This is a genomic window from Streptomyces sp. NPDC103540 (assembly GCF_055584445.1).
In genome coordinates this window covers 508,584-558,351 of sequence record NZ_JBVJMA010000005.1, presented here as the reverse complement: position 1 = coordinate 558,351, position 49,768 = coordinate 508,584, and the positions used below count along the sequence as shown (strand labels likewise).

The window sequence follows — 49,768 nt, the reverse complement described above, 5'->3', positions numbered from 1 at the left end:
GGGGGGGGCGTACTGCGGGGGGCACCACCACACCCCCCCGCACACGCGCTAAACCCCCCCCCCCCCCCCCCCCCCCGGGGGGGCCCCCCCCGGGGGCGGGGGGGGCCCCCCTCGGGCCTTTCGCCGTACGCGACGTCCCCGTTCGGGACGTCCCCGTTCAGGGCGTCGCGGTCGGGGTCGTGCCGGCCGTCGCGGTGGGGGTCGTGGCGGGGGCCGCCTTGCACACGGTCTGCGCGGCCGGCACCTTCCCGTCCAGCAGGTAGCGGTTCACCGCCTCCTGCACGCACGGGTCGCCGCTGTTGTACGCGCCGTGCCCCTCGCCCTCGTACGTCAGCTCCACCCCGACGCCCTTGCCGAGCCGCTCCACCATCTTGCGCGCGCCCTCGTACGGGGTCGCCGGGTCACCGGTGTTGCCGATCACGACGATGGGGGCCGCGCCGGGGGCCGAGACGTCCGGGGTCTCCCAGGCGCCGGGGACCGGCCAGCCCGTGCAGCCCAGCATGGCCCAGCCGAGGAACTCCCCGAAGACGGGCGAGGCCTCGCGGAACTCCGGGAGCTTCGCCTTGGTCTGCTCCAGGGTGTAACGGTCCTTGGAGTCCGCGCAGTTGATGGCCGTGTTGGCCGCGCCGATGTTGCTGTAGCGGCCCTGCTGGTCCCGACCGTTGAGCGCGTCGGACAGCGCCATCAGCAACTGCCCCTGACCGCCCTCCGCCTCGTCGAGGCCCTGCTCCAACAGGGGCCACAGCTCCTTGGAGTACAGCGCCTGGGCGATGCCGTTCGTCGCGGAGCCCTCCGTGAGCATGCGACCGCCGATGCCCTCGATGGGGTGCGTCGCCAGCCGCTTCTGGAGCTTGATGACGTTCTCCTCGATCTCCTTCGCCGTGCTGCCCTGGAGCCGGCAGGCGTCGCCCCGGTCCACGCAGTCCTGGGCGAAGTTGCCGAGGGCCAGCTGGAAGCCTTTGGCCTGACCGAGCGAGCCCTCCTCCGAGGTCTTCGTGGGATCGACCACCGCGTCGAACACCGCCCGGCCGACCCGCTCGGGGAACAGGTGGGCGTACACCCCGCCCAGCTCCGTCCCGTAGGAGATCCCGAAGTAGTTCAGCTTCTCGTCGCCGAGGGCCTGGCGGATGCGGTCCAGGTCGCGGGCGGCGTTCTCGGTGCCCACGTACGGCAGGACGTTCCCCGAGTTCTTCTCGCAGGCCTTCTGGTAGGTGCGGATGCCGTCCAGGAAGGCCTTCTCCTGCTCGGGGGTGGCGGGGGTGGAGTCCTGCGCGTAGTACGCGTCCAGCTGCCGGTCGTCCTCGCAGCGCACCGGGGCGCTGCGGCCGACCCCGCGCGGGTCGAAGCTCACCAGGTCGTACCGGGCGCGCAGGGCCTCGTACTCCTTGGCCGCGCCCGGCAGGGTGGTGATGCCGGAGCCGCCGGGGCCGCCGAAGTTGAACACCAGCGAGCCGAGGCGCTTCTTCGGGTCGCGGGCCTTGGCCCGGATCAGGGCGATCGGGATGGTCTCGCCCTCGGGGTCGGCGTAGTCGAGGGGGACGTCGAGCGTGGCGCACTGCCAGTCCTTGCCGGGCACCTGCCCGCCGCCCTCCAGGGCGGTGGGGGCCGGGCACTCGCCCCACTTCAGGGGCTTGGCGTCCCGGGCGGCGGACTCCGCGCTCCGCCCGCTGCCGCCGCCGTCGTCGGAACAGGCGGCGGTGGTCAGCAGCGCGGCGGTGAGGGCGGTGGCGGTGACGGTCCTCAGGACGATTCGGGGCATGTCCTCCATCCTGGGCGTTTCGTGCGCCCCCCGCCCCCGCGCTGACCCGTTCGGGGGTCCCCACCGGCCGGGCGCGGCCCTCAGAGCGGGAGCCGGGCCAGCAGCGCCTGCGCCTGCGTCCGACCGCCGGCCACGCACGCCGCCACGCCCACGCCCTCGTACGCCGCCCCGCACAGGGCGATGCCGGGGAGCCCGGCGGTGGCCGCCCGGATGCGCTCCACCCGCTCCCGGTGGCCCACGTCGTACTGCGGCAGCCCCCGGTCCCAGCGGGTCACCCGCGCGGCGACCGGCTCGCCGATCGGGCCGACCGCGTGGTGGAGCTCGGCGATCGCGGTGCGCACCAGGTGCCGGTCGGGCCGGTCCAGGAGGGCCTCCTCGCCGACGCGCCCGATGGAGGCGCGCAGCACGAAGGTCGAGGGCGCCGCCTCGCGCAGCCAGGACCACTTGTTGGAGAGGAACGACGCCGCCTTCAGGGTGCGCCCGTCCACCGGCGGGACCAGGAAGCCGTTGCCCTCGGGCAGCCGGTGGGCCCGGCCGCGCGCGAAGACCATCGTGACCACCGCCGTCGAGGCGTGCGCGATGCCCGAGAGCTGCGCCTCGGCGAGCGGCGCGTGCGGGCGCAGCAGCTCCGCCGCCGCGAAGGCCGGCACCGCGAGGACCACCCCGTCGGCCTCCATGGTCAGGGGGCCGTCCGCCGTCATCGCCCGCACCCGCCACCGGTCGCCGGGCAGCGCCTGGAGGGAGCGGGCCGTCGTCCCCGTCAGGATCCGCGCCCCGCACGTACGGGCCACGGCCCGCGGGAGGCGGCCCGTGCCGCCGACGACGCCCTGGACGGCGACCGGCGCCGAGCGGGGGGCGCCCGCCGCGCGCAACCGGCGCAGCGCGGGCAGCAGCGGGCCGCCCTGCTCGGCGAGGGTCGCGATGCGGGGCATCGCCGCGCGCAGCGACAGGAGGTCGGCGCGGCCCGCGTAGACGCCGCCGAGCAGCGGCTCGACGAGGCGGTCCACCGCCTCCCGGCCGAGGCGGGCGGCGAGGAAGCCGCCGACGGAGCGGTCCCCGACGAGCGGCTCCGCCGGGAGGCGTTCCTCCGCCGCGAGGCGGGCGAGGCCCTCCGCCGAGAGCAGCCCCGATCCGATCAGCGCGTCCGGGTCGGTGGGGATGCCCATGACGTGCCCGGGGGGCAGCGGGCGCAGCCCGCCGCGGGTCCACACGGTGGTCGGGGCGGGCGCCGGATCGCACAGCGCGTTCCCGAGCCCCACGGCCGCCGCGAGTTCCACCGCCTCCGGCCGCAGGGCCATCAGGGACTCCGCGCCCTCGTCGACGTCGATGCCGGCGAGGGTTCCGGTGCGCAGTTTCCCGCCGACCGTGTGGTGGCCCTCCAGGACGGTGACGTCGGCGTGGCCGCGCAACTGCCACGCCGCGGCCAGACCGCTGATGCCGCCGCCGATCACGATCACCGAACGCACGGCGCGCTCCCCTCGATCAGTGCCCTCAGCTCCGCCCGGTGGGGGAAGTCGCCCGGCCGGTAGGCGCAGTACGGGTCCGCCTCCAGCGGGTCCCGCGTGAAGCCGTACGCCCGCGAGCGCGAGCCCCCGCACACCGTCTTGAACTCGCAGGCCCCGCAGGCCCCGCGCAACAGCGACGGGTCCCGCAGCGAGGTGAACAGCTCCGACTCCCGGTAGATCTCCGTCAGGGGCCGGCTCCTCACGTTGCCCGCGGACAGCGGCAGGAAGCCGCTCGGATGCACCTCGCCGGTGTGCGACACGAAGACGAACCCGCGCCCCGAGGAGACGTCCAGAGGTGGGCGGCGCACCGCGCGGCGCTCGCCGTCGAACAGGCCCAGCGAGGCGGCGCGGGCCGTGAGGCGCCCGTACAGCGGTCCCAGGGCCGGGCGTTCGCCGCGGGCGTCGAGGATCGTGCGCTGGAGCGCGACGCGGCGGAAGTGGTGGCCCTCGGTGGTCTTGGTGGCCATCACGGCCCCGCAGTCGTAGAGGAAGTGCAGGGCGTCCTCCACCTCGTCGGCGGTGAGCGGGTCCAGGGCGCCGCCCCGCCCGGTGGGCACCAGGAGGAAGCCGGACCACAGCATCGCGCCCTCGCGCCGCACCAACGCCGCGATGTCGGCGAGGTCCTCCAGGGAGTCCCGGCCGATGGTGGTGTTGATCTGCACCTTCAACCCGAGGTCGCGGGCCGCCCGCCAGCCCGCCAGGGTCCACTCCCAGACGCCCGGCACCCCGCGGAAGGCGTCGTGGCGGGCGGCGGTGGAACCGTCCAGGGACAGGGAGATCGCCACGGCGCCCGCGTCGCGGACGGCCGCGAGGTTCTCGCGCGTCAGGGTCGGCGTACCGGAGGGGGAGACCGCGACCCGCAGGCCGAGCGCGGTGCCGTGGGCGACGAGGTCGGTGAGGTCGGCGCGCTGGAAGGGGTCCCCGCCGGTGATCACGAAGAGGGGGCCCGGTCTGCCGAAGGCCGCCACCTGGTCCATGACGCGGCGGGCGTCCGCCCCGTCCAGCTCCTCGGGGTGTCGCGCGGTCTGCGCCTCGGCCCGGCAGTGCAGGCAGGCCAGGGGGCAGGCGCGGGTGGCCTCCCAGATGACGAGGAAGGGGCGCTCGGCGACCGGCCGGCGGGGCCGGCGCACGACGGTGGGGGCGGCGCGGTTCACGACACGCGCTCCCAGCCCCGCTTCTGCGGCCGGTCCACGAGCCGGTCCGGATCCCGCCGCCGGTAGACGACGTAGGGCCGGGCCAGGTAGGCCAGCGGCGCCGAGAACACGTGCACCAGCCGCGAGTACGGGATCAGCGCGAACAGGACGAACCCGAACAGCACGTGCAGCTTGAACACGAGCGGGGCGCCCGCCATCAGGTGGTGGTCGGGGGTGAGGGTGAACAGGCTGCGGAACCAGACCGAGACGCCCTCGCGGTAGTTGTAGCCGCCGGTCCGCCCGGTCGAGTTGAGGACGGTGGCCGTCAGGCCCAGGGCCATCGCGCCGAGCAGGAAGGTGTACATCAGGTGGTCGCCGCGCAGGGTGGCCCGGCGTACGGCGGGCACCGTGAAGCGCCGGTACACGAGGATCGCGATCCCGACGGCGGCGGCGACGCCCGCGACCGCTCCGGTGGAGACGGCCAGCAGGTGGTAGGCGTGGTCGCTCAGCCCCAGGGCGTCGGTCCAGCCCATCGGGATCAGCAGGCCCACGACGTGGCCCAGGACGACGAACAGCATGCCGAAGTGGAAGAGGGGCGAGCCGATCCGCAGCAGCCGGGACTCGTGCACCTGCGAGGAGTGCGTGGTCCAGCCGAACCGGTCGTGGCGCGCCCGCCACACCGTGCCCGCGACGAGCAGCGCGATCGAGACGTACGGCAGCACGCCCCACAGGAGGAGGTCCATCAGGCGCTCTGCCTTTCGCGCGGGGTCGGCCAGGGGAGGTCGGCGGGGCGGTCGGTGCCCGGGCCGAAGGGTTCGAGGGCGGTGCCGGCGCCGACCAGTTCCTGCGGCGGCCCGCTTCGCGCGAGCGCCTTCGCCTCGGCCTTCGTGGCGGGCGAGGGTCCGGGCAGGGTCGCGCAGACCGCCTCCAGGACCGGGGCGTAGGGGGAATCGGCCTCCGTCAGCGCGAGCCGCAGCAGTTCCAGCCCGGCCCGGTGCTCCTGGAGCAGCTCCGTGCCCGCCTCCTCGCGCAGGGCCGCGAACTCCAGGGCCACCGGCAGGAAGTCCGGCAGCTCCTCGCCCGCGAACTCCAGGCCGAAGTCCCGGTAGATCCGCTTGAGTCGTACGAGGGACAGCCCGCGCCGGCGGGTGTCGCCGTCGGTCCACCAGGTGAGGTAGAGGCAGCGCCGGTTGCGGGTGTCGAAGGTGGAGGTGTACTCACCGCACAGCTCGACGGCGCCCAGGCCCTCGGCGTGGTCGAGGAAGGAACCGAGCAGCGCGGCGGGCCGGGCGGGGGCCCGGGTGAGGGCCGCGCGCAGGCGGGGCAGCTCGTCGTGGAAATGGTCTCCGGGGTACTGCAACACGCAGCCGGCGACCAGCCGCACCAGGGCGTCGGGGTTCACGGGAGCCTCCTGACCGGGCCGAGGTTGAGCATCACGCGGGAGCCGGCCGGCTCCGCGACGGGGCAGCCCGGATCGTCCAGGGGATGGCTGTCGGCGAGCGCGTCCGCGTCGGCGCGGGCGGCGGAGGGGACGACGAAGCGGTCCTCCTGCTTGGCGACCGCCAGCAGCCGGAACATGTCCTCCATCTCCTGCCCGGTCAGCCCGACGGCCTCGGCGATCGACTCGTCGCGGGGCTCGCCCAGGTTGATCCGGCGCATGTACGCGCGCATCGCGGCCATCCGCCGCAGCACGGCCTCGACGGGCACCGTGTCGCCCGCCGTGAGGATCTCCGCGAGGTACTCCACGGGGATGCGCAGGGCGTCGATGGCGCCGAAGAGGTTGCCCGCGTCCTCGCCGTCGCGGCCGCTCGCGGCGACCGCCTCCACCACGGGGGAGAGCGGGGGCACGTACCAGACCATCGGCATGGTCCGGTACTCCGGGTGCAGCGGCAGGGCCACCTGGTAGCCGGCGATGAGGTCGTACACCGGCGAGCGGCGGGCCGCGTCGAGCCACTCCTCGGTGATGCCTGCCGCGCGGGCCGCGGCGGCCACCGCCGGGTCGTGCGGGTCGAGGAAGCACTCCACCTGCGCCGGGTAGAGGTCGTGCTCGTCGGCCACGGAGGCGGCCTCGGCGACCCGGTCGGCGTCGTAGAGCATGACGCCGAGGTAGCGCATGCGGCCGACGCAGGTCTCGGAGCAGACGGTGGGCATGCCGATCTCGACGCGCGGGAAGCAGAAGGTGCACTTCTCGGCCTTGCCGGTCGCGTGGTTGAAGTAGACCTTCTTGTACGGGCAGCCGGTCACGCACATGCGCCAGCCGCGGCAGCGGTCCTGGTCGACGAGGACGATGCCGTCCTCCTCGCGCTTGTACATGGCGCCCGAGGGGCAGGAGGAAACGCAGGCCGGGTTCAGGCAGTGCTCGCAGATCCGGGGGAGGTAGAACATGAAGCTCTGCTCGAACTCGAAGCGGATCCTCTCGCCGACCTCCTCGCGGATCTTCTCCACGATCGGGTCCTTCGGCGCGTGCGTGGGAGCGCCGCCCAGGTTGTCGTCCCAGTTGGGACCCCACTCGATGGTGTCCATCGGCTCGCCGGTGAGCTGGGAGACGGGGCGGGCGGTCGGCAGGTCGTCGCCCGCCGGGGCCTCGGTGAGGTTCTTGTACTCGTAGGTCCAGGGCTGGTAGTAGTCGGAGATCTCCGGCAGGTCCGGGTTCGCGAAGATCTTGCCGAGCTTCGCGAGGCGCCCGCCGGCCCGCAGGCGCAGCCGACCCGAACGGGTGCGCTCCCAGCCGCCCTTCCACTTCTCCTGGTCCTCCCAGCGGCGCGGATAGCCCTGGCCGGGGAGGGTCTCGACGTTGTTGAACCAGACGTACTCGGTGCCCCGCCGGTTGGTCCACGCCTGCTTGCAGGTGACCGAACAGGTGTGACAGCCGATGCACTTGTCGAGGTTCATGACCATCGCGATCTGTGCCATGACGCGCATGGGATCAGTACTCCACCTTCTGGTCGCGGCGCCGGATGACCGTCACCTCGTCGCGCTGGTTGCCGGTCGGGCCCAGGTAGTTGAAGGCCCAGGTCAACTGGGCGTAACCGCCGATGAGATGGGTGGGCTTGAGCATCACCCGGGTCAGCGAGTTGTGGATGCCGCCCCGACGGCCGGTCTTCTCCGTCTTCGGGACGCCGACCGTCCGCTCCTGCGCGTGGTTCATGTAGACGGTCCCGGGCGGCATCTTGTGCGAGACGATCGCCCGCGCGGTGACCACGCCGTTGCGGTTGACCGCCTCGATCCAGTCGTTGTCCGCGACCCCGATGGCCTCGGCGTCCTGCGGGGACATCCACACCGTCTGGCCGCCCCGGCCCAGCGTCATCATGTAGAGGTTGTCCTGGTACTGGCTGTGGATCGCCCACTTGTTGTGCGGGGTCAGGTAGCGCACGGCCACCGACCTGCCGTCCACGACGCCCAGTTCGGGCTCCCCGTACAGGGTGTGCATGTTCAGCGGCGGCTTGTAGACGGGCAGGGACTCCCCGACCTCGTGGAGCCAGTCGTGGTCGAGGAAGAAGTGCTGACGGCCGGTGAGGGTGTGCCAGGGCTTGAGGTGCTCGGTGTTGACGGTGAAGGCGGTGTAGCGACGGCCGCCGGCCTCGGAGCCCGACCACTCGGGCGAGGTGATCACCGGCACCGGACGGGCCTGGGTGTCGGCGAAGGTGATCCGCTTGCCCTCGGCCTCCGCGGCCAGGTGGGCCATGCGCGTGCCCACCTTCCTCTCCAGCGTCTCGAAGCCCTGCGTGGCCAGGCGGCCGTTGGAGGTGCCGGACAGCGAGAGGATCGCCTCGCAGGCCCGCCGGGCGGTGTCCAGCCGCGGCCGGCCGTCCGCGACCCCGCCGCGCACCGTGCCGTTCTTCTCCGCGAGGTGGGCGACCTCCTCTCCGACGTCGAAGGTGATCGCCTTCGTGGTGACCCCGAGCGCGTCGACGAGCGGGCCGAGCGCGGCGAACTTCTCGCCGACCGCGCCGTAGTCGCGCTCCACGACGGCCAGGTTGTACATGGTCCGGCCCGGTACGGGCGGGCACTCGCCCTTCGACCAGTCCAGCGCGACCCCGCCGGGCTGGGCCATCTCGCCACCCGGGGTGTCGTGCTGGAGGGCGGTCGCCACCAGGTCCCTGCGCACGCCCAGGTGCTCCCCGGCCAGCTCGCCGAAGCGGCGGGCGATGGCCAGGAAGGCGTCGTAGTCGGAGCGGGCCTGCCAGGGCGGGTCCACGGCCGGGGTGAAGGCGTGCAGGAAGGGGTGCATGTCCGTGGAGGACAGGTCGTGCTTCTCGTACCAGGTCGCCGCCGGCAGCACCACGTCGGACAGCAGCGTCGTGGACGTCATCCGGAAGTCCATGGACATCAGCAGGTCGAGCTTGCCCTCCACCTCCTCCTCCCGGTACGCGACGTCCCGCGGCGCGCAGCGCGGTCCGTCGTCGGGCAGGTTGGAGTGGGTGCCGAGCAGGTGCTTGAGGAAGTACTCGTTCCCCTTGGAGCTGGAGCCCAGCAGGTTGGCCCGCCACACGTTGAGCACGCGCGGCCAGTTCCGCGGGGCGTCCGGGTCCTCCCCGGCGAAGCCGAGCTCCCCGCTCTCCAGCAGGCGCACCGTCTCGGCGACGGGGTCGGCGGCCTCGCCCAGCTCCAGGGGGTTGCGGTCGAAGGTCGGGTAGGACGGCATCCAGCCCATGCGGGCGCTCGCCGCCAGGCAGTCCGCGCCGCTCATGCCCTCGAAGGCGCCCTCGGCGAGCGGGGAGGCCAGCGCCCCGGCCGGGAGGGTGTCGTAGCGCCACTGGTCGGTGTGCAGGTAGAACCAGGCCGCACCGATCATCTGACGCGGCGGACGCGACCAGTCCGAGGCGGCGGCCAGGGTGGCCCAGCCGGTGACCGGACGGCACTTCTCCTGGCCGACGTAGTGGCCCCAGCCGCCGCCGTTGCGGCCCTGGCAGCCCGTGAGGGTGAGCAGGGCGAGGAACGCGCGGTAGATGGTCTCCGAGTGGAACCAGTGGTTGGTGCCGGCGCCCATCAGGATCATGCAGCGACCGCCCGACTCCTCGGCGGTACGGGCGAACTCCCGCGCCACGCGCGCCGCCTGCGCCGCCGGAACCGAGGTCAGCGACTCCTGCCAGCCGGGCGTACCGGGCTGCGAGGCGTCCTCGTACCCGGTGGGCCACTCGCCGGGCAGGCCCGGCCGGGCCACTCCGTACTGGGCCAGCATCAGGTCGTAGACCGTGGTGACCAGCCGGCCGCCGAGCCGGCGGACGGGAACGCCCCGGCGGACGGTGCCGCCGTGCCCGCCCGTGCGCTCGTCGTCCTCGAAACGCGGCAGGACGATCTCGACGCCCTCGACGCCCTCGACGCCCTCGACGCCCTCGCCGCCCTCGCCGGCCTGTCCGGCCTCCGTGTCCGGCAGCAGGGTCAGGCGCGGCACCGTGTCCCCGAGGTCGAGGTTCCACTCCGGGGTCTCGGAGCTCCCCCAACGGTGGCCCAGGGTGCCGTTCGGGACGACCGGCTCGCCGGTGACGTCGTCGATCAGCACCGTCTTCCACTCGGCGTTCTCGGTGTCCTGTCCGAGATCGGCCGCCGTCACGAACTTCCCCGGGACCAGGCCGTTCTCCGTTTCCCGCAGCGAAACGAGGAAAGGCAGGTCCGTGTACGTGCGGACGTAATCCCGGAAGAAGGGAGTTTCCCTCTCCACGAAGAATTCCTTGAGGATGACGTGACCCATCGCCAGGGCCAGGGCCCCGTCCGTACCGGGATGCGGGTGCATCCATTCGTCCGCGAACTTCGTGTTGTCCGCGAAATCCGGGGAGACGGTGACGACCTTCTGCCCGCGATAACGGGCCTCCGCCATCCAGTGCGCGTCCGGCGTCCGCGTGACCGGCACGTTCGAGCCCCACATCATGAGGTACGCGGCGTCCCACCAGTCACCCGACTCGGGCACGTCCGTCTGGTCGCCGAACACCTGCGGCGAGGCCACCGGCAGGTCGGCGTACCAGTCGTAGAAGCTCAGCATGGGGGCGCCGATGAGGGAGTGGAAGCGGGCGCCCGCCGCGTGCGAGGCCATCGACATCGCCGGGATCGGCGAGAAGCCGGCGACCCGGTCCGGGCCGTGCTCCTTGATGGTGTGCACGTGCGCGGCCGCGATCAGCTCGGTCGCCTCCTCCCAGGAGGCCCGTACGAGGCCGCCCTTGCCGCGCGCCCGCTGGTAGGCGCGGCGCCGCTCGGGGTCGCCCTGGATGTCGGCCCAGGCCGCCACCGGGTCGCCCAGCCGGGACCTGGCCTCCCGGTACATCTCCAGGAGGGCGCCGCGCACGTGCGGGTAGCGCACGCGGGTCGGCGAGTAGGAGTACCAGGAGAACGAGGCGCCGCGCGGGCAACCCCGGGGCTCGTACTCGGGGCGGTCCGGGCCCACCGACGGGTAGTCGGTGGCCTGCGTCTCCCAGGTGATGATCCCGTCCTTGACGTACACCTTCCACCGGCAGGAACCGGTGCAGTTCACGCCGTGCGTCGAGTACACGACCTTGTCGTGGCTCCAGCGGTCCCGGTAGAAGGCCTCGGCGGCCCGCCCGCCGGTGTGGTGCACCGTCCGCAGGTCGTCGGACACCTCCCCGCGGGTGAAGAAACGGCCCGCCTTGAGGATGGAATCGACGGCGTCGTGATGCGCCCGATTCTCCTGACGCTCGTCCAAAACGACCCTCCAGGGCGGGAAAAAGAGATCGCGCACGAGGGCGCGGAAATGCGACGGCGGTCCGGACAAAAGGACCCGCGAACGACGCTACGCCCGCCGGGAGGACGAACCCGGTGACAAAGGTCCCCTGTACCGGTGACCTCTTTCCGCTCTTTTCCGGGCCCACCGGAGGTGAGACTGGACGGGACCGGTCGCCGCCCAACCCCGCGCGGGCGGACGCAAATCACGCGAGGGAATTCCACTTATCCCCGGAAATCCCCTCCTCCACGCGGAAGGCGGTACGGGGCGGTGGCACGCGGACGGTACGACTGGGTCCCCGACCAGCACGGCGCCTGGGCGATGCTCACGGTGCCGTTCCTCGCCGGGACCTTCCTGTCCCCCCGACCGGGGTGGGCGCACGCGGCGCTCCTGGCGGCCTGGCTGCTCGGGTACGCGGCGGCCTTCCACGCCCAGCAGTGGCTACGGCTCCACGCGCGCGGACTGCGCTCGGCCCGGCGGCACGGCCGGCCGGCCCTGGTCCTCGGCGCCGCCTGCGCCGCGTTCGGACTGCCCCTGGCGGTGGCCCACCCGTGGCTGGTGCTCGCGGCCTGCCCCGCCGCGCCCTTCGTCGCGGTGAACACCCTGTACGCGTGGCGGGGCAGGGAGCGGGCCCTGGTCAACGGCCTCGCGGCGGTGGTCCCGGCCTGCGCGATGCTGCCCGTCGCGGCGGGCCTCGGCGGCCTCGGACCCGGCGGGTCGTGGCGGGCCGCGGTGGCCTGCCTCCTGTACTTCGCGGGGACGGTGCCCTACGTGAAGACGATGATCCGCGAGCGCCGCTCACGGGCGTACCGGCGCGGCTCGGTGGCCTACCACGCGGTGGCCCTCGCCGCCGCGACCGCCCTGTCGCCCTGGCTCGCCGCGCCCTTCACCGCCTACCTGGCCCGCGCGGCCGTCCTGCCCGGTCGCGGCCTGCGACCGGCCGTGGTCGGCGCCGTCGAGATCGGCTGCTCGACGGCGCTCCTGGGCACGCTGCTCGCGGTGTTCTGACGCGCCGCGGGGCCGGGTCGGCGGGCGGCGAGCGCCCTCAGAGGGCGCCGCGCGCCCGACGGTCCGGGGTCAGATCGCTTCCTTGCGGGTCAGGTAGTTGAAGGAGATCCAGCCCGGCAGCACCGGCAGCCAGAAGGTCATCAGACGGAACAGGAACACCGCCGAGATGGCCACCTCCCCGTCCAGACCCGCGGCCACGAGACCCAGGGACAGCGTGGTCTCCACGGCGCCGATGCCACCCGGTGTCGGAGCGGCCGACCCGAGCGCGTTGCCGGCCAGGAAGACCACCGCGATGCTCGCGTAGCTGATGGCCTCCCCGCCGCCGAAGGCACGGATCGACGCGTCGAGGCACATCACGAAGCAGCCGGTCAGCAGCAGCATGCCGCCGATGCCCGTCACCAGCTTCTGCGGACGCTGGAGGATGTCCAGCATGCGCGGCACCACGCCCGCGAACAGCGCCCGCACCCGCGTCACCACGAACTTGCGCAGGAACGGCACCGCCGTCACCACCAGCACCAGCACGGCCACCGTCAACAGACCCGCGATCACCGTCCGGGACGGGGTCATCTCCGGGGTCTTCTCGGTGCCCGTCAGGTAGCCGAAGGAGAGCAACAGCAGGATGTGGCTGGCCAGACCGAACAGCTGCGAGGCACCCACGCTCGCCACCGCCAGCCCCGGCCGCACCCCCGCCCGCTGGAGGAAGCGCGTGTTCAGCGCGACGCCGCCCACCGCCGCCGGGGCGACCAGCTTCACGAACGAACCGGCCACCTGGGCCACCACCGTCCGCAGGAACGGCACCCGCTCCGGAACGAAGCCCAGCAGGCTCATCGCCGCCGCGAAGTAGCTCAGCGCCGAGAACGCCAGGGCCACGCCCATCCAGCCCCACTGCGCCTGCCCGACGGTCTTCCCGAGGTCCAGGTGCGTCAGCTGCGTGAGCAGGAAGTACGCGCCGAAGGCGCCCGCGATGAACGAGACCAGCGTGCGCGGCCGGATCCGCTCCAGGCGGGCCGGCTCCACCGGCGCCTGCGGGCGGATCAACAGCACCTGCCGGCGGATCTGGCTGAGCAGGTCCTCCTCGCGGGCGTCCTCCAGGGCCTCGTCCAGGGCCCGCTTCTCCGCCTTGCGGTCGGCCGCCGGAGTCGCCGAGGCGTCCGCCTCGCGGGCCGCCTTCGCCGCCCGGGAGGACTCCAGTACGGCCTCCCGCTGCCGGTCCGCGCGCTCCCGGCCCAGCCGGCGCAGGGTCGCCCGCGTCGAACGGCTCAGCGCGATCGGCTGGAGCAGCGGCAGACAGTCCGCCACCGCGTCCGGCCCCAGCACGGACACCGCCGAGGCCACCGAACGCTCCGCGCCGACCCGCAGGCCGAGGGTGGTCAGCAGCTGCGCGATGTCCATCCGCAGCACCAGGTCGCCGGCGGCGATCTCGCCGCCGCGCAGGTCGGTCAGCGTGACGCTGCCGGAACGATCCACCACCAGCGCGTCCCCCGTGAGCCGGCGGTGCGCGATCCGGCGCGACTGGAGGGCCCGTACCTGCTCCCAGGCGTTGCGGCTCAGCCCGTCGGTGATCTCCTCGTCGGGCAGGGCGTCCAGGGTCCGGCCGCCCAGGTGCTCGTAGACGAGCATCACGGCGTCCGGGCCCAGCTCGGAGGTGGCGATCAACCTCGGCGCGTTCGCCCCGGCCGCGATGGCGGCGTAGGCGAGCAGGGCCTCCTGCTCCAGCGCCTGGCGCAGCGACTGGATGCTGCGCCGGGTGGTGATCCCGCGCAGGGTCAGCCGGCGCCACACCCGGTAGAAGAAGCCCTGTGCCTGCTGTTCGCGGTCGACGACGGTGACGTCCAGCGGCGGACCGTCCTCCAACGTGACGTGGTAGCGCCGGCCCCGGTCGCCGGACTCGGCGGTGTCCCCGTCGGGCGCTTCGGCGCGCATCGCGCTGACCGGCTGGAAGCCGACGCGGCGCAGGCCGGCGAGGAGGTTCTGGCCGGTGGGCCGGACGTTCGGCGAGCCGACCGCGTACAGGGTGCCGTACGCGACGCTCCAGCCGATCAGGACGGTCAGGGCGATCGAGAAGGGCGTGGTGTAGCCGCTGACCAGCATCGCGAACGCGTCGAGCAGCAGCACCACCCACAGGGCGACCCGCCACCGCGGCCGTCGCGTCATCCCGACGGCCGTCATGTACGCGATCACGGGCGCGAGGTAGCCGTGCACCGGGTCGGTGAGGGCCCCGCCGGCGCCGGTGGTGCGGGTCAGGGCGTCCTGGATGGTGGCGGGGGCGGCCTGGGACACCCACAGGTCGGTGGCGAGGGTGACGCCGTGCGCGAGGACCGCGGCGAGCACGCCGTCGGCGATGCGCAGTCCGTCGCGTTTGATCAGCCGCTCGATGGCGAAGGCCACGGGCACGAGCAGCACCGCGATGCTCGACACCAGACCGGCGACCTTGATCAGGAAGTCGGGGGCCTGGCCGGTGCCCTTGGTGATGTCCTGTTCCAGGCCCACCGTCGTACCGTGCGCGAACGCGGCGATGCCGAGCACCACGGCGATGCCGATGATCCCGGACAGCAGGCGCACGAGGTCCGAGGGCCGGTGGACGCGGGCGGCGAGCAGCGGCTCGTCCACCTCCACCCGGTCGGCCGCCGTCGGGGTGTGGCCCGGCGGGTGGAGGTCGTCGGGATGCGGCTCGGTACGCGGCGTCTGCGGGCTCGGGACGGGGCCCGGTTCCGGGCGCGCGGCACCCTCGTCCGGGCGCGGGTCCTCGCCCCGCGTCGCCGCGCCGTCCGGAGGGCTCACACCCTGCTCCTTCGCCGTCACATCCGTCTCTTCTTGATCACGTATCACCAGTCACCGCCCGGAAGATGGTGGCACGGACGGACGGCCGCGCGGGGCAGCAGGGTGCGCGCCGGTACGGAAGCGAGACCTCCGTATGGATGTCCCCGCCGTCCGGCACCATGGGGCGGATGAGCGAAGAGCTGCCCGCGTACGCGGAGCGGGTGCTGGAGGTGGCCGAGCGGATTCCGCCCGGCCGGGTGATGACGTACGGGGACGTCGCCGAGTGGCTCGGCGAGGGCGGACCCCGTCAAGTCGGGCGCGTCATGGCCCTGTACGGGGGAGCCGTGCCCTGGTGGCGGGTGGTGCGGGCGGACGGCGTACCCCTGCCCGGGAGCGAGCGGCGGGCCCTGGAGCACTACCGCGCCGAGGGCACCCCGCTGCGCGAGACCGGGTCGGGCGAGACCCGGCTGGCCATGCGCGGGGCCCGCTGGGACGGCCGCGGCGAGGGGGCCGGAGGCGACGAGGGTCACATCTGACAGCTTCCGCCATGCGGAGCGGGGGCGGGAGGTCGAAGGCGCGTACGGGGGACGACCCGCGGGGCCTTCGGGGCGACGGTCCGGCCGGCCGGGACGGACTGCGGCGGGCGGCGCGGTTGGCGTAGCGTGGCCCCTTCGGTGTCCGCTCGGGCGGCCGCTCCGGCGTCCGCCGACGGGGTCGCCCGCGCGGTGACCGCCGCCCCCGGGACCGGGGGCACCCCCGCCGCCGCGGCGGACACCGCAGGACCCGCAGCATCCACAGACCCACCAGGACCGGCACCTCACGTGATCACCTCTTCCTCCGGCCGCGCGGAGCGGCGTACGCGGACCCCTGACGCGTACCGCCTGGTGCGTACGGGGCCGGAACAGGTGGCACCCCCTGTTCTGGACGCAGCGCAGCGCGCGGTGGTTGATCACGCCCGGGGACCGCTGCTCGTCCTCGCCGGACCGGGCACCGGGAAGACCACCACCCTCGTCGAGGCGGCCGCCGCCCGGGTCGAGGCCGGGGTCGACCCCGCCCGCATCCTGATGCTCACCTTCGGCCGCAAGGCCGCCGTGGAACTGCGCGACCGCGCCGCCCTGCGGCTCGGCGGCGCCCGCGCCCCGCAGGCCACCACCTTCCACTCCTTCTGTTACGGCCTGGTCCGCGCCCACCAGGACCACGAACTCTTCACCGATCCGCTGCGCCTGCTGTCCGGCCCCGAGCAGGACGTCATGGTCCGCACCCTCCTGGAGGGCCAGCGGCGGCTGCGCACGATCCGCTGGCCCGACGACCTGCGGGCCGCGCTCACCACGCGCGGGTTCGCCGACGAGGTCCGCGCCGTCCTGGCCCGCGCCCGCGAACTCGGGCTCGGCCCCCAGGCCCTCGCCACCTTCGCCGACCGCATCGGCCGACCCGACTGGAAGGCCGCCGCCGCCTTCCTCTCCGAGTACCTCGACGTCCTCGACATGCAGGGCACCCTGGACTACGCCGAACTCCTCCACCGGGCCGTCCTGCTCGCCGAACGCACCCCCTCGCTCGCCTCCGCCCACGACGTGATCTACGTCGACGAGTACCAGGACACCGACGCCTCCCAGCTGCGGCTGCTGCGCGCCCTGACCGGTCCGGGCGGGACGCTGGTCGCCTTCGGCGATCCCGACCAGTCGATCTACGCCTTCCGGGGCGCGGACATCAACAACGTCCTCGACTTCGAATCCGCCTTCCCCGGCGCGGCCGTCCGGGCCCTCACCGTCGGCCGCCGCTCCGGGTCCGCCCTGCTGGCCGCCACCCGCACGCTGACCACCCGCATGCCGGTCCCGCGCCTGCCGTCCGACGCCGTGCGCGCCCACCGCGCGCTGACGCCCGCCCGGGAGGGCGGCCGGGTCGAGGTGTACACGTACCCGACGGCCGGCGCCGAGCTGGACAACATCGCCGACGTCCTGCGCCGGGCCCACCTGGAGGACGGGGTGCCCTGGCAGGACATGGCCGTCCTCGTCCGCTCCGGAGGCCGCACCCTGCCCGCGATGCGGCGCGCCCTGATCGCCGCGGGGGTCCCGGCCGAGACGGACGCGGCCGCCACCGCCCTGCGCCACGAACCGGCGGTCGCCCCGCTCCTGACCGCCCTGCGCGTCGCGGCCCGCGCGGCCGGCCCGACACCGGCGGGCCCCGCCGGAGGGGCCGCGTCGGGCCCGGCGCGCGACGCGGACGGCGACGCCCTGCCGGTGGTCCCGCCGGCACACGCCGACACGGACGCGGTGGGCGCCACCGGGGAGGCCGCTCCCGGGGCGGCGTCGCTTCCGGTGCGCGGCGCCGGCGCCGAGCCGGCCTCCGCCGACGGCGACGCCCTGCCGGGGGTCTCCCGGGTGGACGTCGACGCGCCCCCGGCCGCCGCCGCGGAGGCCGCGTCGGACACCCCGCCGGCGGACACCGAGCCGGCCGCCTCCCCGTCCCGCGCCACCGGCGAGGCTCCCTCGGGGCAGGTTCCCGACGGGGACGCGCCACTGTTCGCCGACGCCGACGCCGACGCCGACGCCGACGCCGACGCCGACGCCGACGCCGACGCCGACGCCGACGCCGACGCCGACCCGGACCCGGACGCGGACGCGGACGCCGACGCCGAAACCGCGGACGCGGACGCGTACGGGTGGGTCGGGGTCGAGGCCGCGCTCACGCTGCTCGCCTCACCGCTCGGCGGGATGGACTCCGCCGACCTGCGCCGGCTCGGCCGGGCCCTGCGCGACGAGGAGCGTGCCGCCGGCGTCACCGCCCCCGCACCGTCCGACGCGCTCCTGGCCCGCGCCCTCGCCGAGCCCGAGCGGCTCACCGTCCACGACCCGGCGTACGCCCGCGGCGCGCAGCGCCTCGGCCTGCTCCTGCGCAAGACCCGCGAACTCCTCCAGGGCGGCGGCACCGCCGAAGAGGCCCTGTGGACCCTGTGGGACGGCACCTCCTGGCCCGACCGGCTGGAGCGCCAGGCCCGCCGCGGCGGCGCCGCCGGCCGCAACGCCGACCGCGACCTCGACGCCGTCTGCGCCCTCTTCGACACCGCCGCCCGCGCGGAGGAACGCACCGGAGGCCGCGGCGCGCTCAACTTCCTCGAACAGCTCGAAGCCGAGGACATCGCCGCCGACACCCTCACCACCCGCGCCGCCCGCCCCGACGCCGTCCGCCTCATGACCGCGCACCGCTCCAAGGGCCTGGAGTGGGGCCTCGTCGTCGTCGCGGGCGTCCAGGAAGGGCTCTGGCCCGACCTGCGCCGCCGCGGCTCCCTCCTCGAAGCCGACCGCATCGGCCGCGACGGCCTCGCCGAACCCCTCACCCCCGGCGCGCTCCTCGCCGAGGAACGCCGACTGTTCTACGTGGCCGCCACCCGCGCCCGCCACCGCCTCGTCGTCACCGCCGTCAAGGCCCCCGCCGAGGACGGCGACCAGCCCTCCCGCTTCCTCACCGAACTCGGCGTCACCCCCAAGGACGTCACCGGCCGCCCCCGCCGCCCCCTCGCCGTCCCCGCGCTCGTCGCCGAGCTCCGCGCCACCACCGTCGACCCCGACGCCTCCCCGGCCCTGCGCGACGCCGCCGCCCGCCGGCTCGCCCGCCTCGCCGCCCTCACCGACGACGAGGACCGCCCCCTCGTCCCCGCCGCGCACCCGCACCGCTGGTGGGGGCTGTACGAGCCCACCCGCTCCACCGTCCCGCTGCGCGACCGCGACCGCCCCGTCGCCCTGTCCGGCAGCGCCCTCGACCAGCTCGCCAACACCTGTTCCCTCCAGTGGTTCCTGGGCCGCGAGGTCAAGGCCGACGCCCCCTCCACCGCCGCCCAGGGCTTCGGCAACGTCGTCCACGTCCTCGCCGACGAGGTCGCCTCCGGCCGCACCCCCGCCGACCTCGCCGTCCTCATGGAACGCCTCGACTCGGTCTGGGACGCCCTCGCCTTCGACGCGCCGTGGAAGTCCCGCCAGGAGAAGGACAACGCCCGCGCCGCCCTCGAACGCTTCCTGCGCTGGCACACCACCGACCGCGGCGGCCGCGAGGCCGTGGCCACCGAGCACGACTTCGACGTCACCCTCGACGCCGGCGAGTACGCCGTCCGCATCCGCGGTTCCATGGACCGCGTCGAGGCCGACCCGCAGGGCCGCGCGTACGTCGTCGACTTCAAGACCGGCAAGGGCGCCCCCACCAAGGACGAGGTCGCCCGCCATCCGCAGCTCGCCGTCTACCAGCTCGCCGTCCGCGAGGGCGCCGTCGACGAGGTCTTCGACGGCCGGCGCCCCGAGCCCGGCGGCGCCGAACTCGTCCAGCTGCGCCAGAACGCCGCCAAGAAGGACGGCGGTGAGGGCGTCCCGAAGATCCAGGCGCAGCAGCCGCTCGACGGCGGCACCTCCGGCGAGTGGGTCGGCGACCTCCTCGCCACCGCCGCCGGCCGGGTCCTGGACGAACGTTTCACCCCCGCCACCGGCGAACACTGCGGACGCTGCGCCTTCCGGGGCGCGTGCAGCGCCCTCCCCGAGGGCCGCCAGACCGTGGAATGAGCCGCGCCGTGGAACGGCCCCGACCGGGGAGTGAGACGCCGGCCGGCACTGTCGGCGCCGGCGGCTAGCCTTTCGAGGTGACCGCGTACGAGTCCGGGCGCGCGCCCGTCCTCACCGATCCCGAGCAGCTCAAGGAGCTCCTCGGGATCCCGTTCACGCCCGAACAGCTGGCCTGCGTCACCGCCCCGCCCGCCCCCCAGGTCATCGTCGCGGGCGCCGGCTCCGGCAAGACCACCGTGATGGCCGCCCGCGTCGTCTGGCTCGTCGGCACCGGCACCGTCGCCCCCGACCAGGTCCTCGGCCTGACCTTCACCAACAAGGCCGCCGGCGAACTGGCCGAACGCGTCCGCAAGGCCCTGGCCCGCGCCGGCGTCACCGACCCGGACCCCTCGCCGGCCGACCCCGAGGCCGCCGCCGGCGAGCCGCGCATCTCCACGTACCACGCCTTCGCCGGCCGGCTCCTGACCGACCACGGCCTGCGCATCGGCCTGGAACCCAGCGCCCGCCTCCTCGCCGACGCCACCCGCTTCCAGCTCGCCGCCAAGGTGCTCCGCGAGGCGCCCGGCCCCTACCCCTCGCTCGTGAAGTCCCTCCCCGACCTGGTCGGCGACCTCCTCGCGCTCGACGGCGAACTGTCCGAGCACCTCACCGAACCGGCCGCCCTGCGCGCCCACGACACCGCCCTCCTCGACGAGCTGGCCGGGGCCAGGCTCACCAACGACGACCTCCGCAAGGTGCCCGAGGCCGTCCGCGGCCGGCTGGAGCTGCTGGAACTCGTCGAGCGCTACCGCACCGCCAAACGCTCCCGCGAACTGTTCGACTTCGGTGATCAGATCGCCCTGTCCGCCCGCCTCGCCACCACCCGGCCCGAGGTCGGCGAGCTGCTGCGCGACGAGTTCCGGGTCGTCCTGCTCGACGAGTACCAGGACACCTCCGTCGCCCAGCGGCTGCTCCTGTCCGGCCTCTTCGGCGACGGCACCGGGCACGCCGTCACCGCCGTCGGCGACCCCTGCCAGGCCATCTACGGCTGGCGCGGCGCCTCCGTCGCCAACCTGGACGACTTCCCCGAACACTTCGCGCACGCCGACGGCCGCCCCGCCACCCGCTTCTCGCTCAGCGAGAACCGGCGCAGCGGAGGCCGCCTCCTCGACCTGGCCAACGGCCTCGCCGCCCCGCTGCGCGCCATGCACGAGGGCGTGGAGGCCCTGCGCCCCGCCCCCGGCGCCGAACGCGACGGCACCGTGCGGTGCGCGCTGCTGGAGACCCACGCCGAGGAGCTGGAGTGGCTCGGCGACTCCGTCGCGCACCTGGTGCGCACCGGCACCGCGCCGGGCGAGATCGCCGTACTGTGCCGCTCCGCCGCCGACTTCGCCCGCATCCAGGCCGTGCTGGTGGCCCGGGACGTCCCGGTGGAGGTCGTCGGACTGTCGGGGCTGCTGCACCTGCCCGAGGTCGCCGACCTCGTCTCGGTGTGCGAGGTGCTCCAGGACCCCGGGGCCAACGCCGCCCTGGTCCGCCTCCTCGTCGGCCCCCGCTGGCGCATCGGCGCCCGCGACCTGGCCCTCCTCGGCCGCCGCGCCCGGCACCTGGTGGCCCGCGTCTCCCCGGACTCCGGCCCCGACGGGCGCCTCGCGGCGGCCGTCGAGGGCGTGGACCCGGCGGAGATCGTCTCGCTGGCCGACGCCCTGGAGACCTTCCTCGACGGCGCCGGCCAGGCCCCGGACGACCTCCCCTTCTCGGCCGCCGCCCGCGTCCGCTTCGCGCACCTCGCCCAGGAACTGCGCGACCTGCGGCGTTCGCTCGCCGACCCGCTGATGGACGTACTGCACCGGGTCCTCTCGACGACCGGCCTGGACGTCGAGCTGTCCGCGTCCCCGCACGCGCTGGCCGCCCGCCGGCGCGAGACCCTGTCGAACTTCATGGACGTCGCCGCCGGCTTCGCGGCCCTCGACGGCGAGGCCACGCTCCTGGCCTTCCTCGCGTTCCTGCGCACCGCCGCCCAGTACGAGAAGGGCCTCGACCACGCGCTGCCGGGCGGGGAGGACACCGTCAAGGTGCTGACCGCCCACAAGTCCAAGGGCCTGGAGTGGGACGTCGTCGTCGTCCCCGACCTGTGCGCGGGCTCCTTCCCCAAGGAGAAGCCCCCGGAGGCCTGGACCTCGTACCCCAAGGTGCTCCCCTACTCCCTGCGCGGCGACGCCCCGACCCTGCCCGCCGCCCCGGACTGGACCGCCGGCGGGCTTAAGTCCTTCAAGGCGGGCCTCAAGGAGCACAAGCAGGTCGAGGAGCTCCGCCTCGGCTACGTCACCTTCACCCGTCCGCGTTCCCTGCTGCTGGCCTCCGGCCACTGGTGGGGGCCGACGCAGAAGCGCCGCCGGGGCCCGTCGGCGTTCCTGACCGCGCTGCGCGGGCACTGCGAGGCCGGGTTCGGGGAGATCGAGGTCTGGGCCGAGGAGCCCGAGGCCGACGCCGAGAACCCGGCGCTGGCCGCCGAGGCCACCCCGGACCACGCCTGGCCCCTGCCCCTGGACCCCGACTCCCTGGCCCTGCGCCGCCGCGCCGCCGCCCTGGTCGAGGCCCACCTCGCCGCACCCCCGCACCCCCCGACCCCCGAGGACCCCTACCTCTGGCCCCCCCACTGCGAAGACCCGGCCTACGACGAGGCCCCGCCTGACGACGAGGCCCCGCTTTACGACGAGGCCCCGCCTGACGACGAGGCCCCGGCCTACGACGATGCCCCGGCCCACGACGTGGCTCCGGCTTACGACGAAGCTCCGGCCCACGACGTGGCTCCGGCTTACGACGTGGCCCCGCCTTACGACGAAGCTCCGGCCCACGACGACGCCCCTGCCCACGTCATGGCCCCGGCCGGGGACCCGACCCCGCCCTCCGGGGAGGCCTCGGACCCTGACGCGGACGGGCTGTGGGACGGCGAGGACGCGCGCGTCACCGCCCGCGCCCCGTCGCCGGGCGCCCGGCGACCCGACACCGACCCGGCGCAGGGCCCCGACGGGCTCCGGCCCGCCGGCGTGCCCCGCCAGGGTCCCGCCGTACCCCCGCCGGACGCCCCCCGGGCCCCCGTGCCCCCGGACGAGGACCTGTGGGCCGGAGAGGCCCCGGCCGCTCCCGCCGACGGCTCCCGGCCGGGCGGAGCCGTGTCCGCCGCCGGGGCGCCGGACGACGCCGCCCGGCCCCGCCCCGGGGTCGTCCCCGCGCCCCGTGGCGAGCGGCGCGGGGCACCGTACGACGCGCCCGCCGACGGGCAGCGGGCCCCCAGCCCCGAAGAAGCCCGCCTCATCGCCTCCTGGGACCGGGACCTCGACGCCCTGGAGGGCGAGCTGCGCCGCGCCCGCCAGGCCGTCCGGGACGTGGAGCTGCCCCCGGCCCTCTCCGCGAGCCAGCTCCTGCGGCTCGCCGCCGACGAGCAGGGCTTCGTACGCGACCTCGCCCGCCCCATGCCCAAGCCCCCGCAGCCCGCCGCACGCCAGGGCACCCGCTTCCACGCCTGGGTCGAGTCCCGCTTCGAGGAGCTGCCCCTGCCGCTCCTCGACGGTCTCCTCGACCCGGCCACCGACCTGCCCGGCTCCGACCAGGACATCGCCGACGAGGCCGACCTCGCCGCCCTCAAGGCCGCCTTCGAGCGCAGCGAGTACGCCGAGCGCACCCCGTACCGGATGGAGGCGCCCGTCCAGCTCACCCTCGCCGGTCGGGTGATCCGCGGCCGGATCGACGCCGTGTACAGGAACCCCGACGGCTCGTACGAGGTCGTGGACTGGAAGACCGGCCGCACCACCCAGGCCGACCCGCTCCAGCTCGCCGTCTACCGGCTGGCCTGGGCCGAGGCCACCGCGACCCCCCTCGACCGGGTGGGCGCGGCCTTCCTCCACGTCCGCAGCGGACGCGTCATCCGCCCCCGTGACCTGCCCGGTCGGGCCCGCCTTGAGCGGATCCTCCAAGGCAAAACGGGCACGGACGGCGCCGCCCGGACGGACGGATAGGCTCGTGGTCATGAGCGAAACCCCGGCGGACAGCGTCGTCCGCACGTACATCGACACCCACCGCGCGGCCTTCCTGGACGACCTCGCGCAGTGGCTGCGGATCCCGTCCGTGTCGGCCCAGCCCGAGCACGAGGGCGACGTGCGCCGCAGCGCGGACTGGCTCGCCGCCAAGCTCAAGGAGACCGGCTTCCCGGTCGCCGAGATCTGGGAGACCGACGGCGCCCCCGCCGTCTTCGCGCACTGGCCCGCGGAGGACCCGGCCGCGCCCACCGTGCTCGTCTACGGTCACCACGACGTCCAGCCCGCCGCCCTCGCCGACGGCTGGCACACCGAGCCGTTCGAGCCGGTCGTCCGCGACGGCCGGATGTACGGGCGCGGCGCGGCCGACGACAAGGGCCAGGTCTTCTTCCACACCCTCGGCGTACGGGCCCACCTCGCGGCCACCGGCGCCGCCGCCCCCGCCGTGCACCTCAAGCTCCTCGTCGAGGGCGAGGAGGAGTCCGGCTCCCCGCACTTCCGGGCGCTCGTGGAGGCGCACGCCGAACGGCTCGCCGCCGATGTCGTGATCGTCTCCGACACCGGCATGTGGTCCGAGACCACCCCCACCGTCTGCACCGGCATGCGCGGCGTCGCCGACTGCGAGATCGACTTCCACGGGCCCGACCAGGACATCCACTCGGGCGCCTTCGGCGGGGCCGTGCCCAATCCGGCCACCGTCGCCGCCCGCCTCGTCGCCGCCCTGCACGACGAGGACGAGCGGGTCACGATCCCCGGCTTCTACGACAACATCGCCGAGCTGACCGACGCCGAGCGCCGGCTGATCGCCGAGCTGCCGTTCGACGAGGCCGAGTGGTTGCACACCGCCAAGTCGCACGCCGCCTCCGGCGAGGCCGGCTACTCCACCCTGGAGCGGGTCTGGGCCCGCCCCACCGCCGAGGTCAACGGCATCGGCGGCGGCTACCAGGGCCCCGGCGGCAAGACCATCGTGCCCGCCTCCGCCCACCTGAAGCTGTCGTTCCGCCTGGTGTCCGGGCAGGACCCGTACGAGGTCGAGGCCGCCGTCCGCGACTGGGTCGCCGCCCGCGTCCCCGACGGGATCCGGCACTCGATCACCTTCGGCGCCCCCACCCGGCCCTGCCTCACCCCGCTGGACCACCCCGCGCTCCGGTCCGTCGTACGGGCCATGGGCCGCGCCTTCGGGCAGCCGGTCCGCTTCACGCGCGAGGGCGGCTCCGGGCCGGCCGCCGACCTCCAGGACGTCCTGGACGCCCCGGTCCTCTTCCTCGGCATCTCCGTGCCCTCCGACGGCTGGCACTCGCCGAACGAGAAGGTCGAGCTCGACCTCCTGCTCAAGGGCGTGGAGACGACCGCGTACCTGTGGGGCGACCTGGCGGAGCACTGGAACCCCGCATGAACACGTGAGTGCGCGCGTGAACGCCACGCACACCGAGCAGCCTGCCTTGTCCCACCACCGGGGGAGTTGGAAGTACCTGTGAGCACCCGTACCGAACGCCCGATCTCGCTCGCCGAGGCGAGCGGGATCGACCGCGCCGCCCACCACCGCCTCGACGAGGCGTGGCTCGCCGCCGCCTGGAGCCACCCGACGACGCGCGTGTTCGTCGTCTCCGGCGGGCAGGTGCTGATCGACGACACGCCCGACGGCGGCTCCGCCATCGTGATGACCCCCGCCTTCGAGGCACCGGTCACCGAGACCCACCGCTACTTCCTGGGCACGGACGAGGACGGCGTACGGTACTTCGCGCTCCAGAAGGACTCCCTGCCGGGCCGCATGGACCAGTCGGCCCGCCCGGCCGGCCTGCGCGAGGCCGGACTGCTGCTGTCCCCGCGCGACGCCGGGCTGATGGTCCACGCGGTGGCGCTGGAGAACTGGCAGCGCATGCACCGCTTCTGCTCCCGCTGCGGCGAGCGGACCGTGGTGGCCGCCGCCGGGCACATCCGCCGCTGCCCCGGCTGCGGCGCGGAGCACTACCCGCGCACCGACCCGGCCGTGATCATGCTGGTCACCGACGAGCACGACCGGGCGCTGCTGGGCCGCCAGGTGCACTGGCCGGAGGGCCGCTTCTCCACGCTCGCGGGCTTCGTCGAGCCGGGGGAGTCCATCGAGCAGTCGGTGGTCCGCGAGGTGTGGGAGGAGGCGGGCGTCCGCGTCGGCGAGGTCCGCTACGTCGCCAGCCAGCCGTGGCCGTTCCCGTACAGCCTGATGCTCGGCTTCACGGCCCGGGCGATCACCTCGGAGATCACGGTCGACGGCGAGGAGATCGAGGAGGCGCGCTGGTTCTCCCGCGAGGAGCTGCGGGCGGCCTTCGAATCCGGCGAGATGGTGCCGCCGTCGGGGATCTCGATCGCGGCCCGGCTCGTCGAGCTCTGGTACGGCGAGCCGCTGCCGAAGCCGGCCGCGTAACCTTCGTCACAGGCCCTCGGCGCCGGCGCTCGGCGCACGCGAAAGGCCCCCGCCTCGGCGGGGGCCTTTCCGGTGCGCGTCGGCGCCTGCCGGTGTCCGTGGGCGCCTGTCGGTGCCCGTCGGACGGGCCGCGAGCGGCTCAGACGGCGAGGGCCTGCTTGACCTGCGCCAGGCTCGGGTTCGTCATGACGGACTCGCTGCCAGCGGAGGAGCGCACGAGCACCGTGGGAACGGTCTGGTTGCCGTTGTTGGCCTTCTCGACGAACGCCGCGGACTCCGGGTCCAGCTCGATGTTGATCTCGTTGTAGGCGATGCCTTCCCGGTCCAGCTGCGTCTTCAGCCGACGGCAGTAGCCGCACCAGGTCGTGCTGTACATCGTGACGGTGCCCGTGTCCTGCATGCTGCGCTCTCCTTCGTGAGGTCTCGGTGTCCGAGTAGACGAACGCACGCGGCCCCGCCCCCATTCCCGGGGGCACCCGGGGGCGCGGGGGACTCGGGGGTCCCGGGGGTTTCCGGGGTCTCCGGGGCCTTCGGCGGTCGGCCCCGCCGGGACCGGTCCGACAAACTGCCCGCACGCCCCGCCTGTGGACGGGTTTCCCGTCAGCCCCACCGGACCTGGCAGCATGGCGGGGTGACAACAGCGACGCATTCATCCGATTTCCCGGCCGGTCCGGGCACGGGCGCGGCCGACGCCGACGCCGTGCTCCTGGGCCTGGACCCGGAGCAGCGCGAGGTCGCCACGACCCTGCGCGGGCCGGTGTGCGTCCTGGCGGGCGCCGGTACGGGCAAGACCCGCGCCATCACCCACCGCATCGCCTACGGGGTCCGCTCCGGACAACTGATGCCCGCCAGTGTGCTGGCCGTCACCTTCACCAACCGCGCCGCGGGCGAGATGCGCGGCCGCCTGCGCACCCTCGGCGCCGAGGGGGTCCAGGCGCGGACCTTCCACTCCGCCGCCCTGCGCCAGCTCCAGTACTTCTGGCCGCGGGCCGTGGGCGGAGAGGTGCCCCGACTGCTGGAGCGGAAGATCCAGTTCGTGGCCGAGGCCGGCGCCCGCTGCCGCATCCGCCTCGACCGGGGCGAGCTGCGCGACGTCACCGGTGAGATCGAGTGGGCCAAGGTCACCCAGACCGTCCCCGCCGACTACCCGGCCGCCGCCCTCAAGGCGGGCCGCGAGGCCCCCCGCGACATGGCCGAGATCGCCCAGATCTACGGCACGTACGAACAGCTCAAGCGCGACCGCGGCATGATCGACTTCGAGGACGTGCTGCTCCTCACCGTCGGCATCCTCCAGGACCGCCACGACATCGCCGAGCAGATCCGCGCCCAGTACCAGCACTTCGTCGTGGACGAGTACCAGGACGTCAGCCCGCTCCAGCAGCGGCTCCTCGACCTGTGGCTCGGCGAGCGCGACAGCCTCTGCGTCGTCGGCGACGCCAGCCAGACGATCTACTCCTTCACCGGCGCGACCCCCGACCACCTGCTGAACTTCCGCAACCGGTTCCCGCGCGCCACCGTCGTCAAGCTGATCCGCGACTACCGCTCCAGCCCCCAGGTGGTCCACCTCGCCAACGGCCTGCTGAACCAGGCCAAGGGCCGGGCCGCCGAACACCGGCTGGAGCTGGTCTCGCAGCGCGAGCCCGGCCCCGACCCCGTCTACGCCGAGTACGCCGACGAGCCCGCCGAGGCCGAGGGCGTCGCCCACCGGATCCGGGACCTGATCGCGGCCGGCGTCCCGGCGGGCGAGATCGCCGTCCTCTACCGGATCAACGCCCAGTCCGAGGTCTACGAGCAGGCCCTCGCCGACGCCGGAGTCCCCTACCAGCTGCGCGGGGCCGAGCGGTTCTTCGAGCGCGCCGAGGTGCAGAAGGCCGTCCTCGCCCTGCGCGGGGCCGCCCGCTCCGGCGGCAGCAGCGACCCGCTGCTGGAGGACGTCGTGGAGTTGGGCTCCCAGGTCCGCGCCGTCCTGAGTTCCACGGGCTGGAGCGCCGAGCCGCCCGCCGGGTCCGGCGCCGTGCGCGACCAGTGGGAATCGGTGGCCGCGCTGGTCCGCCTCGCCGAGGACTTCGCCCGCGGCCGGCCCGGCGCCACCCTGGCCGACCTCACGATCGAGCTGGAGGAGCGCAAGGCCGCGCAGCACGCGCCGACCGTCCAGGGCGTCACCCTCGCCTCCCTGCACGCCGCGAAGGGCCTGGAGTGGGACGCCGTGTTCCTCGTCGGCCTGACCGACGGCATGGTGCCGATCACCTACGCCAAGACCGACGAGCAGGTCGAGGAGGAGCGCCGGCTGATGTACGTCGGCGTCACCCGGGCGCGGCTGCACCTGACGCTCTCCTGGGCGCTCTCGCGGACTCCGGGCGGCCGGGCCTCCCGTCGCCCCAGCCGCTTCCTGAACGGCCTGCGACCGGGCTCCGTGGCCCCGGGAAACCGCTCCGGGGACCCGATCGAGCGCGGCGCCCGCAAGCGGGGCCGCCGCGGCCCCGCCCTGTGCCGGGTCTGCGGCAGGACCCTGACCGAGGCCGGCGAGATCAAACTGATGCGCTGCGAGGACTGCCCGTCCGACATGGACGAGGGCCTCTACGAGCGGCTGCGCGACTGGCGCGCCGTCCAGTCGAAGGCCCAGGGGATGCCCGCCTACTGCGTCTTCACCGACAAGACCCTCATGGCGATCGCGGAGGCCGCGCCCGCCGAACCCGGCGAGCTCTCGATGATCTCCGGAGTCGGCGGCCGCAAGCTCGACCGGTACGGAGCCGATGTCCTGGCCATCTGCGCAGGCCAGGAGCCCGGCGGCGCGGATCCTGACGACGCGTAGAAACTCGTCGGAAAAATAGTTTGCACATGCCCCGCGGATCCCCATAGGTTCTTAGCAACGGAAACGGTGGGCTTCTCCGAAGCCTCCGATCCGTGCTGTACTTATCCGAATACGTATGGGACAGGCCCCCGGGCCGAGTCCCCGAGACGCCGAGAGGAGGCGAGACCAGTGACCAGCTTCATGACCTTCACCAAAATGACCGATCGCTCGGTCGACGCTTCCTGCCTGCTCGGTTCCGTCTCCGCCCTGGGCACCGGTCTGTCCGCGATTTCCGCGAGCAGCCCCGCCCTCCTGGCGACCCTTCCGGTCCGCGAGCGCAATGAGCGACCGACCAAGGCACTGGTGGCAGTAGCCGAAGCCCAGGCGCAGGACGCCTATGGCTTCGCGGCCGCGGCCGGTGCCGGAGCTCGGACCGAGCAGACGACGAAGCAGCAGCACCACCACCTGATGTGGGCCTTCCGCGGGCTCGAACCCTGGAGTGATCCAGCCTGATCTCATGATCAGGCCGGCGCCTTCAGGGCCGCGGAACCCCACCCGGGATCCGCGGCCCTTCTGTTTGTCCCCGAACGGGGACACCGGAGCGAAGGGGCCTCGGGACTGGCAAAGACCAGGTAACAGCCGCCCCCCGGCCGACCGGCCGGAACGACTAGCCGAACAAGACGAGGAAGAAAACACCGTGCAACTCGAAGCGCACGCCCCGTCCGTACAGCAGAACCGAACGATCTCCCCGCCCGCAGTCCCGGAGGCCTCCACCTTGACCCCCCTCACCGCGCTCACCGCGCTCGACGACGCCATCGAGAACCTCGGCGTACCCGTTCCCTGCCGCACCTTCGACCCCGAGGTCTTCTTCGCCGAGTCCCCGGCCGACGTGGAGTACGCCAAGTCCCTCTGCGGCACCTGCCCGCTGGTCGAGGCCTGCCTCGCCGGCGCCCAGGAGCGCCGCGAGCCCTGGGGCGTCTGGGGTGGCGAGCTGTTCGTCCAGGGCGTCGTCGTGGCCCGCAAGCGGCCCCGTGGTCGTCCGCGCAAGAACCCGGTTGCAGCGGCATGACCGCCATCGGAACCATCGACCGCCCCCTGACGCACGACCCCTTGAAGCAGGCCCTCATGTCCACCCACGCCATCACCACGAGCGAGCAGCCGCACGGCTCCGCCACCGCAGACTTCATCACCGCCGGCGCGATCACCTCGCGTCAGAACAGGACCCGCGAAATGCAACTCATCCCAGAAGCCCTGGCCCGTGCCCATATGGACGACCGCATGCGTGAGGCGGACGCCGAGCGTCACGCCCTGCGCCTGGTCGCCGCCCGGCGCATGCAGCGCAAGGCCGAGCGCGTCTCCATGCGCGCCCGCCGCGCGCTGGCCATGGCCGTCATGCACTGACGACCACCGCACCACCCACGGGGGACCGGTCCGCACGGGCCGGTCCCCCCGGTGCGTTGTGCGGCCCCCTCACCCCCCGCGGGGATATCGTCTGGAGGTGGACCAGCCGACCCCCCAGCCCACCCCGCCGGGACCCGAGGCCCAGCCCGCGGTCTGCGCGCGCTGCGGCACCCGCGCCCCGGACGGCGCCCCGCCCACCTGGACCTGCTCCGTCGAGAACGGAAGCAGACAGTACTTCTGCGTCGACTGCGCGCGCGCCAACCTCCGGGCGATCGAGGGCAGGCTCGACTCCTCCTGGTGGTGACCCGAACCGGTCACCGCCCTACCGCCGCCGGCGCGGACCCGATCAGGCCTCGGTCCGGAACCCCGGCAGCCAGGTGTCGAGCTCCTCGCGCAGCCGCACCGTCGCCCCCAGCTGGCACAGCACCCCGATGGTGCTCAGGGTGACCCGGTGGATCAGCAGGTACGAGGGCGGCAGGTTGATCTGCCGCCCCAACTGGTGCGCGGGGGAGCGGGGATCGGCGATCCGCGCGGCCTGCCCGCGCAGCCACGGCCGGGTGAAGGTGAACTCCTCGGCCTCGGCCGGTTCGATGATCGGCTTGAGGTAGTCGAGCAACTCATCGGGGTCCAGCTCGATGGACTCCTTCACGAAGCCCTCGTTGCGCAGGTGGCCGTACACCCCCTGGGCGTCCCCGTCCAGGGTCATCCGCAGCGATCGGCCGATGGGTTTGGGCCACCCGCCGGGCAGCCGGTCGACCGTCCCGAAGTCCAGCACCCCCAACCGCGTCCGCCCCTCGGGCCCCGTCATCAACCGGAAGTTCCCCGGATGCGGATCGGCGTGCAGCAATCCCGTGCGGGCCGGTCCCGAGAAGAGGAACCGGGCCAGCAACTGCCCGGCACGGTCACGCTCCTCCCGCGTCCCGTCGGAGATCACCTCCGACAGCGGGGTGCCCTCCAGCCACTCCGTCACCAACACCTGGTCGCCCTGGTGCACGACGTCCGGCACGACCACGTCGGGGTCGCCGTCGAAGGCGTCCGCGTGGGTGCGCTGCGCCTCGGCCTCCAACTCGTAGTCCAGCTCCTCCGAGACCCGGTCGCGCAACTCCTTGATCAGGGGCTTCACATCCATGCCCGGGATCAGCGGACCCAACAGCCCCGCGAAGCGGCCCAACTGCTTGAGGTCGGACAGCAACGCCTCGCCCGCGCCCGGGTACTGGACCTTGACCGCCACCTGACGCCCGTCGTGCCACACCGCCCGGTGCACCTGTCCGATCGAGGCCGCCGCCGAGGGCTTGTCCTCGAACTCCTCGAACAGATCGCGCCAGTCCTCGCCGAGACGCTCCGCGAGCACCTCGTGCACCCGCGCGGCCGGCAGCGGAGGGGCCGCCTCCTGAAGCTTGGTCAGTGCCGCCCGGTAGGGCCCGGCGACCTCCTCGGGCAGCGCCGACTCGAACACCGAAAGGGCCTGCCCGAACTTCATGGCGCCCCCCTTCAGCTCACCGAGCGTGCGGAAGAGTTGCTCGGCGGTGCGCTGCTGGAGCTCCCGGGCGACGATCTCGGCCGACTTGCCGCCGATGCGCTTGCCCAGCCCCCAGGTGGCCCGGCCCGCGATGCCGAGCGGTAGCGCGGCCAGCTTGACGGTGCGGGTGACCGCCTTCCGGGGAAGATCAGACATGAGCCCCTCCTGTTCCCAGACTGCTGTGCCGCGAACGGCGGTTCGGGACGACCCTCGACCCCGAAGCATCCTGTCATGGGCTCCCCGACCCCCGGACGCGGGCACCGGCCCCGTTCCGCCCCCGTACCGCCCGCTCCCTCATGACGTCGCCGCCGCGCCCGAGGCCCCGACGCCGACCTCCTCGCCCGTCCCCGCGGGCGCCGCCCCGCACGGACAGTCCGGATGCGCGCGCACCGCCGCGCGCCGCCAGTGCAGGGCGGGCAGGGCCGCCTCCCACCGGGTGGCCGTCGAGGCGGGGAAGCCGCCGTCCAGGAAGGCCAGGGCGTGCGCGGCGGCCAGCCCCGCCACCGCCGTCGACAGCCCGAGGTCACAGGCGGCCGTGCCCCGCCGACGGTGCGCCGAGCGCCACTGGACCAGCATCCTCGGCCAGGCCGGATCCCTCTCGACCCGCTCGCGCTCCATGCAGCCGGCGCAGGCCGTCACCCCGGGCAGCACCAGCGGCCCCACCAGCCCCGTACCCTCCAGCACCCCCGCGTACAGGTGCGGGGTGCCGGTGGCCACCCAGCCGGCGGCGGTCTCCGGATCGGGGGCCCACGCCTGGAGCCCGTCCCGGGGCGCGACCACCACCAGCGCCACCCCCCGCTCGCCACCGCCCCGCGCCCCGACCCCGCGTGCCGCGCCCCACGCCGACCCCCACGCCGACCCCGACCCCGACCCCGACCCCGCGCCCGACCCCGACGCGGACGCCGACGCCGACCCCGCCCCCGGCCCCGACGCGGACCCGGCCGCCTCCCCGGCCCGGGGGGTGCGCCCCGGCGCCGCCTCCCGGACCACGGCCGCCGCCGCCTCGGCCCGCAGCCGGCCCACGCCGGCCGGTCCCAGCCCGCCCGGCGCCACGTCGCCCGGTACCGCCCGACCCCCGTCGAGGACCTCGACCCGGCCGACGCCCGCCCCCGCCAGGACGGCGGCCACCAACGCCCCCACGCGTCCGCTCCCGCGCACCCGCACCCGCAGCTCCCGGCGCGCCGCGAGGGCCCGTAAGTCCCCGCCGGGCTCCGGACACACCAGGGACAGCGACGCCAGATCCGGCTCCAGCCGCTCCGGCGTCCGCGACCGGTCGCGCACCGCCGGCTCCCCGGGCCGGCCCGCGCCGACGTCGTCGAGCAGACCGGCCCTCGCCAGCCTCGTGACCAACTCCTCCGCCCGCCCCTCCGGCAGGCCGAACCGCCGGGCCTCCGCCCGCAGCAACTCCATGCCCCGCGTCCCGTCGATCCGGTCGAGGAACGCGCCCGTGGCCGTGTCCACCGGGCCGAGCACCACGGCGTGCGCGGGGGTCACCCCGAACTGGACCGTCTGCAGGTCCCTCCAGGCCCGGGCCAACGCCGGCTTCACCTTCGGATACATCGCCGCCTCCTCCTGCTCCTCGCACCACGTCACGACGTCACGACGTCACGACGTCACCACGTCACGATGCCCGCCCCGTGCGAAGCGTGCGGCAATTTGTCCACAGGCAAGGGGTATTAGGCATATGAGATGGAGAAAAGGGGCGCATCGGCCGTCGCCGACGAATCGATCATGTTCGAGCTGCGGACGCGCGGGACTTCCGCCACGACGAGCGGGTACCGTCGACGCGTGTCCGCCGACCCACCGCAGCGCGCCGTCGAAGTCCGCCGGAGCGCGCGCCGCCGCAGGACCGTATCCGCCTACCGCGAGGGCGAGCGGACGGTCGTCCTGATCCCTGCCCGGATGTCCGAGGCCGAGGAGCGGCGCTGGGTGGGCGTCATGCTGGACAAACTGGCCGCGCAGGAGAGCCGGCGCGTCCTCGGCGACACGGAACTGACCGAGCGCGCCGAGCGTCTGTCCGAGCAGTACTTCGACGGCCGGGCCCGCCCCCGATCCGTGCGCTGGGTCACCAACCAGAACACGCGCTGGGGCTCCTGCACCCCGGCCGAAGGCAGCATCCGGTTGTCCCACCGCCTCCAGGGCATGCCGGAGTACGTCGTCGACTACGTGCTGCTCCACGAGCTGGCCCACCTCCTGGTACCCGGTCACGGCCCGCGTTTCTGGGAGCTGCTGGAGCCCTATCCGAAGACCGAGCGGGCCCGCGGCTACCTGGAGGGAGTGGTCGCGGCGGAGCGTCTGCCGAAGGTTCCCACCGCCCGCGACGAATGACCTTCTGTCACGGAAAGTGATGTGTACCGGCTCGGTACCGACTTGGCCGGATGTCCGCGCGAGCCGTTAGCCTGAGCGCCACACCTTCAGCAGCACGCGGGGAACGGCACGCGCCAGCGGCATCCATCCAGCGGCATCCATTCACCTTCGGGACGGGGGACGGTCGGACGTATGGCCAGGGAATTCCAACGCGGCCACAAGGCCAGGATCAGTGATCTGACGGCGGGTACCGATCTGTACGTGGGCGTCCAGATCGTCGGGCCCGGGCTCGGCTTCGACATCAGCTGCTTCGGCCTCGACGCCGACGAGCGCCTGTCGGACGACCGCTACTTCGTCTTCTACAACCAGCCGAAGTCGCCCGAGGAGTCCATCCAGCAGCTCGGCGCCCAGGCCGGTGACACGGAATCCTTCCGGGTGACCCTGGACCGCGTTCCCGCGAACATCCACAAGCTGTCCTTCACCGCCACCCTCGACGGCGACGGCCAGATGTCCCAGATCGGCCCCGGCTACATCCGGATCGTCGCCGGCGGCGAGGAAGTCGTCCGCTACTCCTTCACGGGCTCCGAGTTCAGCACCGAACGCGCCCTGATGATCGGCGACTTCTACCTCAAGGACGTCTGGCGCTTCGCCGCCGTCGGCCAGGGCTTCGACGGCGGCCTCGCCGCCCTGCTCCAGCACTTCGGCGGCGAGGTCGCCGAGGAGGAGCCGCAGCCCGAGGCGCAGGTCCCGGCCCAGGCCCAGCCGCCCGCCGCCGCCCCGGGATTCGCCCCGCCCGCCGGCCCGGCGCCGGCGTTCGGCGCCCCCGGCGGGCAGCAGGCCCCGGCCCCCGCGCCCTACGCCCCGCCGCAGCAGCCGGCCCCCCAGCACCAGCACCAGCAGCAGCCCCCCTACCAGCAGCCCCAGCCGCAGCAGCCCGCCCCGGCGCCCGTGCACTCGGCCCCGACCATGGTCGGCCCGATCACCCCGCCCGCCCCGGCGACCCCCTACGGCCAGCCCTCGTACGGCGCCCAGGTCCCGCCGCCGGCCCCGGCTCCCGCGCCCTACGGCGCCCCGCCGCAGCAGCCCTCGTACGGCGGCCAGGCCCCGTACGGCGGACAGCCCCCGGCGGGCCAGGTTCCGTACGGTCAGCAGCCCCCGGCCCCCTACGGCCAGGCCCCGCAGGCCGCGCCCGCCGCTGCCCCCGGCCTCGCCGCCGCCCTCCAGCGGTACAAGGAGGCCCCCACCGGCGCCCGCTGGACCCCGCAGAACCAGCAGCTCATGCGCGTGGACCTGTCGCTCGGCGGCCAGGCCGTCCTCGCCCGCCAGGGCAGCATGGTCCTCTACCAGGGCAAGGTCGACTTCAGCTACAAGGGCGCGGGCTTCGCCGGCCGCATCGTCGGCAACGCCACCGGCCAGGAGATGCAGCTCATGCGCTGCACCGGCCGCGGCCAGGTCTTCCTCGCCGAGAACGGCGCCCACCTGCACGCCATCGAGCTCCAGGGCGACGGCATCTGCGTCTCCGCCGAGAACGTCCTCGCCTTCGACGAGTCCCTCCAGCACGAGGTCCGTCGCATCGAGGGCCACGGCATCCCCGGCGGCGCCCTGTTCACCATGCTCTTCCAGGGCACCGGCACCGTCATCGTCAAGACGCACGGCGTCCCCGTCGTCCTGCCGGTCACCCCGACCACCTTCGCCGACAGCAACGCCATCGTCGCGTGGTCCGCCGCCTCCCAGGTGATCATTTCCAGCCAGGTCCGGCTGCGCCGCAACGCCTACCCGGGCCACAGCGGGGAGACCGTGAACCTCCAGTTCCGCGGCGCCCCCGGCAACTTCATCGTCGTCCAGCCGTACGAGGTCTGAGGGAGCCCGTCATGAACGCAATGAACCAGCAGCTCGCGGGCTACGCCCCCACCCCCGTCACGGCCCGCATGGAGAACCACGGCCGGTCCATGCTCAAGGTCGCCCTGCAGACCGGCCAGGACCTCTTCGCGCGCACCGGCTCGATGGTCGCCTACGAGGGCTTCATCCAGTACGAGCCCAACCCGCCCGCCGTCCGCCAGATGGCCTCCCAGTGGCTGACCGGCGAGGGCGCCCCGCTGATGAAGTGCACCGGCGACGGCCTGCTCTACCTCGCCGACTACGGCGCGGACGTCGTCGTCATCAACCTCGCCAACGACGCCCTCTCCGTCAACGGCACCAACCTGCTCGCCTTCGACGCCGGCCTCCAGTGGGGCGTCGAGCGGGTCAAGGGCATGGCGAAGTTCGCCGGCCAGGGCCTGTTCAACGTGCAGATCGCCGGCACCGGATGGGTCGCCATCACCTCCCGCGGCACGCCCATCGTGGTCGACTGCGGACGCGGAGACGACGAGACGTACGTCGACCCGGACGCGCTCGTCGCCTGGTCCCCGAACCTCAAGGTGAAGGGCAAGCGCAGCTTCAAGGCCTCGTCGATGATCGGCCGGGGCAGCGGGGAGGCCTACCAGATGGCCTTCTCCGGCCAGGGCATCGTCGTCGTACAGCCCAGCGAGGACAGCACCGACCGGCTCCGGACCCGGGGCTGAGGGGGGACGGACACACCATGCAGAGCTCACTCTTCGCACACGCCGAACAGCAGACCCAGGACCGCTACGCCGTCCAGAACCCGCAACTGCTGCGGATCAGCCTCACCGGCTCCGACGACGTCCTCGCCCGCAAGGGCTCGATGGTCGCCTACCAGGGGATCGTCGACTTCGACGGCGAGTACCAGAGCACCGGCCAACGCAACGCCCGCGCGCGCACCGGCGAGGGCCTCGACCTGATGCGCTGCTCCGGGCAGGGCACGGTCTACCTCGCCAACCTCGCGCAGTACGTCCACGTCGTCGACGTCGACCACGACGGCCTCACCGTGGACAGCGGCTACGTGCTGGCCCTGGACTCCACCCTGCACACCGAGGCCATCGCGGTCGACAGCCAGTACGGGATCTCCGGATCCGGCAAGTACCAGCTCAACATCAGCGGACGCGGCAAGGTCGCCCTCATGACCTCCGGACAGCCCCTGATGATGCAGGTCACCCCGGACAAGTACGTCAACGCCGACGCCGACGCGATCGTCGCCTGGTCCACCTCCCTGCGCGTCCAGATGCAGGCCCAGACCCACTCCACCGGCGTCTGGCGGCGGCGCGGCAACACCGGCGAGGGCTGGGAGCTGAGCTTCCTCGGCACCGGCTTCGCCCTCGTGCAGCCCAGCGAGGTGCTGCCCCCGCAGAACGCCCAGCTCGGCCAGGGCGTCGCCGCCCAGTACGGCATGGGCCAGCACGGCGCCCACGCCCAGAACCAGAACAACGCCTGGAACTGACTGGGCCGCCGAGGACCGGCACGCGTGAGGGGGCGGACCCGTACGGGCCCGCCCCCTCACGCACGTCGCGTCACGCCTGTCGCGTCATGCCCGTCGCGTCACGTCCGGCGTGCCCGGATCAGACGCCGAGCCGCGCCCGGGTGTCCTCCAGCAGCCGCACCACCGAGGTGTCGGCCACCGCCGCCACCTCCTCGTACGGGAACCAGCGCAGGTCCAGCGACTCCTCGCTGATCTCCGCCACCGCGTCGGCCGGCGCCAGCGCCGCGTACTGCACGTCCAGGTGCCAGTTGCACGGAGCCGGGATCGGATGCCGGTCCAGACGCACCGGACCTCCCGGCACCAGGGTCAGCCCGGAGGCGATCCCGGACTCCTCGACGGCCTCGCGCAGCGCGACCTCCGCGAGCGTCTGGTCGCCGGCCTCGCAGTGCCCGCCCATCTGGAGCCACAGGCCGAGCTTCTTGTGCAGGGTCAGGAGCACCCGGCCCCGCGAGGGGTCGATCACCAGCGCGCTGCCGGTGACGTGCCCCGCCTCACAGGGCTTGTAGACCCCGTCGGGGTGCGCGGCCAGGTGCTCCAGGTAGACGTCCCGCAGCTCGCGCTGCGCCTCGTCGTGCCCCTCGTACGCCTTCAGTACCAGGACGGCGTCCTCGTGCAGGCTCACTTCTTCTCGTCACCCTCACCCTGGTCGCGCTTCTCGGCGGCCTCGCCGAGCATCTTGTCGATCTCCGAGAAGTCGAGCTGCTCCCGGTGCACGAACCCGTCCGGGTCGTCCAGGTCGGAGGCCGTCGGCAGCATGTCCGGGTGCTCCCACAGCCCGTCGCGGCCGTCTACCCCGCGCGCGTCCGTGAGCGAGGCCCACAGCCGCGAGGCGTCGCGCAGCCGGCGGGGACGCAGCTCCAGCCCGATCAACGTCGCGAAGGTCTGCTCCGCGGGACCGCCCGAGGCGCGGCGCCGGCGCATGGTCTCGCGCATGGCGTCGGCCGAGGTCAGACGGGGCTTGGCCGCCTCGTGGACCACCGCGTCCACCCAGCCCTCGACCAGCGCGAGCGCCGTCTCCAGGCGGGCCAGCGCGGCCTTCTGCTCGGGGGTGTCCTGCGGCTGGAACATCCCGCCCTGGAGGGCCTCCTGGAGCTGCTCCGGGTTCGACGGGTCGAGCTGACCGACCACGTCCTCCAGCTTCGAGGTGTCGACCTTGATGCCCCGCGCGTAGCCCTCGACCGCGCCGAACAGGTGCGAACGCAGCCACGGCACGTGCGCGAACAGGCGGGCGTGGGCGGCCTCGCGCAGCGCCAGGTACAGCCGGACCTCGTCCGAGGGGACGCCCAGGTCCTTGCCGAAGCTCTCGATGTTCAGCGGCAGCAGCGCGGCCCGGCCCGCCGGGCCCAGCGGCAGACCGATGTCGGTCGAGCCGACGACCTCGCCGGCGAGGGTGCCCACGGCCTGGCCGATCTGCTGGCCGAACATGGCGCCGCCCATCGAGCGCATCATGCCGAGCAGCGGGCCCGCCATGGCCTGCATCTCCTCCGGCAGGACGCCGCCCATGGCCGCGCCGACGCGCTCGGCCACCGGGTCCACGAGCTCCTTCCACACCGGCAGGGTCGCCTCGACCCACTCGGCGCGGCTCCACGCCACGGCCGCGTTCGCCCCGGAGGGCAGCGAGGTCACCCCGTCCAGCCACAGGTCGGCGAGGCGCACGGCCTCCTCGACCGCGGACTTCTCGGCGACGCCGACGCTCGTGTCCTTGACGCCGTCGGCCGTGCCCTGGGCGACGGTCTGACGGGCGATGTCCTTGGCCATGTCCCAGTTCACGGGACCGCCCTCGTAGCTCAGCATCTGGCCGAGCTGCTGGAAGGCGGCGCCGAGATCATTCGGGTTCATCGAGCCGAACATCGCGGCGAACGGGTTGTCCCCGCCGCCCGGCAGGCCGCCGGGGCCGAACCCGAACGGATTCGCGGGCCCGCCCTGGCCGCCCTTCTTGCCCTCGTCGCCGTTCTCCGGCTCCTCCGGCGGAAGGCCGAATCCGAATGGGGTGTCGCTCACGGGTTTCCTCGGCTCGTAGGGCCGTCGGCGGGTGCCGACGGGCAATGGTCCGACAACACCACCCAGCGTAGACACCACTCCCGCTTCCGGGCTCGGTGCTCCGCCGACTCCTGGGCTGCGGCAGGATGGACATCACCTGGTGGGTACGCGTCACGGCGCGTCCCCACTGAAGACAACCGCTGGAGACGCCCGGTGAGTTCCCCAGATCCGCAGGCTCGCGCGCCGCACGACGCCGAAAACCGCCCTGACCACGGCGAGAGCGCCCCCGGCGTTCGCCCGCCGCGAAACGAGGCCGGTCCCCGACGACGCAGCCCCGTGATCGCGGTCACCGGCGCCGCGTCCGGGGTCGGCGCGGCCCTGGTGAGCCGGCTGGCCGAGTCCGACGAGGTCAAGCAGGTCGTCGCCATCGACGAACGGCGCGGGGACTGCGCCGCCGCGCAGTGGCACGTCCTCGACGTCCGCGACCCCGCCATCGCCGAGAAGCTGCGCGGCGCCGACGTCGTCGTCCACCTCGCGCTCGACCTCGACCTGGAGACGGACCCGGCCGCCCGTACCGCGTACAACGTGCGCGGGACCCAGACCGTCCTGACGGCCGCCGCCGCGGCCGGCGTGCACCGGGTCGTGCTGTGCACCTCGGCGATGGTCTACGGCGCCCTGCCCGACAACGACATCCCGCTCTCGGAGGACTCCGAGCTGCGCGCCACCGCCGAGGCCACCGGCGTCGGCGACCTGCTGGAGATCGAACGGCTCGGCCGCCGCGCCCCGCGCGCGCACCCCGGTCTGAACGTGACCGTGGTCCGCCCGGCCGTCCTCGTCGGCGGCACCGACACCGCCCTCACCCGCTACTTCGAGTCCCCGCGCCTGCTCGTGGTCGCCGGATCCCGCCCCACCTGGCAGTTCTGTCACGTCGAGGACCTGGTCAGCGCCCTGGAGTACGCCGCCCTGGAGAAGGCCGAGGGCGAGCTGGCCGTCGGCTGCGAGGGGTGGCTGGAGCAGGAGGAGGTCGAGGAGCTGAGCGGCATCCGCCGCATGGAGCTCCCCTCGGCGGTGGCCCTGGGCGCCGCGGCGCGCCTGCACCGGATCGGCCTGACGCCCTCTCCCGCCGGCGACCTCGCGTACACGATGCACCCGTGGGTGGTCAGCGTCAGCGGGCTCCACGCGGCCGGCTGGCGGCCCCGCTGGACCAACGAGGAGGTCCTCGCGGAGCTGCTCCAGGAGGTCGCGGGCCGGCACACCGTCGCGGGCCGCCGCCTGGGCCGCAAGGACGCCGCGACGGCCGCCGGCGCGGCCGGTGCCACGGTCGCCCTGCTCGGCGCCGCCGCGGCCGTGCGCCGCGCCCGCCGCCGCCGGGGGCTGTGACCCGGACGGGGACCGGTCTCCTGTAGGAGGCTCCCAACGGGAGCGGCCCTCCCCGGGCGAAAGAGCTATTCCGCCACGTCAGCCACTGGGGCACGATGGGAGCATGGCACCGCACTTCGACCACCCCGGCGAGCAGGCCGCCCCGGACCCGATCCGGCTGCTCGAGATCCGCGAGACCCCGCTCTCCATCGACGAGGTCTTCCGGGCCGTAGGCGATGACGCGACGGGAGGCACCACCCTCTTCGTCGGGACGGTGCGCAACCACGACAGCGGCGCCGACGTCGACTCGCTCGGCTACTCCTGCCATCCGTCGGCGGAGGCCGAGATGCGGCGCGTCGCCGAGCGCGTCGTGGCCAAGTACCCGGTCCGCGCCCTGGCAGCCGTCCACCGCGTCGGCGACCTCGCCGTCGGTGACCTCGCCGTCGTCGTCGCCGTCTCCTGCCCGCACCGCGGGGAGGCCTTCGAGGCCTGCCGGATGCTGATCGACGACCTCAAGCACGAGGTGCCGATCTGGAAGCACCAGACCTTCTCGGACGGCACGGAGGAGTGGGTCGGCGCCTGCTGACGGCGGGCGTCGCGCGGGGCCGGCGCGGGGCAGGCGTGCTTCCACGCCCCCCGCGCGAGGGTCGCCCCCGGTCGGGGGTAACCTCACACCCGTTCGGCCGCGCAACACGCCCTCGATTTGCGTAACCCCCTGTCGGGAACGAGCGTTGAAGCCACCGACGACACGCACTTCTACGGGCAGGGAGGCACGTCCATGGCGTCACTGGCGTGGTTGCTGATTCCGCTGTTCGCCGCGATCGGGGCGGCGATATGGGGCAGCTGGGCGGCGCGCGACCGCACCCAGGGCGACATATCCGAACTCGCCGGCTACGCGAGGTTCCGCGAGGTCATGGACAAGGCCGACCGGGCGAGGACGCAGGAGAAGGCACATTCCGGTTCCGACGCCGTCTGAGCGTCCCGTGAGCGCCCTCCGCTGAGAATCCCCTGAGAGTTCCCCGTACGGGCCCCGTACGGACCGGCCCCGGGGGCCGTCCGCCGAGCCCGTCCCGTACTGTCGATCCATGCCACGCCGCACTGCGACGATGCTCGCTTCCACCCTGGTGTTGTTCGCCCTGCTCTGTGCCGGGGTGTTCATCAGGGTCCCGTACTCGGAGATGAGCCCGGGCCCGACCGTGAACACGCTCGGTGACTCGCGGGGCGAGCCGGTACTGAACATCTCGGGGCACAAGACGTACCCGACCACCGGGCACCTGAACATGACCACGGTCCGCGTGACCGGCGCCGACTACGACATGAACCTGGTGGAGGCCGTCTACGGCTGGCTGGCGGGCGACAACATCGTCGTACCGCACGAGAACCTCTACCCGAACGGCAAGACCGACAAGGAGTCGACGCAGGAGAACGCCGAGGAGTTCAGCCAGTCGCAGGAGAGCGCCAAGGTGGCCGCCCTCAAGCAGCTGAACATCCCGGTCGCCGCGCGCGTCGTCGTCTCCACCGTCGTCAAGGCGAGCCCCTCCGAGGGCAAGCTGCACGCCGGGGACGTGATCAAGGAGGTCGACGGGAGCCCGGTCACCGACCCCGCCGACGTGGCGAAGCTGGTGACGAAGCACAAGCCGGGCGAGCCCGTCGTCTTCACCGTCGTCCCCGCGGCCGACGCCGCGGAGGCGGAGAAGGCGGGCCGCGAGCCCACCACCACGAGCAAGGTCACCATCACGGCGGGCAAGGCCCCCGACGACGGCCACGCCATCGTCGGCATCCGGGCCGGCACCGACCACACCTTCCCGTTCCCGATCGACATCAAGCTCGCCGACGTCGGCGGCCCCAGCGCGGGGCTCATGTTCGCGCTCGGCATCATCGACAAGCTGACCCCGGAGAACCTCACGGGCGGCAAGTTCATCGCGGGCACCGGAACCATCGACGACGCCGGCAGGGTCGGCCCGATCGGCGGGATCCAGATGAAGACCATCGGCGCCCGCCAGGCCGGCGCCGAGTACTTCCTCACCCCGGCCGACAACTGCGCCTCCGCCTCCTCGCACGTGCCGGACGGCCTCACCCTGGTGAAGGTCTCCACCATCGAGGACGCGTACGACTCGCTCCGCAGGATCGGCAAGGGCGACACCGCGGACCTGCCGCGGTGCACCGCGAAGTGACCGCGCCGCCGCCGGCCGACCCGGGGTCCCCCGCCCCCGGGCACGCCGCGGCGCCGCCCGCCCGACTGCGCACCGGCCGGTCGCGCACCGGCCGGTCGCGCACCCGCTAGTCGAGGAAGGTCGCCGCCAGCGCGTCGGCCAGGCCCGGCACCAGACCGGCCCCGGTCAGCACCTCGCTCGTGGAGTCCTTGTCCCGCAGACGTACGGCGGACTCGCGCGAGCCGTCGCGCAGCACGCCCACGGTCAGCCGCACCTCCTGCCGGTCGGGGTGCGTGGCGACCCACTTGGTCAGCTGCTTGTCGCTGAGCCCGGCCGGGACGGAGGCCTCGGCGGACGGCGGCAGCATCAGCCGCTCCACGGTCAGGGCGCAGCCGACGATGGCGTCGGGCCAGGCGATGGTTCCCAGGAACTTGTCCAGGGGGGTCCCGGCCGGCACCTCGTCCTGCTCGATCGGGGTGAGCTGCGCCTTTCCGGCGTCGTCCTGGTCCTGGCCGAGCCGGCGCGCGAGGTCGGGCTCGGAGCGGCGCAGGCGCGCGGTGTCGACCAGGGCGAACAGCCGGGCGGGCTTGTCCCAGCCGAGGGTGGAGGCGTACTCGTCGATTTCGAGGACGGCACGGGTCAGCGGGCCGGCCGCCATCGGGGTGCCGGGGGAGGGGGAAACGTTGGACATGGACAACATCCTGCCTCCTTCACCCCCGATACCGGGAACTGACTAAAGCCTCAGTAAGTTGCATGAGTGGGCTCTACGATCGGGCCCTGCTTTGGCTGCTTCCAAGTAACCCAGCTTTCAAGTACACCAGAGACCACACCAGACACAGCGACTTTCGAGGTGCGCACCTTGGCTTTCCAGATGCCGGACCGAGGCGGAGGCCCCTCCGGGCCACGGATGAGAGTCGGCCGCCCCTCCCGGCGTGCCCGGACTCTGCTGACGACCCTGGGCGTCCTGGCCGTACTGGCCATGGCGTTCATCATGTTCGCGGGCTTCTGGACCGACTGGCTCTGGTTCCGCTCCGTGAAGTACTCCACCGTCTTCACCACCACCCTGTGGACCAAGATCGGCCTGTTCGCCGTCTTCGGTCTGCTGATGGCCGGTGCCGTCGGGCTCAACATCTGGCTCGCCCACCGGCTGCGACCGCCGCTGAGCGCGATGTCGATGGAGCAGCAGAGCCTCGACCGGTACCGGATGAGCATCGCCCCGTACAAGAAGTGGCTGCTCCTGGGCATCGCCGCCGTCGTCGGCCTGATCGCCGGCGCCTCGGCGGCCGGCCAGTGGAAGACCTGGCTGATGTTCGTGAACGGCGTGCCGTTCGGCCAGAAGGACCCCCAGTTCAAGCTGGACGTGTCGTTCTACACCTTCGACCTGCCCTGGTACCGCTTCCTGCTCGGCTTCGGCTTCGCCGCCGTCGTGCTGTCGGTGATCGCGGCGGTCGTGGTGCACTACCTGTACGGCGGACTGCGCGTGACCAGCCCGGGCGCCCGGGCCACCGCGGCGGCGACCGGGCACCTGTCGGTGCTCCTCGGCCTCTTCGTGTCGCTGAAGGCCATCGCCTACTGGCTCGACCGGTACGGCCTCGCCGTGAAGTCCAGCGACTTCAAGGCCGCCGACAACTGGACCGGCCTGCGCTACGTCGACGCCAACGCCTACCTGCCGGCCAAGACGATCCTCGTCGCCATCGCCGCCATCTGCGCGGTGCTGTTCTTCGCCACCCTGTGGCGCCGCACCTGGCAGCTGCCGGTCATCGGCTTCGGCCTCATGGTCCTCTCGGCGATCCTGATCGGCGGGCTCTACCCGGCGATCGTGCAGAAGTTCCAGGTCCAGCCGAACGAGCAGGCCAAGGAATCGCCGTACGTCGAGAAGAACATCAAGGCCACGCGCGACGCCTACGGCATCGGCGGGGCCGAGGTCAAGGACTACGCGGGCGTCCCCGCCGCCGGCACCGACAAGGCGGCCCTGCGCAAGGCGGCGGACACCACCGCCAGCGTGCGCCTGCTCGACCCGAACATCGTCTCGCCGGCCTTCCAGCAGCTCCAGCAGGTCAAGGGCTACTACGGCTTCCCGTCCACGCTGGCGGTCGACCGGTACAACGGCCAGGACACCGTCATCGGGCTCCGCGAGCTGAACATCGGCGGCATCCCGAAGAACAACTGGATCAACGACCACTTCAAGTACACGCACGGTTACGGCGTGGTCGCGGCCAAGGGCACCACCGTCAAGGACGGCGCGCCCGACTTCACCCAGTCCGACCTGCCCTCCAAGGGCATGTTCGGCACGGACTTCGAGCAGCGCATCTACTACGGCGAGATGACGAAGCAGTACTCGATCGTCGGCGGTCCGCAGAAGGAGCTCGACTACTCGGACGACAAGGGCGAGAAGGAGACGAGCTACAAGGGCGACTCCGGCGTCAACCTGGACAACCCGATCAACCGGGCGGCGTACGCGCTCGCCTTCAGCGAGCCGCAGATCCTCTACTCGGGCGCCATCGGCGAGGGCTCGCGGATCCTCTACCACCGCACGCCCAAGGAGCGCGTCGAGGCCGTCGCGCCGTGGCTGACCATCGACGGTGCCCCGTACCCGGCGGTCGTCGACGGCCGGATCAAGTGGATCGTCGACGCCTACACGACGACCAACGGCTACCCGTACGCCTCGCGCACCACCCTGGGCGACAGCACCGCCGACTCGCTGACCAACAGCCAGCGCGCGGTGGTGGCCCAGGAGAACCGGGTCAACTACATCCGCAACTCGGTGAAGGCCACCGTCGACGCGTACGACGGCACGGTGAACCTCTACCAGTGGGACACCGCGGACCCGGTGCTCAAGACCTGGATGAAGGCCTTCCCCGGCACGGTCAAGCCCAAGAGCGCGATCGACAAGGCGCTCATGGACCACCTGCGCTACCCGCAGGACCTCTTCAAGGTCCAGCGCGAGCTGCTGACCCGCTACCACGTCACGGACCCGCAGACCTTCCTCAGCGGCAGTGAGGCCTGGGCCGTCCCGGACGACCCGACGACGAAGGCCGGTACGGCCGTCCCGCCGTACTACCTGTCGATGAAGATGCCGGGCCAGACGGAGAAGGACCAGGTCTTCTCGCTCACGACGACGTTCACTCCGAACGAGCGCGACAACCTGAGCGCCTACATGGCGGTCAACGCCGACCCGGGCACCCCGGACTACGGCAAGATCCGGATCCTGAAGCTGCCGACGAGCAAGCCCGTCGACGGCCCCAAGCAGGTCCAGAGCAAGTTCCAGTCCGAACCGAAGATCGCCGAGTCGATCCGCCTGCTGCGCGGTGGCGACTCCGAGGTCGAGTACGGCAACCTGCTCGCGGTCCCGCTCGACGGCGGCATGCTCTACGTCGAGCCGGTCTACGTCCGCAGCTCCGGCCTGAAGTACCCGCTGCTGCGCAAGGTGCTGGTGACCTACGGTGGCCAGACGGCCTTCGAGGACACCCTGGAGAAGGCGCTGAACGTGGTCTTCGGAGCCGAGGCCCCGACGACGCCGACGACGCCGAACCCGCCGACGACCACCCCGCCGGGCGAGGGCACCACCACGCCCCCGACCGCGCAGGACCCGACGGTCAAGGCGGCCCTCTCGGACGCGCAGAAGGCCATCCAGGCCGCCGAGGAGGCCCGTCAGAAGGGTGACTGGACCGCCTTCGGCAAGGCGCAGGACGAGATCAAGGCGGCGCTCCAGCGGGCGATCGACGCGGAGGCGAAGCTGACGGCCCCGACGCCCAAGCCGGGCGGCTAGCCGAAAACCCGGTCAAGGCTCCCTCCCGCGTCGTGTTACTGTTGTTTCACCGACGCGGGGTGGAGCAGCTCGGTAGCTCGCTGGGCTCATAACCCAGAGGTCGCAGGTTCAAATCCTGTCCCCGCTACTGAAGACGAAGGCCCGGATCCAATGGGATCCGGGCCTTCGTCATGTCCTGGACCAGGTCCTGTGAGACACGGGGTCACTGGGACGGGTGAGTTGGGGCAGGAGCGTGTTTGACTTGTCTCTCTGTGGGCATGTCGACAAAACGCTGTAGTGACCTCACTGGCTGCGACATACCAGGTGTACGCGGGTAGCAGGTGATGCGACGATGGGATTTATGGGGGACAGGTCAACTCTGCTGGAGACAGGGCGGTTTGTGAGGGCGGAGTCCAAGACGGGCACGGGGGTCGGTGGGGCCGTCCCCGCTGTCAACGCGCAGACCGCCCTGACCGTTGCGGATCTCGCGGAAGAAGCGCTCGGTGACGCGGCGGGGGCCGACGAGACCGAGCTGGAGGCCCGCCACCGGGTCGCCGCCGACAAGGGCGACCCCGGAGCCATGAGCGTGCTCGGCGCCCTCCTGCTGCGCCGCGGTGACCTGGTCGGGGCCGAACCCCACCTCCGGGGCGCCACCGCCGCCGGCGACCGCGCCGCCGCGAACAACCTCGGCGTCCTCCTGCACCAGCGCGGCTACCCGGACGAGGCCGCGGGCTGGTGGCGGGTCGCCGCCGTGGCCGGCTCCGCCCCCGCCGCGCACGCCCTCGGCCGGCACTACCGCGAGCGCGGCGACGAGCCCGCCGCCGAGTACTGGCTGCGCCAGGCGGCCGAATCCGGCCACGCCCTGGGCGCGTACGGGCTGGCCGACCTGCTGGAGCACCGCGGGGACCCGGGCGTCGAGCGCTGGTTCCGGGCCGCCGCCGAGCAGGGGCACCGCGAGGCCGCGTACCGCCTCGCCCGCCACCTGCGCCGGGGCGACCCCACCGAGGCCGAGCAGTGGTACCGCCAGGCCGCCGCCCGCGGGCACCGCCGCGCCGGGCTGCACCTGGGCGCCCTGCTGGAGGCCCGCGGCGAGCTGAAGGAGGCGGGCCGCTGGTACCTCAGCTCCGCCAAGCAGGGCGAGGCCCGGGCGGCCTGCGCCCTCGGCTTCCTGCTGCGCGACGCGGGCGACGAGGACAGCGCCGCCGCCTGGTGGCACCGCGCCGCCCAGGACGGCGACGGCAACGCCGCCAACGCCCTGGGCGCGCTGCACGCCGCGCGCGGCGAGACCCAGACCGCCGAGAAGTGGTACCGGGCCGCCATGGACGCCGGCGACCAGAACGGCGCCTACAACCTCGCCCTGCTGTGCGCGGCGCAGGAGCGCACCGCGCAGGCGGAGCAGTGGTACCGCCGCGCCGCCTACGCCGGCCACCGCGAGGCCGCCAACGCCCTGGCGATCCTGCTCCTCCAGGGCGGGGACGCCGCCGGGGCCGAGCCCTGGTTCTCCAAGGCGGCCGAGGCCGGCAGCGTGGACGCGGCCTTCAACCTCGGGATCCTCTTCGCCAGCCGGGACGAGGACCGCACCGCCCTCAAGTGGTACGAGCGGGCCGCCGCGGCCGGTCACACCGACGCGGCGCTCCAGGTCGGCATCGCCCTCGTGCGCGACGGCGCCGACCGGGCCGCGGAGCGCCACCTGCGCTGCGCGGCGGGCGGCGGCAGCGCCGAGGCGGCGTTCCGGCTGGCCTCGCTGCTGGAATCGCTGGCCCCGCCGCCGGAGCCGGTGGCGCTGGGCGAACCCGTCGGCGGCGCGGCGCGCACCGAGAGCGAGGAGTGGTACGAGCGGGCGGCCGAGCAGGGGCACCGCCGGGCCCAGGTGCGGGTCGGCATGCTGGCCGCCGCCCGGGGCGACCTGGCGGTGGCGGCCCGGTGGTACCGGGAGGCGGCCGAGGCGGGCTCCCGCAACGGCGCCTTCAACCTCGGGCTGCTGCTCGCCCGCGAGGGGAACGAGCCCGAGGCCGCCCTGTGGTGGACCCGGGCCGCGGTCGCGGGCCACGGCCGGGCCGCGCTGCGGCTGGGCCTGCTGGCCGCCCGCCACGGGGACCTCGCCGAGGGGCAGAAGTGGTGCGTGCGCGCCATGGAACTGGGCCCGGCGGAGGTCGCCGAGCGCGCCGCCCGGCTGCGCGACGCCCTGGCGGAGGAGCTCTCGGCCTGATCGGCCCCCCGGTGCGGGGGCCGCGGGAACGGATTTGCACATGCCGGCCACGCCCCCGTAGAGTGGGGTTTACCGACGCGGGGTGGAGCAGCTCGGTAGCTCGCTGGGCTCATAACCCAGAGGTCGCAGGTTCAAATCCTGTCCCCGCTACTGAAGGCCCGAGGCCCGGATCCCATGGATCCGGGCCTCGAGTCGTTTCCGGTCGCGAAGTCGAAGTCCGAGTCGAAGCCGACGGCGGCCATGGCGGCCCGCCATCCCGGCGGCCCGCCATCCCGGAGTGTCGGCGTCCGGGCATGGCAAAAGGAGGCCGGGCGCGTGGCTCCGACCTCCTCTTCCGCGATCGGCTAGGCGGCCGCGCAGCCGGGGCAGACGCCGCGGTAGGTCACCTCGACCGCCGAGACCACGAAGCCGAAGCGTTCGCCGTCGGGCAGGTCCGCCAGCGGGTCGCCCGCCGGGTGGACGTCACGGATCGCACCGCACCGGGCGCAGACCAGGTGCTGGTGGGGGCGGTGGGCGTTCGGGTCGTACCGCTTGGCGCGCCGGTCGGTCGAGACCTCCAGCACCTCGCCCAGCGACACCAGCTCGCCCAGGGTGTTGTACACCGTCGCTCGAGAGATCTCGGGCAGTTTGGCCACGGCGCGGGCATGGACCTCGTCGGCCGTCAGGTGAACGTGGTCACCGTCGAGCACCTCGGCCACGACGCGCCGCTGGGCCGTCATGCGCCAGCCGCGTCCGCGAAGTCGTTCCAGCAGGTCACTCATAGACGTCAGCCTAACAGTGGGGATTCGGTGCAGATCCCGAACCGATGTGGACTTGGATGCTTACTTGACTTAGACAAAGTCCATCGTAGGATCGGTTACGGCAAACACCAAGGACAGGACTTGCAGGAATGACGCAGGAGGCGCACGTGACGCAGGGACCGCTCACCACGGAGGCCGGGGCTCCGGTCGCCGACAACCAGAACAGCGAGACGGCCGGCGTCGGCGGGCCCGTGCTGGTCCAGGACCAGCTCCTGCTGGAGAAGCTCGCCCACTTCAACCGCGAGCGCATCCCGGAGCGCGTGGTCCACGCCCGCGGCGCCGGTGCCTACGGCACCTTCACCCTGACCCGTGACGTCTCGCAGTGG

The 49,768-nt window shown here is 73.5% G+C and carries 37 protein-coding genes and 2 tRNA genes (1 of these 39 running past the window's edge); 24 read left to right on the top strand and 15 right to left on the bottom strand.

Annotated features, from left to right (window positions below):
• Positions 1 to 157: 157 nt before the first annotated feature.
• From ACZ6ZI_RS15850 to ACZ6ZI_RS15820, 7 genes are all read right to left on the bottom strand, one after another.
• The gene (locus tag ACZ6ZI_RS15850) at positions 158 to 1,759 is read right to left on the bottom strand and encodes an alpha/beta hydrolase (RefSeq protein ID WP_469520544.1); all 1,602 of its coding nucleotides are present in this window, start codon (positions 1,757 to 1,759) and stop codon (positions 158 to 160) included.
• 80 nt (positions 1,760 to 1,839) lie between these two features.
• Positions 1,840 to 3,225, bottom strand: coding sequence for a protoporphyrinogen oxidase (gene hemG / locus ACZ6ZI_RS15845; RefSeq protein WP_469520542.1), 1,386 nt, complete (start codon positions 3,223 to 3,225; stop codon positions 1,840 to 1,842).
• Positions 3,213 to 4,418 (bottom strand): TIGR04053 family radical SAM/SPASM domain-containing protein, encoded by a 1,206-nt coding sequence (locus ACZ6ZI_RS15840; protein WP_469520539.1) that lies wholly within the window; start codon positions 4,416 to 4,418, stop codon positions 3,213 to 3,215. Before ACZ6ZI_RS15840 ends, hemG begins: the two co-directional genes overlap by 13 nt.
• Complete coding sequence (gene narI, locus ACZ6ZI_RS15835) at positions 4,415 to 5,140, bottom strand: respiratory nitrate reductase subunit gamma (RefSeq protein ID WP_469520538.1); 726 nt, start codon at positions 5,138 to 5,140, stop codon at positions 4,415 to 4,417. Before narI ends, ACZ6ZI_RS15840 begins: the two co-directional genes overlap by 4 nt.
• Positions 5,140 to 5,799, bottom strand: coding sequence for a nitrate reductase molybdenum cofactor assembly chaperone (narJ, locus tag ACZ6ZI_RS15830; protein WP_469520536.1), 660 nt, complete (start codon positions 5,797 to 5,799; stop codon positions 5,140 to 5,142). Before narJ ends, narI begins: the two co-directional genes overlap by 1 nt.
• Positions 5,796 to 7,319: a nitrate reductase subunit beta gene (gene narH / locus ACZ6ZI_RS15825; RefSeq protein ID WP_469520534.1), complete on the bottom strand. Its 1,524-nt coding sequence runs from the start codon at positions 7,317 to 7,319 to the stop codon at positions 5,796 to 5,798. Before narH ends, narJ begins: the two co-directional genes overlap by 4 nt.
• Before the next feature lie 4 nt (positions 7,320 to 7,323).
• A complete protein-coding gene (locus ACZ6ZI_RS15820) occupies positions 7,324 to 11,052 on the bottom strand; it encodes a nitrate reductase subunit alpha (RefSeq protein ID WP_469520532.1) in 3,729 nt (1,242 codons plus the stop codon).
• Positions 11,053 to 11,340: 288 nt separating this feature from the next.
• Between ACZ6ZI_RS15820 and ACZ6ZI_RS15815 the strand changes: the two genes are divergently transcribed.
• A complete protein-coding gene (locus tag ACZ6ZI_RS15815; protein WP_469520529.1) occupies positions 11,341 to 12,078 on the top strand; it encodes a YwiC-like family protein in 738 nt (245 codons plus the stop codon).
• Positions 12,079 to 12,147: 69 nt separating this feature from the next.
• Here ACZ6ZI_RS15815 and ACZ6ZI_RS15810 read toward each other — a convergent pair whose 3' ends face one another.
• Positions 12,148 to 14,907, bottom strand: coding sequence for a lysylphosphatidylglycerol synthase transmembrane domain-containing protein (locus ACZ6ZI_RS15810; protein ID WP_469520526.1), 2,760 nt, complete (start codon positions 14,905 to 14,907; stop codon positions 12,148 to 12,150).
• Positions 14,908 to 15,026: 119 nt separating this feature from the next.
• Between ACZ6ZI_RS15810 and ACZ6ZI_RS15805 the strand changes: the two genes are divergently transcribed.
• The 5 genes from ACZ6ZI_RS15805 to nudC all read left to right on the top strand — a co-directional run bounded on the left by ACZ6ZI_RS15805 (position 15,027) and on the right by nudC (position 25,802).
• Positions 15,027 to 15,374 carry an MGMT family protein gene (locus ACZ6ZI_RS15805; RefSeq protein WP_469520523.1) on the top strand — a complete coding sequence of 116 codons (348 nt, stop codon included), beginning with the start codon at positions 15,027 to 15,029 and terminating at the stop codon, positions 15,372 to 15,374.
• Positions 15,375 to 15,722: 348 nt separating this feature from the next.
• Entirely contained in the window at positions 15,723 to 19,382 is a 3,660-nt protein-coding gene (locus tag ACZ6ZI_RS15800; protein WP_469520619.1) for an ATP-dependent helicase, read from the top strand.
• Between the two features lie 77 nt (positions 19,383 to 19,459).
• The gene (locus ACZ6ZI_RS15795; protein ID WP_469520520.1) at positions 19,460 to 23,380 is read left to right on the top strand and encodes a UvrD-helicase domain-containing protein; all 3,921 of its coding nucleotides are present in this window, start codon (positions 19,460 to 19,462) and stop codon (positions 23,378 to 23,380) included.
• 10 nt (positions 23,381 to 23,390) lie between these two features.
• Positions 23,391 to 24,794 (top strand): dipeptidase, encoded by a 1,404-nt coding sequence (locus ACZ6ZI_RS15790; protein ID WP_469520517.1) that lies wholly within the window; start codon positions 23,391 to 23,393, stop codon positions 24,792 to 24,794.
• A gap of 66 nt (positions 24,795 to 24,860) precedes the next feature.
• Complete coding sequence (nudC, locus tag ACZ6ZI_RS15785; protein WP_363053176.1) at positions 24,861 to 25,802, top strand: NAD(+) diphosphatase; 942 nt, start codon at positions 24,861 to 24,863, stop codon at positions 25,800 to 25,802.
• Between the two features lie 139 nt (positions 25,803 to 25,941).
• Here the strand turns inward: nudC and ACZ6ZI_RS15780 are convergent, their stop codons facing one another.
• Positions 25,942 to 26,202: a mycoredoxin gene (locus tag ACZ6ZI_RS15780; protein ID WP_363053177.1), complete on the bottom strand. Its 261-nt coding sequence runs from the start codon at positions 26,200 to 26,202 to the stop codon at positions 25,942 to 25,944.
• A 231-nt stretch (positions 26,203 to 26,433) separates the two neighbouring features.
• Between ACZ6ZI_RS15780 and ACZ6ZI_RS15775 the strand changes: the two genes are divergently transcribed.
• The 5 genes from ACZ6ZI_RS15775 (at position 26,434) to ACZ6ZI_RS15755 (ending at position 30,298) form a co-directional block, all read left to right on the top strand.
• On the top strand, positions 26,434 to 28,614 hold the full coding sequence (locus ACZ6ZI_RS15775) for an ATP-dependent DNA helicase UvrD2 (RefSeq protein ID WP_469520512.1): 2,181 nt from the start codon (positions 26,434 to 26,436) through the stop codon (positions 28,612 to 28,614).
• 180 nt (positions 28,615 to 28,794) lie between these two features.
• Positions 28,795 to 29,106 carry a hypothetical protein gene (locus ACZ6ZI_RS15770; protein ID WP_363053420.1) on the top strand — a complete coding sequence of 104 codons (312 nt, stop codon included), beginning with the start codon at positions 28,795 to 28,797 and terminating at the stop codon, positions 29,104 to 29,106.
• A 184-nt stretch (positions 29,107 to 29,290) separates the two neighbouring features.
• Positions 29,291 to 29,662, top strand: a complete 372-nt coding sequence (locus tag ACZ6ZI_RS15765; RefSeq protein ID WP_469520509.1) for a WhiB family transcriptional regulator — start codon at positions 29,291 to 29,293, stop codon at positions 29,660 to 29,662.
• Complete coding sequence (locus tag ACZ6ZI_RS15760; protein ID WP_363053180.1) at positions 29,659 to 29,994, top strand: hypothetical protein; 336 nt, start codon at positions 29,659 to 29,661, stop codon at positions 29,992 to 29,994. Before ACZ6ZI_RS15765 ends, ACZ6ZI_RS15760 begins: the two co-directional genes overlap by 4 nt.
• Positions 29,995 to 30,091: 97 nt before the next feature.
• Positions 30,092 to 30,298 (top strand): hypothetical protein, encoded by a 207-nt coding sequence (locus ACZ6ZI_RS15755; protein WP_363053181.1) that lies wholly within the window; start codon positions 30,092 to 30,094, stop codon positions 30,296 to 30,298.
• A gap of 42 nt (positions 30,299 to 30,340) precedes the next feature.
• Here the strand turns inward: ACZ6ZI_RS15755 and ACZ6ZI_RS15750 are convergent, their stop codons facing one another.
• Both ACZ6ZI_RS15750 and ACZ6ZI_RS15745 read right to left on the bottom strand, forming a co-directional pair.
• Positions 30,341 to 31,669 carry an ABC1 kinase family protein gene (locus tag ACZ6ZI_RS15750; protein WP_469520505.1) on the bottom strand — a complete coding sequence of 443 codons (1,329 nt, stop codon included), beginning with the start codon at positions 31,667 to 31,669 and terminating at the stop codon, positions 30,341 to 30,343.
• 138 nt (positions 31,670 to 31,807) lie between these two features.
• Positions 31,808 to 33,073, bottom strand: coding sequence for a ThiF family adenylyltransferase (locus ACZ6ZI_RS15745; protein ID WP_469520503.1), 1,266 nt, complete (start codon positions 33,071 to 33,073; stop codon positions 31,808 to 31,810).
• Positions 33,074 to 33,244: 171 nt separating this feature from the next.
• On the opposite strand from ACZ6ZI_RS15745, the gene ACZ6ZI_RS15740 reads away from it, so the two are divergent.
• The 4 genes from ACZ6ZI_RS15740 to ACZ6ZI_RS15725 all read left to right on the top strand — a co-directional run bounded on the left by ACZ6ZI_RS15740 (position 33,245) and on the right by ACZ6ZI_RS15725 (position 37,154).
• Positions 33,245 to 33,841: a M48 metallopeptidase family protein gene (locus ACZ6ZI_RS15740; protein WP_469520615.1), complete on the top strand. Its 597-nt coding sequence runs from the start codon at positions 33,245 to 33,247 to the stop codon at positions 33,839 to 33,841.
• Positions 33,842 to 34,012: 171 nt separating this feature from the next.
• A complete protein-coding gene (locus tag ACZ6ZI_RS15735; protein WP_469520500.1) occupies positions 34,013 to 35,680 on the top strand; it encodes a TerD family protein in 1,668 nt (555 codons plus the stop codon).
• A gap of 20 nt (positions 35,681 to 35,700) precedes the next feature.
• Positions 35,701 to 36,381, top strand: coding sequence for an AIM24 family protein (locus ACZ6ZI_RS15730; protein WP_469520612.1), 681 nt, complete (start codon positions 35,701 to 35,703; stop codon positions 36,379 to 36,381).
• A gap of 17 nt (positions 36,382 to 36,398) precedes the next feature.
• Positions 36,399 to 37,154, top strand: a complete 756-nt coding sequence (locus ACZ6ZI_RS15725; protein WP_469520497.1) for an AIM24 family protein — start codon at positions 36,399 to 36,401, stop codon at positions 37,152 to 37,154.
• 118 nt (positions 37,155 to 37,272) lie between these two features.
• Here the strand turns inward: ACZ6ZI_RS15725 and ACZ6ZI_RS15720 are convergent, their stop codons facing one another.
• Entirely contained in the window at positions 37,273 to 37,815 is a 543-nt protein-coding gene (locus ACZ6ZI_RS15720; RefSeq protein ID WP_469520494.1) for an NUDIX hydrolase, read from the bottom strand.
• Positions 37,812 to 39,194, bottom strand: a complete 1,383-nt coding sequence (locus ACZ6ZI_RS15715) for a zinc-dependent metalloprotease (protein WP_469520490.1) — start codon at positions 39,192 to 39,194, stop codon at positions 37,812 to 37,814. The genes ACZ6ZI_RS15720 and ACZ6ZI_RS15715 overlap by 4 nt, the downstream gene beginning before the upstream one ends.
• Positions 39,195 to 39,386: 192 nt before the next feature.
• Between ACZ6ZI_RS15715 and ACZ6ZI_RS15710 the strand changes: the two genes are divergently transcribed.
• The 4 genes from ACZ6ZI_RS15710 to ACZ6ZI_RS15695 all read left to right on the top strand — a co-directional run bounded on the left by ACZ6ZI_RS15710 (position 39,387) and on the right by ACZ6ZI_RS15695 (position 42,706).
• Entirely contained in the window at positions 39,387 to 40,553 is a 1,167-nt protein-coding gene (locus ACZ6ZI_RS15710) for an SDR family oxidoreductase (RefSeq protein WP_363053189.1), read from the top strand.
• Between the two features lie 103 nt (positions 40,554 to 40,656).
• Complete coding sequence (locus ACZ6ZI_RS15705) at positions 40,657 to 41,118, top strand: molybdenum cofactor biosynthesis protein MoaE (RefSeq protein WP_363053190.1); 462 nt, start codon at positions 40,657 to 40,659, stop codon at positions 41,116 to 41,118.
• A 192-nt stretch (positions 41,119 to 41,310) separates the two neighbouring features.
• A complete protein-coding gene (locus ACZ6ZI_RS15700) occupies positions 41,311 to 41,508 on the top strand; it encodes a hypothetical protein (RefSeq protein WP_363053191.1) in 198 nt (65 codons plus the stop codon).
• 109 nt (positions 41,509 to 41,617) lie between these two features.
• The gene (locus tag ACZ6ZI_RS15695) at positions 41,618 to 42,706 is read left to right on the top strand and encodes a YlbL family protein (protein ID WP_469520484.1); all 1,089 of its coding nucleotides are present in this window, start codon (positions 41,618 to 41,620) and stop codon (positions 42,704 to 42,706) included.
• 106 nt (positions 42,707 to 42,812) lie between these two features.
• Here the strand turns inward: ACZ6ZI_RS15695 and ACZ6ZI_RS15690 are convergent, their stop codons facing one another.
• On the bottom strand, positions 42,813 to 43,385 hold the full coding sequence (locus ACZ6ZI_RS15690) for a PPA1309 family protein (RefSeq protein ID WP_363053193.1): 573 nt from the start codon (positions 43,383 to 43,385) through the stop codon (positions 42,813 to 42,815).
• 171 nt (positions 43,386 to 43,556) lie between these two features.
• Here ACZ6ZI_RS15690 and ACZ6ZI_RS15685 point away from each other — a divergent pair, with 171 nt between their 5' ends.
• From ACZ6ZI_RS15685 to ACZ6ZI_RS15670, 4 genes are all read left to right on the top strand, one after another.
• Positions 43,557 to 46,454, top strand: coding sequence for a UPF0182 family membrane protein (locus ACZ6ZI_RS15685; RefSeq protein ID WP_469520610.1), 2,898 nt, complete (start codon positions 43,557 to 43,559; stop codon positions 46,452 to 46,454).
• A gap of 53 nt (positions 46,455 to 46,507) precedes the next feature.
• Positions 46,508 to 46,581 (top strand) — tRNA-Met (locus ACZ6ZI_RS15680).
• Positions 46,582 to 46,785: 204 nt separating this feature from the next.
• Positions 46,786 to 48,642, top strand: a complete 1,857-nt coding sequence (locus tag ACZ6ZI_RS15675) for a sel1 repeat family protein (protein WP_469520479.1) — start codon at positions 46,786 to 46,788, stop codon at positions 48,640 to 48,642.
• Positions 48,643 to 48,718: 76 nt separating this feature from the next.
• Positions 48,719 to 48,792, top strand: a tRNA-Met gene (locus ACZ6ZI_RS15670).
• 194 nt (positions 48,793 to 48,986) lie between these two features.
• Here the strand turns inward: ACZ6ZI_RS15670 and ACZ6ZI_RS15665 are convergent.
• Positions 48,987 to 49,403 (bottom strand): Fur family transcriptional regulator, encoded by a 417-nt coding sequence (locus tag ACZ6ZI_RS15665; protein ID WP_363053195.1) that lies wholly within the window; start codon positions 49,401 to 49,403, stop codon positions 48,987 to 48,989.
• Positions 49,404 to 49,531: 128 nt separating this feature from the next.
• Between ACZ6ZI_RS15665 and ACZ6ZI_RS15660 the strand changes: the two genes are divergently transcribed.
• Positions 49,532 to 49,768: the 5' portion of a catalase gene (locus ACZ6ZI_RS15660; protein WP_363053196.1), read on the top strand. It continues 1,233 nt past the right edge of the window; only the first 237 of its 1,470 coding nucleotides appear in the window; its start codon is at positions 49,532 to 49,534; its stop codon lies off the right edge, out of view.

Coding starts and splice junctions, on each gene's coding strand:
- ACZ6ZI_RS15770 (WP_363053420.1), top strand. CDS start 28,795: ATGACCTTCACCAAAATGACCGATCGCTCGGTCGACGCTTCCTGCCTG.
- ACZ6ZI_RS15760 (WP_363053180.1), top strand. CDS start 29,659: ATGACCGCCATCGGAACCATCGACCGCCCCCTGACGCACGACCCCTTG.
- ACZ6ZI_RS15700 (WP_363053191.1), top strand. CDS start 41,311: ATGGCGTCACTGGCGTGGTTGCTGATTCCGCTGTTCGCCGCGATCGGG.
- narH (WP_469520534.1), bottom strand. CDS start 7,319: ATGCGCGTCATGGCACAGATCGCGATGGTCATGAACCTCGACAAGTGC.
- ACZ6ZI_RS15730 (WP_469520612.1), top strand. CDS start 35,701: ATGAACCAGCAGCTCGCGGGCTACGCCCCCACCCCCGTCACGGCCCGC.
- ACZ6ZI_RS15695 (WP_469520484.1), top strand. CDS start 41,618: ATGCCACGCCGCACTGCGACGATGCTCGCTTCCACCCTGGTGTTGTTC.
- ACZ6ZI_RS15690 (WP_363053193.1), bottom strand. CDS start 43,385: ATGTTGTCCATGTCCAACGTTTCCCCCTCCCCCGGCACCCCGATGGCG.
- ACZ6ZI_RS15685 (WP_469520610.1), top strand. CDS start 43,557: ATGCCGGACCGAGGCGGAGGCCCCTCCGGGCCACGGATGAGAGTCGGC.
- ACZ6ZI_RS15665 (WP_363053195.1), bottom strand. CDS start 49,403: ATGAGTGACCTGCTGGAACGACTTCGCGGACGCGGCTGGCGCATGACG.
- ACZ6ZI_RS15745 (WP_469520503.1), bottom strand. CDS start 33,073: ATGTATCCGAAGGTGAAGCCGGCGTTGGCCCGGGCCTGGAGGGACCTG.
- ACZ6ZI_RS15675 (WP_469520479.1), top strand. CDS start 46,786: ATGGGATTTATGGGGGACAGGTCAACTCTGCTGGAGACAGGGCGGTTT.
- ACZ6ZI_RS15750 (WP_469520505.1), bottom strand. CDS start 31,669: ATGTCTGATCTTCCCCGGAAGGCGGTCACCCGCACCGTCAAGCTGGCC.
- ACZ6ZI_RS15805 (WP_469520523.1), top strand. CDS start 15,027: ATGAGCGAAGAGCTGCCCGCGTACGCGGAGCGGGTGCTGGAGGTGGCC.
- ACZ6ZI_RS15780 (WP_363053177.1), bottom strand. CDS start 26,202: ATGCAGGACACGGGCACCGTCACGATGTACAGCACGACCTGGTGCGGC.
- ACZ6ZI_RS15850 (WP_469520544.1), bottom strand. CDS start 1,759: ATGCCCCGAATCGTCCTGAGGACCGTCACCGCCACCGCCCTCACCGCC.
- narI (WP_469520538.1), bottom strand. CDS start 5,140: ATGGACCTCCTCCTGTGGGGCGTGCTGCCGTACGTCTCGATCGCGCTG.
- ACZ6ZI_RS15725 (WP_469520497.1), top strand. CDS start 36,399: ATGCAGAGCTCACTCTTCGCACACGCCGAACAGCAGACCCAGGACCGC.
- ACZ6ZI_RS15735 (WP_469520500.1), top strand. CDS start 34,013: ATGGCCAGGGAATTCCAACGCGGCCACAAGGCCAGGATCAGTGATCTG.
- ACZ6ZI_RS15705 (WP_363053190.1), top strand. CDS start 40,657: ATGGCACCGCACTTCGACCACCCCGGCGAGCAGGCCGCCCCGGACCCG.
- ACZ6ZI_RS15790 (WP_469520517.1), top strand. CDS start 23,391: ATGAGCGAAACCCCGGCGGACAGCGTCGTCCGCACGTACATCGACACC.
- ACZ6ZI_RS15740 (WP_469520615.1), top strand. CDS start 33,245: ATGTTCGAGCTGCGGACGCGCGGGACTTCCGCCACGACGAGCGGGTAC.